At 68.0% G+C, this 42,413-nt stretch carries 41 protein-coding genes, 2 tRNA genes and 1 riboswitch; of the genes, 38 read left to right on the top strand and 5 right to left on the bottom strand.

Annotation, left to right across the window (positions count from 1 at the left end):
- The 9 genes from HRL41_RS05305 to HRL41_RS05265 form a co-directional block, all read left to right on the top strand.
- A partial coding sequence (locus HRL41_RS05305) for a hypothetical protein (protein WP_216662528.1) occupies window positions 1-192 on the top strand: 192 nt, incomplete at its 5' end.
- A 3-nt stretch (window positions 193-195) separates the two neighbouring features.
- On the top strand, window positions 196-981 hold the full coding sequence (tatC, locus tag HRL41_RS05300; RefSeq protein WP_172135865.1) for a twin-arginine translocase subunit TatC: 786 nt from the start codon (window positions 196-198) through the stop codon (window positions 979-981).
- Window position 982: 1 nt separating this feature from the next.
- The gene (locus tag HRL41_RS05295) at window positions 983-1,342 is read left to right on the top strand and encodes a hydrogenase maturation nickel metallochaperone HypA (protein WP_165173379.1); all 360 of its coding nucleotides are present in this window, start codon (window positions 983-985) and stop codon (window positions 1,340-1,342) included.
- Between the two features lie 3 nt (window positions 1,343-1,345).
- Window positions 1,346-1,996: a hydrogenase nickel incorporation protein HypB gene (gene hypB / locus HRL41_RS05290; protein WP_172135864.1), complete on the top strand. Its 651-nt coding sequence runs from the start codon at window positions 1,346-1,348 to the stop codon at window positions 1,994-1,996.
- A 159-nt stretch (window positions 1,997-2,155) separates the two neighbouring features.
- Entirely contained in the window at window positions 2,156-2,974 is an 819-nt protein-coding gene (nadE, locus tag HRL41_RS05285; RefSeq protein ID WP_172135863.1) for an NAD(+) synthase, read from the top strand.
- 294 nt (window positions 2,975-3,268) lie between these two features.
- Complete coding sequence (locus HRL41_RS05280; RefSeq protein WP_172135862.1) at window positions 3,269-4,363, top strand: transposase; 1,095 nt, start codon at window positions 3,269-3,271, stop codon at window positions 4,361-4,363.
- Window positions 4,364-5,228: 865 nt separating this feature from the next.
- Complete coding sequence (groES, locus tag HRL41_RS05275; RefSeq protein WP_165173373.1) at window positions 5,229-5,516, top strand: co-chaperone GroES; 288 nt, start codon at window positions 5,229-5,231, stop codon at window positions 5,514-5,516.
- A 174-nt stretch (window positions 5,517-5,690) separates the two neighbouring features.
- Window positions 5,691-7,319 (top strand): chaperonin GroEL, encoded by a 1,629-nt coding sequence (gene groL / locus HRL41_RS05270; protein WP_172135861.1) that lies wholly within the window; start codon window positions 5,691-5,693, stop codon window positions 7,317-7,319.
- Between the two features lie 80 nt (window positions 7,320-7,399).
- Window positions 7,400-8,401, top strand: a complete 1,002-nt coding sequence (locus HRL41_RS05265) for a putative manganese transporter (RefSeq protein ID WP_172135860.1) — start codon at window positions 7,400-7,402, stop codon at window positions 8,399-8,401.
- A 112-nt stretch (window positions 8,402-8,513) separates the two neighbouring features.
- On the opposite strand, the gene HRL41_RS05260 is transcribed toward HRL41_RS05265, so the two are convergent.
- On the bottom strand, window positions 8,514-8,903 hold the full coding sequence (locus HRL41_RS05260; protein WP_172135859.1) for a hypothetical protein: 390 nt from the start codon (window positions 8,901-8,903) through the stop codon (window positions 8,514-8,516).
- 140 nt (window positions 8,904-9,043) lie between these two features.
- On the opposite strand from HRL41_RS05260, the gene HRL41_RS05255 reads away from it, so the two are divergent.
- Complete coding sequence (locus HRL41_RS05255) at window positions 9,044-9,643, top strand: HD family phosphohydrolase (RefSeq protein WP_172135858.1); 600 nt, start codon at window positions 9,044-9,046, stop codon at window positions 9,641-9,643.
- A gap of 23 nt (window positions 9,644-9,666) precedes the next feature.
- Here the strand turns inward: HRL41_RS05255 and HRL41_RS05250 are convergent, their stop codons facing one another.
- Window positions 9,667-10,908: an MFS transporter gene (locus HRL41_RS05250; protein WP_172135857.1), complete on the bottom strand. Its 1,242-nt coding sequence runs from the start codon at window positions 10,906-10,908 to the stop codon at window positions 9,667-9,669.
- Window positions 10,908-11,339, bottom strand: a complete 432-nt coding sequence (locus HRL41_RS05245) for a universal stress protein (protein WP_172135856.1) — start codon at window positions 11,337-11,339, stop codon at window positions 10,908-10,910. The genes HRL41_RS05250 and HRL41_RS05245 overlap by 1 nt, the downstream gene beginning before the upstream one ends.
- A 378-nt stretch (window positions 11,340-11,717) precedes the next feature.
- On the opposite strand from HRL41_RS05245, the gene HRL41_RS05240 reads away from it, so the two are divergent.
- The 17 genes from HRL41_RS05240 to lysS all read left to right on the top strand — a co-directional run bounded on the left by HRL41_RS05240 (window position 11,718) and on the right by lysS (window position 24,415).
- Window positions 11,718-11,793, top strand: a tRNA-Lys gene (locus HRL41_RS05240).
- A gap of 20 nt (window positions 11,794-11,813) precedes the next feature.
- A tRNA-Gln gene (locus tag HRL41_RS05235) sits at window positions 11,814-11,887 on the top strand.
- Between the two features lie 326 nt (window positions 11,888-12,213).
- Window positions 12,214-12,432, top strand: coding sequence for a translation initiation factor IF-1 (gene infA, locus HRL41_RS05230; RefSeq protein WP_165052919.1), 219 nt, complete (start codon window positions 12,214-12,216; stop codon window positions 12,430-12,432).
- A gap of 107 nt (window positions 12,433-12,539) precedes the next feature.
- Complete coding sequence (gene rpmJ / locus HRL41_RS05225) at window positions 12,540-12,653, top strand: 50S ribosomal protein L36 (protein ID WP_006363204.1); 114 nt, start codon at window positions 12,540-12,542, stop codon at window positions 12,651-12,653.
- A gap of 20 nt (window positions 12,654-12,673) precedes the next feature.
- Complete coding sequence (gene rpsM / locus HRL41_RS05220; protein ID WP_165173153.1) at window positions 12,674-13,042, top strand: 30S ribosomal protein S13; 369 nt, start codon at window positions 12,674-12,676, stop codon at window positions 13,040-13,042.
- 9 nt (window positions 13,043-13,051) lie between these two features.
- The gene (gene rpsK, locus HRL41_RS05215; protein ID WP_172135866.1) at window positions 13,052-13,450 is read left to right on the top strand and encodes a 30S ribosomal protein S11; all 399 of its coding nucleotides are present in this window, start codon (window positions 13,052-13,054) and stop codon (window positions 13,448-13,450) included.
- 18 nt (window positions 13,451-13,468) lie between these two features.
- Window positions 13,469-14,095, top strand: coding sequence for a 30S ribosomal protein S4 (rpsD, locus tag HRL41_RS05210; RefSeq protein WP_165052877.1), 627 nt, complete (start codon window positions 13,469-13,471; stop codon window positions 14,093-14,095).
- A 29-nt stretch (window positions 14,096-14,124) separates the two neighbouring features.
- The gene (locus tag HRL41_RS05205) at window positions 14,125-15,075 is read left to right on the top strand and encodes a DNA-directed RNA polymerase subunit alpha (protein ID WP_165173155.1); all 951 of its coding nucleotides are present in this window, start codon (window positions 14,125-14,127) and stop codon (window positions 15,073-15,075) included.
- A 13-nt stretch (window positions 15,076-15,088) separates the two neighbouring features.
- Entirely contained in the window at window positions 15,089-15,655 is a 567-nt protein-coding gene (rplQ, locus tag HRL41_RS05200) for a 50S ribosomal protein L17 (protein WP_172135855.1), read from the top strand.
- Window positions 15,656-15,915: 260 nt separating this feature from the next.
- Complete coding sequence (locus tag HRL41_RS05195) at window positions 15,916-16,632, top strand: LytTR family DNA-binding domain-containing protein (RefSeq protein WP_172135854.1); 717 nt, start codon at window positions 15,916-15,918, stop codon at window positions 16,630-16,632.
- Between the two features lie 28 nt (window positions 16,633-16,660).
- Window positions 16,661-17,596 (top strand): hypothetical protein, encoded by a 936-nt coding sequence (locus HRL41_RS05190; protein ID WP_172135853.1) that lies wholly within the window; start codon window positions 16,661-16,663, stop codon window positions 17,594-17,596.
- Window positions 17,593-18,738 (top strand): GHKL domain-containing protein, encoded by a 1,146-nt coding sequence (locus HRL41_RS05185; protein ID WP_172135852.1) that lies wholly within the window; start codon window positions 17,593-17,595, stop codon window positions 18,736-18,738. Before HRL41_RS05190 ends, HRL41_RS05185 begins: the two co-directional genes overlap by 4 nt.
- A gap of 129 nt (window positions 18,739-18,867) precedes the next feature.
- The gene (locus HRL41_RS05180) at window positions 18,868-19,581 is read left to right on the top strand and encodes an energy-coupling factor transporter transmembrane protein EcfT (RefSeq protein ID WP_253904716.1); all 714 of its coding nucleotides are present in this window, start codon (window positions 18,868-18,870) and stop codon (window positions 19,579-19,581) included.
- Between the two features lie 43 nt (window positions 19,582-19,624).
- A complete protein-coding gene (eno, locus tag HRL41_RS05175; RefSeq protein ID WP_165173167.1) occupies window positions 19,625-20,917 on the top strand; it encodes a phosphopyruvate hydratase in 1,293 nt (430 codons plus the stop codon).
- Window positions 20,918-21,310: 393 nt separating this feature from the next.
- Entirely contained in the window at window positions 21,311-21,562 is a 252-nt protein-coding gene (gene tatA / locus HRL41_RS05170; protein ID WP_165173169.1) for a twin-arginine translocase TatA/TatE family subunit, read from the top strand.
- Window positions 21,563-21,672: 110 nt separating this feature from the next.
- A complete protein-coding gene (gene greA / locus HRL41_RS05165; protein ID WP_165173171.1) occupies window positions 21,673-22,143 on the top strand; it encodes a transcription elongation factor GreA in 471 nt (156 codons plus the stop codon).
- A gap of 190 nt (window positions 22,144-22,333) precedes the next feature.
- Window positions 22,334-24,415: a lysine--tRNA ligase gene (gene lysS, locus HRL41_RS05160; protein WP_172135850.1), complete on the top strand. Its 2,082-nt coding sequence runs from the start codon at window positions 22,334-22,336 to the stop codon at window positions 24,413-24,415.
- Window positions 24,416-24,942: 527 nt separating this feature from the next.
- Here lysS and HRL41_RS05155 read toward each other — a convergent pair.
- Window positions 24,943-26,496, bottom strand: coding sequence for a Na+/H+ antiporter NhaC family protein (locus HRL41_RS05155; protein WP_172135849.1), 1,554 nt, complete (start codon window positions 26,494-26,496; stop codon window positions 24,943-24,945).
- Between the two features lie 59 nt (window positions 26,497-26,555).
- Window positions 26,556-26,724, bottom strand: a riboswitch (Lysine riboswitch).
- Window positions 26,725-26,927: 203 nt separating this feature from the next.
- On the opposite strand from HRL41_RS05155, the gene HRL41_RS05150 reads away from it, so the two are divergent.
- The 7 genes from HRL41_RS05150 to HRL41_RS05120 all read left to right on the top strand — a co-directional run bounded on the left by HRL41_RS05150 (window position 26,928) and on the right by HRL41_RS05120 (window position 36,220).
- The gene (locus tag HRL41_RS05150) at window positions 26,928-29,519 is read left to right on the top strand and encodes an ATP-dependent Clp protease ATP-binding subunit (protein WP_172135848.1); all 2,592 of its coding nucleotides are present in this window, start codon (window positions 26,928-26,930) and stop codon (window positions 29,517-29,519) included.
- A 349-nt stretch (window positions 29,520-29,868) separates the two neighbouring features.
- On the top strand, window positions 29,869-30,708 hold the full coding sequence (ispD, locus tag HRL41_RS05145) for a 2-C-methyl-D-erythritol 4-phosphate cytidylyltransferase (protein WP_165173179.1): 840 nt from the start codon (window positions 29,869-29,871) through the stop codon (window positions 30,706-30,708).
- Window positions 30,708-31,250, top strand: coding sequence for a 2-C-methyl-D-erythritol 2,4-cyclodiphosphate synthase (gene ispF / locus HRL41_RS05140; protein WP_172135847.1), 543 nt, complete (start codon window positions 30,708-30,710; stop codon window positions 31,248-31,250). The genes ispD and ispF overlap by 1 nt, the downstream gene beginning before the upstream one ends.
- 343 nt (window positions 31,251-31,593) lie before the next feature.
- Window positions 31,594-33,123 carry a cysteine--tRNA ligase gene (gene cysS / locus HRL41_RS05135; protein ID WP_172135846.1) on the top strand — a complete coding sequence of 510 codons (1,530 nt, stop codon included), beginning with the start codon at window positions 31,594-31,596 and terminating at the stop codon, window positions 33,121-33,123.
- A gap of 232 nt (window positions 33,124-33,355) precedes the next feature.
- Window positions 33,356-34,300 (top strand): TspO/MBR family protein, encoded by a 945-nt coding sequence (locus HRL41_RS05130; RefSeq protein ID WP_172135845.1) that lies wholly within the window; start codon window positions 33,356-33,358, stop codon window positions 34,298-34,300.
- A 274-nt stretch (window positions 34,301-34,574) separates the two neighbouring features.
- On the top strand, window positions 34,575-35,426 hold the full coding sequence (locus HRL41_RS05125; protein ID WP_216662526.1) for an ABC transporter ATP-binding protein: 852 nt from the start codon (window positions 34,575-34,577) through the stop codon (window positions 35,424-35,426).
- On the top strand, window positions 35,423-36,220 hold the full coding sequence (locus HRL41_RS05120; protein WP_172135844.1) for a hypothetical protein: 798 nt from the start codon (window positions 35,423-35,425) through the stop codon (window positions 36,218-36,220). The genes HRL41_RS05125 and HRL41_RS05120 overlap by 4 nt, the downstream gene beginning before the upstream one ends.
- 13 nt (window positions 36,221-36,233) lie before the next feature.
- On the opposite strand, the gene HRL41_RS05115 is transcribed toward HRL41_RS05120, so the two are convergent.
- On the bottom strand, window positions 36,234-37,031 hold the full coding sequence (locus HRL41_RS05115) for a TetR/AcrR family transcriptional regulator (protein WP_172135843.1): 798 nt from the start codon (window positions 37,029-37,031) through the stop codon (window positions 36,234-36,236).
- A 425-nt stretch (window positions 37,032-37,456) separates the two neighbouring features.
- Between HRL41_RS05115 and HRL41_RS05110 the strand changes: the two genes are divergently transcribed.
- From HRL41_RS05110 to HRL41_RS05095, 4 genes are all read left to right on the top strand, one after another.
- A complete protein-coding gene (locus HRL41_RS05110) occupies window positions 37,457-38,791 on the top strand; it encodes a U32 family peptidase (protein ID WP_253904715.1) in 1,335 nt (444 codons plus the stop codon).
- Between the two features lie 99 nt (window positions 38,792-38,890).
- Complete coding sequence (locus HRL41_RS05105) at window positions 38,891-39,760, top strand: methylenetetrahydrofolate reductase (RefSeq protein ID WP_216662525.1); 870 nt, start codon at window positions 38,891-38,893, stop codon at window positions 39,758-39,760.
- A complete protein-coding gene (locus HRL41_RS05100) occupies window positions 39,757-40,587 on the top strand; it encodes a hypothetical protein (protein WP_172135840.1) in 831 nt (276 codons plus the stop codon). Before HRL41_RS05105 ends, HRL41_RS05100 begins: the two co-directional genes overlap by 4 nt.
- A partial coding sequence (locus tag HRL41_RS05095) for a homocysteine S-methyltransferase family protein (RefSeq protein WP_172135839.1) occupies window positions 40,577-42,413 on the top strand: 1,837 nt, incomplete at its 3' end. The genes HRL41_RS05100 and HRL41_RS05095, both read left to right, overlap by 11 nt.

Raw genomic sequence — 42,413 nt, 5'->3', positions numbered from 1 at the left:
GAGCCCGTGGCCGAGGTCGCGGGCAAGGCGGTCATCGAGGCGGCCGACGCGGCTCCCGCGAGCGCGGACGCGGGCGCTCCCGCAGACGCGGGCGCCTCGGGCGCCTCGAGCGCCTCGGGCGCCGCGGCCTCCGCAGGCGCCGCTTCCCCGGAGGCTCCCGCGGGCGCCTCCGCCGACGGAAAGGAGGCATGAGCCATGCCCATCGGTCCGGCACGCATGCCCCTTTTCGATCACCTCGGCGAGCTGCGCATGCGCCTCGTGCGCATCGTGGCGTGCCTCGCCATCGCGGTGGTGGTGTTCTACATGGCGACGCCCATCATGGGCCAGTTCCTGCTTCTGCCCATCGCGGAGTTCCTCCCCATGGACCCGGCGAGCGGCATGGCGTCGCTGCAGGCCATCGACCCGTTCGAGGCGTTCTCCGTGCGCTTCGAGATATCGCTGTTCGCGGGCCTCATCGCCACCTCGCCGGTCATCCTGTGGCAGCTCCTGGCGTTCTTCCTCCCGGCGCTCAAGCCCAAGGAGCGCAAGTGGTTCATCCCCACGTTCGTCGTGGCCGTGCTGCTGTTCATCCTGGGCGTGGTGTTCTGCTACGCCATCATCCTGAACGCGGCGTTCCAGTGGCTCACCGACCAGGCCGCTGGCCTGGGGTACGTGTCGCCGCGCATGTCAACCTACATTGACATCATCATCAAGTTCGAGATCGCCTTCGGCTTCGCCTTCGAGCTGCCGCTCGTGATCTTCTACCTGGTCATCTTCGACGTGGTCCCGTACAAGAAGCTCAGGCAGAGCTGGCGCACCATCTACGTGGTGCTCATGGTCCTCTGCGCCATGGTCACGCCCGACGCCTCGCCGGTCACCATGATGCTCATGTTCGCCGCGATGGTCGGCCTCTACGAGGTCAGCCTGGCGATGGCGCGCGTCGTGCTCGCGCGGCGCATCAAGCGGCAGAACGAAGAGCTTGCGGCGGAAGAGGACGAGTAGCATGCACGAGCTGGGAATCATGACGGGCGTCCTGGAGGCGTCCACCACGGCCGCGCGCGACGCGGGAGCCACCAAGCTCCTCGGCGTGAGGCTCTCCATCGGTGAGATGACCGAGGCCATCGAGGACGCGCTCGTGTTCGCATGGGAGGCGCTCACCGAGGACGACCCGTTCACGCAGGGCGCCGCGCTCGAGGTGAACATGGTGAGGCCGAAAAGCCGCTGCCTCGAGTGCGGGGCGGAGTTCGAGCACGACCGCTTCCACATGTTCTGCCCGGAGTGCGACAGCTTCGCCACCGAGCTCATAGCCGGCCGAGAGATGCAGATCGACTCGATCGAAGTCGACCTGCCGGATGAGGAGTAACCGATGCAAATCGACATCAAGCAGCCCATTCTTGACAAGAACGACACGCTGGCCGCCGAGCTGCGCGCCCGCTTCGCCGCCAACCACGTGTTCGTGCTCGACCTTCTGGCCAGCCCCGGCTCGGGCAAGACGTCCACCATCCTCGCCACCATCGACGCGCTGCGCGACGAGTTCAACATCGCCGTGATCGAGGGCGACATCGCCTCGAGCGTGGACGCGGAGAAGATCAAGGCGCAGGGCATCGCCGCCGTGCAGATCAACACGGGCGGGGCGTGCCATCTTGAGAGCGCCATGGTCAAGCGCGCAGTCGACGTGCTCGACCTCGAGCGGCTCGACCTCATCATCATCGAGAACGTGGGCAACCTCGTGTGCCCCACCGACTTCGACCTCGGCGAGAACGCCAAGGTGATGATCCTCTCGGTGCCCGAGGGCGATGACAAGCCGCTCAAGTATCCCGGCGTGTTCCAGATCGCCGAGGCCGTGGTGCTCAACAAGGTGGACACCATGCCCGTGTTCGACTTCGACCGCGAGGCGTTCGACGCCTCCGTGCGCCAGCTGAACCCGGGCGCGCCCATCTTCCCCATAGCCGCCACGAAGGGCGACGGCGTGGACGCGTGGGCCAGCTGGCTCGCATCGAGGATACGCTGCTGCTAAGCGCAGTTGCGAGCTGCGTCGACGCTGCGCCCCTTGCGACGCCGATGACTTTTCCGGCCCTCGTGGTTTCGCAACATGGCGGAAACACGGGGGCTTCATACTGTTCTCGCTAACTCACTCACTCGCAAGCGAAGAGGGAAACGGAGAGGGGAGGGCCCCATGCAGCCCCAGCAGATGTACCAAGCGTGCGTCGACGCCCTGCGCGCCTACGTGCGCGGCGCGGGATTCGAGGACGTCGTCATCGGGTTGTCGGGCGGCATCGACTCGAGCGTGGTGGCCGTGATGGCGGTTGACGCCTTCGGGGCGGACCACGTGCACGGGGTCCTGCTCCCCGGGCCCTACTCGTCGGACCACTCGGTCGACGACGCCGAGGCGCTTGCCGCCAACCTCGGCATCGACGTGCGCATCGTGTCGATCTGCGAGCCGTTCGAGGCGTTCGAGCACGTGCTCGCGCGCGCGTGCGGCGGCGAGCTCGCGGGCCTCGCGGCCGAGAACACGCAGGCGCGCTGCCGCATGGTGTGCCTCATGGCCATATCGAACGCCCGCGGCTGGATGATGCTGAACACGGGCAACAAGTCCGAGGCGTGCATGGGCTACTCCACGCTCTACGGCGACACCGCGGGCGCGTTCGCCCCGATGGGCGGCGTGTACAAGACCGACGTGTACGCCATGGCGCGCTGGCGCAACCGCCGCGCTGCCGAGGAGGGCGCGGTGCTGCCCATCCCCGTGAACGTGTTCGTGAAGCTGCCGAGCGCCGAGCTCGCGCCGAACCAGAGCGACGAGGACTCCATGGGGATCGACTACGCCACGCTCGACGCGATCCTTCTATCCTACGTGGAGCGCGGGCGCGACGCCGCCGCCCTCGTCGCGGAGGGGTTTGACGCCGCGCAGGTCGACTACGTGATCCGACGCACGGACTCCTACGCGTTCAAGCGCGCCCTCGAGCCGCCCTGCCCGGACGTGAGGTTCTACGAATAAAGCGCTAAGCGCTGGCTGCGCCATCCTCCCATGTCATCCTATATAACATGGAGTCGCCTTCCCGGGCGTATCATGCAGGGAAGGCGGGGCCCCGCCCCCGGCTGACACGGTGTCATCCCGGCTGCGCGTCGCGCATGCCCTAGCTCAGGCTTGTCGCCGGCTCGGGCGGGGCCCCTCGCAGACCCGCGCAGGCGGGTCGGGGCGGTGGCCTCGTAGGAGCTTCGCCACCAGCCGCACTCATATAGGATCGTCCCGGCCGACCCCCCTGCGCGCCCTCTCGGGAAGGAGCCCGTAATGGCAGAAGAGAGACGCTTTGTCGTCGGGGGAGCGGACACGCACAGGGACCGCCACTGCGCGGCCGCCGTCGACGCGACGGGGGCGCAGCTCGGGTGCAGGTTCTTCGCGGCCGACGGCGGGGGCTGCGCCGAGCTCGTCTCGTGGCTCGAGGGCCTCGGCGAGCTGCGCGCCCTGGGGGTCGAGGGCAGCGGCGGCTACGGGGCGGGCCTGTGCGCCTACGCCCAGGGCCGGGGGGCGCCCGTCGTCGAGGTGAGCTGGCCCGACAGGGCCGAGCGGCGCCGCCGGGGGAAGAGCGACCAGATGGACGCCTACCACGCCGCCGCGTCGGTCCTCTCCGGGCGGGCGCACGGCCCCGCGAAGGACCGCCGGGGGGACGTGGAGGGCCTGCGCGCCCTGAGGGTCGCCTGCGAGGGGGCCGTGAAGGCGCGGACCGCCGCGAGGAACTCCCTCCACGCGCTCGTCGCGGCGGCGCCCGACCGCATGCGCGCGAGGCTGCGCGCGCTGCCCGCCAGGGAGCTGGTGGGCGCCTGCGCGTCCCTGCGCGCCCCCGGCGAGGGGCCCCTGGACGCCGAGCGTGCCGCCGAGGCCGCCCTGCGCTCGGTCGCCCGGCGCGTCCGGGCGCTCGACGGGGAGGCCGCGGAGCTCGGCGCTCTGATCGACGCGATGACCCTCGAGCTCGCCCCCGCCACGCGCGCGCTGCCCCAGGTGGGGCCCCAGTGCGCCGCGGCGCTCGTCCTGTGCGCGGGCGCGAGCCCCGGCAGGCTCGCGAGCGAGGCGTCCTTCTCGGCGCTGTGCGGGGCGAGCCCGGTGCCCGTATCGAGCGGCAGGACCGACAGGCACCGCCTGAGCCTCGCGGGGGACAGGCGGGCCAACTCCGCGCTCTACCTCATAGCGATCGGCCGCATGCGCTCCCCGGGGGAGTCGAGGGACTTCGTCGCCGCGCGGATGGCCTCGGGCAAGACCAAGAGGGAGGCGACCCGCATGCTCAAGCGCTACATCGCGCGCCAGGTGTTCCATGCCCTCAGGCGCGACCTCGCGCGTCTCGCGGGCGCCTCCGGCGCCGACGGCGGGCCCGCGCGAACTGCCCCTTGACGTTATAGGAGCGTTTGAGCGGAGCGCCCGCAGGGCGCGGAGTCGAAGGATCTGGCTGCGAGCGGAATGCGCACGCGGGCGCGCTGTGCCCGGGACCAGATCCTTCGACCCGCTTCGCTCGCTCAGTATGACGCGCGGGGGGGGGGCAGCTTCACTTGGGACGACGTAAGGGCGGCGACTCTCTCGGAATGACATGAAGAGCATTCTCGCTCGGGGCGCTACGGGGGGCGGCTTGCTCGGGATGACACGGCGGGCGTCGACTCACTTGGGATGACATAGGGGAGGGCGACCTGCTCAGGACGACGTAAGGGGGCAGCCGCGCTCGGGATGGCATAGGAGGGAACGGCGCCGAAGAGGTTCTGGGCCCTTCGCGTTGAGGGGCGTGCAGATTTTCAGGGCTGTTTTGGCAGAAATCTTCAGATATTGGTCGTCTCATCGCTAGGTTTTGGGGGTCAGCTCGTGGATGAGAATTCCTGACCTGCGGATATGTTGAGCGCTGCGAGGCGTGAGCCTCTCGATTGGTGATGTTTCGGCCTTGGAGAGACAAATATCTGAAGATTTCTGCCAAAACGCCCTACCAAATCTGCACGATGCTCTGGCTCTGGTCCCGACGCTGGCCTCAGCGCCGCGCGATGTGCGCGGCTACGCCACTCGTCCCGCGCTGCCTCCCAATATGGCGAACGCGTGAAAATACGCGCGCCCTTCGCCGGGATTTCCCCAAAGCGCTTGCATCCTCGAAGAGGGCTGGTATCATAGCTCACGTCTTTAGCACTCGCACCCATTGAGTGCTAGCACTCGCACAACGCGAGTGTTCAAAAGGTAACAGGCGGCAACGCTTTAACTCGAATGAAAGGAAGGCAGCGCTATGAATCTGAAGCCTTTGGGCGACCGCGTCATCATCCGTGCCGACGAGGCCGAGACCACCACGGCATCGGGGCTGTACCTGGCCACCGAGTCCAAGGAGAAGCCCCAGACCGGCACCGTTCTGGCCGTGGGCGAGGGCAAGCTCGACAAGGACGGCAACAGGATCGAGGTGCCCGTCAAGGTGGGCGACCGCGTGCTCTACGGCAAGTACGGCGGGACCGAGGTCACGGTTGACGGCGAGGACGTGCTGATCATGCGCGCCGACGACCTCTACGCTGTCTTCGCGTAAGGCAACCTGACGGCTTTCCGTGGCGGCCGCCTCGCCGTCCGAACCCATTGTTGGGCTCGGACGCGGCGCGAAGGCCGCTTGCCTCGCGCAGTCGGTCTCTCACGGCTTTGCGACTCACCACGAGAAGCCTGTGATTATCGTTGTTGAATCTCTTTCTGAAAGGAAGACGCATACATGGCTAAGGAAATCAAGTTCGAGGCGGACGCGCGCAGCGGTCTCGCCACCGGCGTCAGCAAGCTCGCCGCCGCCGTCAAGGTCACCCTCGGGCCCAAGGGCCGCTACGTGGCGCTTGAGAAGTCCTACGGCGCGCCGGTCATCACCAACGACGGCGTGACGGTGGCCAAGGAGGTCGAGCTCGAGGATCCCATCGAGAACATGGGCGCCCAGCTCGTGCGCGAGGTTGCCGTGAAGACCAACGACGTCGCGGGCGACGGCACCACCACCGCCACCCTGCTCGCCGACGTCATCGTGTCCGAGGGCCTGAAGAACGTCACCGCCGGCACCGACGCGCTCGGCATCCGCCGCGGCATCGAGAAGGCCACCGACGCGGTGGTCAACGCCATCAAGGACGCGGCCACCCCGGTCTCCACCAAGGAGCAGATCGCCAACGTCGGCACCATCTCCGCGGGCGACGCCGAGATCGGCGAGAAGATCGCCGAGGCCATGGACCGCGTGGGGCATGACGGCGCCATCTCCGTCGAGGAGTCCCAGACCTTCGGCATCGAGATGGACATCGTCGAGGGCATGCAGTACGACCGCGGCTACATCTCCCCGTACATGGCCACCGACATGGAGAAGATGGAGGCCGTCCTCAAGGACCCCTACATCATGCTCACCGACCAGAAGGTCTCCAACGTGCAGGACTTCGTGCCGCTGCTCGAGGAGGTCATGCGCTCCGGCCGCCCGCTGTTCCTCGTCGCCGAGGACGTTGAGGGCGAGGCGCTCGCCACGCTGCTGCTCAACAAGCTGCGCGGCACCATCAACGTGGTCGCCATCAAGGCCCCCGGCTTCGGTGACCGCCGCAAGCGCATCCTCGAGGACATCGCCGCCGTCACCGGCGCGCAGGTGATCGACAAGGACTTCGGCATGACGCTCGCCGACGCCACCGTCGACATGCTCGGCACCGCCAAGACCGTCAAGGTCACCAAGGACAACGCCCTCATCGTGGACGGCGCGGGCGACAAGGCCGCCATCGACGCCCGCATCGGCCAGATCAAGGCCGAGCTCGAGCGCTGCGAGTCCGACTTCGACCGCGAGAAGCTCCAGGAGCGCCTCTCCAAGCTCTCCGGCGGCGTGGCCGTGCTCAAGGTGGGCGCTGCGACCGAGTCCGAGCTCAAGGAGAAGAAGTCCCGCATCGAGGACGCGCTGCAGGCGACGCGCGCGGCCGTCGAGGAGGGCATCGTGGCCGGCGGCGGCGTGGCGCTCGTGAACGCCATCCCCGCGCTCGACGCCATCGAGGCCGATGACGAGGAGACGGTCGGCGTGGCCATCATCCGCAAGGCGCTCGAGGCCCCGATGCGCGCGATCGCCGAGAACGCGGGCTACGAGGGCTCCGTCGAGGTCGCCGAGGTCAAGAAGGCCGAGGTCGGCTGGGGCCGCAACTACAAGACGGGCGCGTGCGGCGACATGATCGCCATGGGCGTGAACGACCCGGTGAAGGTCACCCGCACGGCGCTGCAGTCCGCAGCCTCCGTGGCCAGCCTGATCCTCATCACCGAGGCCACCATCAACGAGATCCCGAAGGAGGGTCCGGACCTGTCCGCGCTCGCCGGCGCGATGCAGGGCGGCGGCGGAATGTACTAAGCCGCGAATGGCATAAGCTTGCGTAACGAAAGGGGCGCTCGCGTTTGCGGGCGCCCCTTTTGCGCTAGAATGTGACAGCTATGGAAGAGATCACGCACATCATCACGCACACGCTCGAGCACGCGGTCGCCGACACGCTCTACCTGATCCCGTTCCTGTTCGTGACGTATGTGGCCATGGAGTGGCTCGAGCACGCCTCGGGCAAGCGCACGCAGGAGGCGGTGCAGCGCGCGGGGGCGGCGGGCCCGCTCGTCGGCGCGCTGCTCGGCGCGGTGCCCCAGTGCGGCTTCTCGGCGGCCGCGTCCACGCTGTACGCGGGCCGCGTGGTCACGCTCGGCACGCTGTTCGCGGTGCTTCTGTCCACTTCCGACGAGATGCTGCCGATCTTTCTGGCCGAGCAGGTCCCGCCCCTGACCATCGTGAAGGTCGTGGGCGCGAAGGTGATCATCGGCCTGTGCATGGGGTTCGTGGTGGACGCCGTGCTGCGCCTGGCCCAGCGCGACAAGCAGCGCCTGCGCATCCACGAGCTCTGCGAGCGCGACCGCTGCCGCTGCGCGGGCGACTGCGCCACGTGCGCGGACAACCCCGAGCTGGTCTACGAGCACCGCGACGACTGCGCCCACGGCTGCATGCACGAGCACCATGCGCACGACCACGCGCACGACCATGACCACGCCCACGGGTGGGCCGGCATCGCGAAGAGCGCGCTCGTGCACACCGCGCAGGTCACGGCCTTCATCTTCGCCATCACGCTCGTGCTCAACGGCGTGCTCGAGGTGGTGGGCGAGGACGCGCTCGCCCGCGTGATCGGCGCGAACGAGGCGCTCTCGGTGCTCGCGTCGGCGCTCGTGGGCCTCATCCCCAACTGCGCGGCCAGCGTGGTGATCGCGCAGCTCTACCTGGAGGGCGTGCTCGGCGCGGGCGCCATGATGGCGGGCCTTCTGGTGTCGGCCGGCGTGGGCCTGCTCGTCCTCGTGCGCGCCAACCGCCACGCGCGTGAGAACCTCGCGATCATCGGCGTGCTCTACGCAACCGGCGTGGCCTGGGGCCTTATAATCAACGCATTGGGAATCGTCTTCTAGCGGCAAGAACGGCGTCGCGTGCGCCGTTCAGGCGTTCGGAAAATGAAGAGAACCGAAACGGGAGGGGCACAATCGCCGCCGTGCTTCGGTTCTGATGCCCTTATTGTAGCAGCTACTTGAGCCGGTGCACCTCTCGTTTCTTGTCTACAAACAAAAGGGATTTGATCTTTCGGTTCTCGGCGAGCTGCTTTTGAAGTTCGCGGAGAACCTGGTAATCCTTGACGTTCTTCATGCGCTTGGAGTCAAATACTATGCAGTGCGACTGACTCATGGCTTTCTTGATGTTTTTGCCAACGACGGGCATATGCGATGAGGTGGGAGCCTTCATCTCATATCGAGTGCCGTCGATAAGAGCGTCTGCCGTTTTCTGACGGTCGACGTTGCTTTTCGGGATGAATTCGACAACGTGCCCTGCTTCAGCCAAGGCTTTTGCGGTCAGCAGCTCATGCGGCCAGACGTCAAGGCCGGGAGCAAGGATTATCTTTCCCTCATGCTTAACCATGCGGGTGATTATACGCCGTGGTGACGGGACCTTGTGGTAGGCTCTTGCTTAATCTAGATTAGAGAGGTTGAGGCTTCTGAGCACATTGGTGGCCAGAAGCGCATTTCGAACACGGTGAGAATCTTGGAAGGGGAGGCCTCATGGCTACACTCAACGCGGGCATGACGCGCGAGGCGGCGTTCGAGCTGCTCTGCGCGCACAACAAGGAGCCGTTCCACATCGAGCACGGCGAGACGGTCGAGGCCACCATGCGCTACTTCGCGCGCGAGTTCGACCCCGAGAACGAGGAGTTCTGGGGCATCGTGGGCCTGCTGCACGACCTCGACTGGGAGGAGCACGACGACGAGCCCGAGATGCACACCATCTACGCCGCAGCCGACATAGAGGCGGCCGGCGGCACGCCCGAGCTCATCCGCGCCATCCAGAGCCACACGTCCGACTACAACCCCGAGCTGCCCCGCCCGGAGCTTAAGATGGAGAAGATCCTGTTCGCCACCGAGGAGCTCACCGGGCTCATCGGCGCGGCGGTGGTCATGCGCCCGAGCAGGAGCGTCATGGACTTCGAGGTGAAGTCGCTCAAGAAGAAGTTCAAGGACAAGCGCTTCGCCGCCGGCGTCAGCCGCGACGTCATCCGCGAGGGCGCGGCGTTGCTCGGCTGGGAGCTCGACGAGCTCTTCGACCGCACCATCAAGGCCATGCAGTCCTTCGCGCCCGATAAGGACACGTTCGGGAGGGAGTAGCGGGGAAGGCGCCCCCGCGCGCCTCACGCCCCCTTCCGCTCGACGAGGAAGAACAACCCCAGGGCGACGAGCGCCACCGCGGCCATGATGAGGAACAGGCTCTCGTATCCCACCGCAGGCGCGAGCATGCCGAGGATGACGGGGCCTACGCCCACGCCGACGTCCAGGCAGATGTAGAACGTGGAGTTCGCCAAGCTCAGGCGCGCGTCGGGCGTGGCGCGCACCGCCATGGCGAGCCCGCTCGACTGCACGGTGCCCACGCCGAACCCCAGGAAGAGCGCCGCGAGCAGGATCATCCAGCCCGCATGCGCGAGTCCCAGCACCACCATGCCGAGCGCGAACGACAGAAACGCCGGCACCATGACGCAGCGCGCGCCCCTACGGTCGAACGTGCGCCCGGTGAAGGGGCGCGTGACGAACATGATGAGGGCGTACACCACGAAGAAGAAGCTCGCCGCCTGCACGAGGCCAAGGCTCGCGGCGTAGGGCGTGAGGAAGGTGAGCAGGCTCGAGTACCCGAAGAACACGAGCCCGCACACGAGCGAGATGGGCAGCACGGGAAGCTCCAGCACGCGGCTCGCGAGCGCTGTCGCGCCGCGCCCCCCGCCTGCGCCTGCCGAGCGCGCTCCCGACCTCGCGTCCGACGCTGCCGGCTCCGCTCCCTTCGCCCCCTTCGCGCCCTCCTTCGGCACGCGCAGCGTGAGCGCGCCGAGGAGCGCCGCTGCGGCGGTGGCCGCGGCGAGCGCGAACAGCAGGCGGAAGTCGTAGCTCGTCGACACGAAGATGCCGATGCTCGGGCCCACGGCGGAGCCCAGCGTCACCGACAGCATGTAGTAGCCCACGCCCTCGCCCTTGCGCTCGCGCGGCACCATGGAGGTGACCACGGTCGTGATGGCGGTCGAGCACATGCCGTACGCGACGCCGTGCAGAAGGCGGATGGCGAACAGCACGGGCAGCGCCGCGCCGCTCAGGTACAGGCACGAGAACAGTATCTCGAAGCACGCGCCCGCGATGAGGACGCGCTTGCGCCCGAGCCGCTCGACGATCGGCCCGCTGGCGAAGCGCGCCACGAGCGTGCCTATGATGAAGATGCTCGCGCAGAACGCGGCGAGCGAGGCGGGCGCGGCGTAGGCGTCCATGGCGTAGGTGGTCATGACCACCATGAGCATGTAGTAGTTCACCATGAGCACGAAGTTGACCAGCGTGCCCACGATGAAGTCGCGCGTCCACAGGCGCGCCGCGCCAGGCTGTTCGCTTTCCGACATCAGCGTGCGCCAGCCTCCTTCGCCACCAGCACCGAGAGGGGGGAGTCCTTGGTGACCGCGTAGCTCACGCTGCCGAGGTAGCCCTTCACGCCCCCCTTGCCGCGGCTGCCCATGATGATGAGGTCGCAGCCCTCCTCGACGGCGCAGCGCACGATGAGGTCAGCGGGGGAGGTCCCCTTCAAGAGCTTCACGGTCGCGGGGTTGCGGGAGCTGTCGGCGATGCTCTGCAGCTCGCTCTGCACGCGCTCGGCGTCCTCGGCGATGACGCTGTTGATGCCGACCGAGTCGGCGCCCGCCGAGTAGAGCCGCATCACGTGCACGAGCAAAAGCTCGATGCGCTCGCTGGGCTTGGCCACCTCAAGCGCCAGGTCGATCGCCGCGCGCGAGGGCGCCGAGCCGTCGTACGCCACCAGTATCTTGTTGCACCACATGAGTTCCTCCTTCAAGCCGTCCGCCCTGCCGGAGCCGTCCGCCCTGGGCCCGCTGCGGGCTTGCTCCAGGTCCGCAGCAGCCCCAGGGCGGGCTCGCTCCAAGTTCGCAGCGGGCCGCAGCAGCCCCAGGGCGGGCCCGCAGCGGGTCCGCAGCAGGCTCGCCCCGGGCCTGCTCGGGCCTGATCGGGTCTGCCTTGGGGCTATTGTAGCCCCGCAGCTGCGCGCGTGCGGGCCTTTTCGGCGTGGAGCACCCGCCGAAACGCAGCCGAAACGCCGCCGAAACGCCGCCGCGGCGCGCCCGAAACATTTCTCGCGGAGCGCGTTTCCCGTTGACCTCGCCCGTGCGAGCGGGTACAATACAACTTCGCGTATCAAAGTGGGCCGTTAGCTCAGCTGGCAGAGCAGGGGACTTTTAATCCCAAGGTCGCGGGTTCGATTCCCTCACGGCCCACCACCTGCGCATGAGGAAGCCCTTGGGGTATCGTCCAACGGCAGGACTCTGGTTTTTGGTACCAGCTATCTAGGTTCGAATCCTGGTACCCCAGCCAGGCTTCTCGGCCCTGCTCGGCGGTTTCTCGCTTCGCCCGAGCAGGCGGGCGCGGGCCGCAGGGCCTCGCGCTTCCCCTCCCACCGACAAGGCGGTGGCGCCGGCTGCATCGCGCAGCGCGGCGCGCGTACCTGGCGGCTCCCGGGCCCTGCCCGACGAGCTGCGCGGCTTCAGTACCGCGGGCCTGGCAAGCAGGTCATTTTGGAACCAGCAGACGCCGGTTTGTTGGTTTTTTGCGCTCTACGCTGTTTTTCCTTAACAACCGCTTGACTTTCTGGTAGCATTTACGGTCGCTGTTTACTGACTACTCGTAAAGAGAGGGCGGCTTTGGCTAAAGAAGACGTAATCGAGCTTGAGGGCACGGTGCTTGAGGCATTGCCGAACGCCATGTTCAAGGTCGAGCTTGAGAATGGGCACAGCATCCTGGCCCACATTTCCGGCAAGATGCGCATGCACTACATCAAGATCCTGCCGGGCGACAAGGTGACCGTCGAGTTGTCCGTGTACGACCTGAACCGCGGGCGTATCACCTACCGGTTCAAGTAAGGTACAAGCAAGGTTCAAGTAAGCAAGCCGAGAAGCAGTTCGAAAATTATCGCCAGCGGCTGGGCGTTAATGTATAGAGCAAACCGCATAACCGAAAGGAAAGTGATATGAAGGTACGTCCTTCGGTCAAGAAAATGTGCGACAAGTGCAAGATCATCCGACGCCATGGCAAGGTGCTCGTCATCTGCGAGAACCCGCGCCATAAGCAGCGTCAGGGCTAGGAAGAAAGGAAGCAGATAACATGGCACGTCTTGTTGGCGTCGATCTTCCTCGCAATAAGCGCATTGAGATCGCCTTGACCTACATCTACGGCATCGGCCTGACCACCTCGAAGAAGGTTCTCGCCGAGACCGGCATCAACCCCGACACGCGCACCGACGACCTCACCGAAGAGGAGCTCGTCAAGCTCCGCGACTACATCCAGGCGAACCTCCACGTTGAGGGCGACCTGCATCGCGAGGTTTCCCAGAACGTGAAGCGCCTGATGGAGATCGGCTGCTATCGTGGCCTGCGTCACCGCAAGGGCCTGCCCGTTCGCGGTCAGCGCACGCACACGAACGCTCGCACCCGCAAGGGTCCGCGCAAGCAAATCGGCGGCAAGAAGAAGTAGTGAGGGAGCATCGTGGCTAAGAAAAACGTACGTACGCGCATCAAGCGTTCCGAGCGTAAGAACATTGCCGTGGGCGCTGCTCACATCAAGTCTACGTTCAACAACACCATTGTCAGCATCACCGATCCCCAGGGCAATGTGATCTCCTGGCAGTCCGCCGGCACGGTGGGCTTCAAGGGCTCCCGCAAGTCCACGCCGTTCGCGGCGCAGATGGCTGCGGAGGCCGCTGCCAAGACGGCTATGGAGCACGGCCTGCGCAAGGTCTCCGTGTTCGTCAAGGGCCCCGGCTCCGGCCGCGAGACGGCTATCCGCTCTCTGCAGGCTGCCGGCCTTGAGATTGCCAGCATTCAGGATTGCACCCCCATCCCGCACAACGGTTGCCGTCCGCGCAAGCGTCGTCGCGTGTAACTGAAAGGATCGATACTTATGGCTCGTTATACTGGAGCGGACTGCCGTCTGTGCCGTCGCGAGGGGGCGAAGCTCTTCCTGAAGGGCGATCGCTGCTACAGCGAGAAGTGCGCACTCGAGCGCCGCAACTACGCACCGGGCGAGGCCGGCAAGAAGCGCGTGAAGGAAAGCGAATACCGCACCCAGCTGCGTGAGAAGCAGAAGACCAAGCGCATCTACGGCGTGCTCGAGAAGCAGTTCCGCCATTACTACGACATCGCCAACCGCCAGCAGGGCATCACCGGCGAGAACCTGCTCCGCGTGCTCGAGTCCCGCCTCGACAACGTGGTGTACCGCCTCGGCTTCGCGAAGTCTCGCGCTGAGGCCCGCCAGCAGGTCCGTCACGGCCACATCCAGGTGAATGGCCGCCGCGTTGACATCCCGTCCTTCCGCGTTCGCCCGGGCGACCTCGTCGCCGTGGCCCCCAAGGCCCGCGACATGCTCGTCATCAAGAGCGCTCTGATCTCCAACGAGCGCACCCAGGTTCCGGCTTGGCTCGAGGTTGACATCGAGAAGCTGCAGGGCAGCGTGCTCGCTCTTCCGCAGCGCGATCAGATCGATTCCGACATCCGCGAACAGCTTATCGTCGAGCTTTACTCGAAATAACCGCGGCAAAGTAAGGAGGCTACTCACACATGACGGAGTTCATGAGGCCGACTGTTACAACGGAAGAAGTAAACGACACGGTAGCTCGCTACATCGTGGAACCGCTCGAGCGTGGCTACGGCAACACGTTGGGCAACTCCATGCGCCGCGTGCTGTTGTCCTCCTTGGATGGCGCGAAGGCTACGGCCATCCAGATCGAGGGCGTGCAGCATGAGTTCACAACCGCCGAGGGCGTGATCGAGGACATCACCGACATCGTGCTGAACGTCAAGGGCCTGGTCTTCAGCGCCCTCACCGAGGACGTCGAGGAGGCCACCGCCCACGTGCTGGCCGAGGGCCCCTGCACCGTCACCGGCGCCGACCTCGAGGTCCCCACGGAGTTCACGCTCGTGAACCCCGAGCACGTCATCGCCACGGTGGCTGACGGCGGTCAGCTCGACATGACCATCCGCATCGGCATCGGCCGCGGTTACGTTTCCGCCGAGCGCAACAAGCGCACCGAGGACCCCATCGGCGTCATCCACGTCGACTCGCTGTTCTCGCCCGTGCGCCGCTGCACCATGAACGTGACCGACACGCGCGTTGGTCAGCGCACCGACTACGACAAGCTGGTCCTTGAGGTTGAGACCGACGGCTCCATCGCCCCGACCGAGGCCGTGTGCCGCGCCGCCAACATCATCAACCAGTACATGGGGGCGTTCTTGAGCCTCTCCGATGCGTCTGACGAGGAGGAGGGCGAGGTTCCCTCCATCTTCGCGCCGGAGGGTCAGGAGACCAACGCCGAGCTCGACAAGCAGATCGAGGATCTGGACCTGTCGGTCCGCTCCTACAACTGCCTGAAGCGCGCGGGCATCCACTCGGTGCGCCAGCTCGTGGAGTTCTCCGAGAACGACCTGCTGAACATCAGAAACTTTGGTGCGAAGTCCATCGAGGAAGTGAAGGACAAGCTCATTTCCATGGACCTCAATTTGAAGCTTTAGGAGACTTAAGATCATGAGACACTACAAGAAGGGGCGCAAGCTGGGCACCGACTGGAGCCACACCAAGGCTATGAAGCGCAGCCTGGTTGCCGCCCTGTTCCTGAACGACCGCATCAAGACGGTCGAATCCCGTGCTAAGGAAATCCGCCCCGACGTTGACAAGATTATCACCTGGGCGAAGCGCGGCGATCTGCACTCCCGTCGTCTGGCCATCGCCTACCTGAACGACAAGGACCTGGTCCGCGAGATCTTCGAGAAGGTCGAGCAGGGCATGTTCAAGGATCGTCCGGGCGGCTACACCCGCATCATGAAGCTCGGCAACCGCAAGGGCGACAACGCCCCCATGGTCATCATGGAGCTCGTGACCGAGCCCGTGAAGTTCAAGGCTGACGCAGAGAAGGCCGAGGAGAAGCCGGCGAAGGCCAAGAAGGCCGCTCCGAAGAAGGTCGAGGAGTCCGCTGAGGAGCCCGAGGCCGAGGAGAAGGCTGCCGAGGTCGCTGAGGCTGAGGAAGCTCCGGCTGAGGAGCCCGCTGAGGCTGAGGCTCCGGCCGAGGAGAAGGCCGAGGAGAAGGCCGAGTAGCTGCTCGCTTCCTTTTGGGTGCGAGGGGCGTCCGCTGGCCCAGCCGCAAGACGGCGAGCGGGACGCTGAGAGCTCTATGCAAAGCAGGGGGGACCGCAGGCGATACCGCCTGCGGTCCCTTTTTTGCGCTTTCCCATGATAATGGGTTAAAATGCAGCTTCCCCCCGTTTGCCGCGCGGTTTGCGGCGGTCTTGCTCGGGGGGGGGGTGTCGTTCTGTATAATACTTTTTGGCAACATTGAAGTGACGTGGGGATCGAACATGGTGAACGTATTGATAGTCGAGGATGACCTCGAGCAGGCGCGCATCTTGGAGCGCATGGTCGGCGAGCATCCCGAGAGCGCGACTTTCGCGTTGACGCATGTCGAGAGCGCTGCTCAGCTGCGCAAGCTCATGGCGCGCGGCAGCTCCGACGCGGCGCCGGGCATCGTGTTCATGGACATCTGCCTGGCTGACGAGGACGGCGTGGAGCTGGTGAGGGAGCTCTTCCCGGAGGGCTCCTCGACGCAGGTGATCTACGCCACGGGCTATGCTGAGAACTGCACGCGCGTGTACCAGTCGAGCCATATCTACTTCCTCGTGAAGCCGATCGACCAGGCTGAGCTGTTCGACGCCATCGACAAGGCGCTGCGCAACCTGGAGGCCGCGCTGTCCCGCCCGCTGGCCGTGTCGGTGGGCGGCAACATCATCCGCATCCTTCCCGAGCGCGTCGACTACGTCGAGAGCGACCGCCGCAAGATCCGCATCCACGGCGCCGACGGCGTGGTGGAGACGTACGGCTCGCTCGCGCGCATGTCCGAGCTTCTGCCTGCGTCGTTCATGCAGTGCCACAAGAGCTTCCTCGTCAACATGGACAACGTGTCCGAGCTGCGCGCTGACGAGGTGGTGCTGCTCTCCGGCGCGAGCGTGCCGGTGAGCCAGAAGCGCCGCAAGTACGTGAAGGAAGAGCTTCTGTCGCATTTGCGCGCTGGCTTGTAGCGCGCCACGAGGAAGGGTGCGAGCGGGGTTGACGTGGATTGACGCAATCGAGGCGCTGAGCGTTCTTCCCGTGGAGATCGTGTACGCCTTTGCTTGCACGAAAGTGCTCAACATGCGCAACGTCCCGTTGTTCTGGGTGCTGCGCATGGCTGCCTGCATAAGCGTCTCGTTCGTCCGCTTGGACGTCTCGCCGCTCGTTCGCGTGGTCATCGGCCTGGCGGAGTACTTCGTTCTGCCGTACGTCATGTCGAAGGGGCGTGCGGGCTACCGCATCTTCGCCTTGGTGATCCTGTTCATCGCGATGTCGGTGTCCGAGGTGCTCGGCATGGTCCTGTGGTATGCGCTCACGGGCATGTTGATGGCGCGCGGGGATGACCTCGGCGCGCTCATGCCGGAGTTCTGGCTGGTGCGCGTGATGCACCTGCTCCTCGTGGCGCTGCTTATGGGTGCTTCGGGCGCGGCGCTGCGAAAGCTCTCGGGCGAGGGGCACGGGCACGGGTTCCCCTTCATCGCCGGCCTTCTCATCACGCAGACGCTGCTCTTGTCGCTGTGCATCTACGCCATGCAGTTCCTCGGGGGCGAGAAGCTCTTCCTCAGCATGGGAAGCATGACGCTGAGCCTGGCATGCGTGGTGGTCGACGTGTACCTGATGGTGGTCGTCGACCGGTTCGAGCGCCGGCGGCGCGCCGAGGGGCGCGTGCGCATGCTCGAGGAGCAGCTGAGCGTATATCTGGAACGATACCAGCATGTGGTGAAGAGCATCGAGGGCGTGGCGCGCCTGCGCCATGACGTGCGCAACCAGCTGCAGGTGGTCAACGACCTCATCGTGCGCGGCGACCTCGTGCGCGCTCGCGAGATCGTCGAGGCCATGGAGACCTGCTGCGAGGAGCGGGGCGACGCGCTCGAGCAGAGCGTGGGGGCGGCTGCGGGTGCGGGCGCGCGGGCGGAAGGGGAGCGCTCATGACGGTGCGCCTCGCCATAGCCTGCGCGGTGGTGCTCGTGCTTGCGGTGGTGACGGTGATGTTCGCGCGCCGCCTGCGCCGCTACTCGCGCCTGCGCTGGTGGGCGAACGTGCTCATCCCCGGCATGCAGGTCGTCATCATGGCGTTCCTCTTGGTGTGCTTCATCATGAACGACGTCCCCACGTGGTTCTACGCGCTGGTCGTGGCGTCGGGCGGCCTGTGCGCGGCGGGTGACGTGGTGCTGGTGAAGGCGCTGAACGCATCCGAGGAGAAGGACCTCGTGGAGGAGCGCGAGCGCGTCTTGCGCGAGCAGATGGAGCTGCAGGTCGAGCACCTCGCGCGCCTCGAGGCCGACGCGGCCGACGCGCGCCACGCCAAGGCCGACATCGCCGGGCGCCTCGAGCGGGTGGTGCGCGCGCTCGACGAGCTCGAGGCGGTTGAGGCGGGCGAGGCGCCCGAGGACATGGTCGAGAACGTGAGGCGGCAGATGAGGAGCGCCTCTGCCTGGGTGCGCGTGCGCCCGAGCTCGTGCGGGCACCCGGTGGTCGACGCGCTGCTCGACTCGAAGCTGGAGCTGTGCGCCCAGCAGGGCATCCGCACGGACCTCGCGCTGCAGGTGCCGTATGACCTGGCGGTGCGGAACGTCGATCTGTGCGCCGTGTTCTCCAACGTGATGGACAACGCCATCGCGGCATGCGCGCAGGTGAACCCCGCCTCGGAGCGCTTCATCACCATGAAGGCGCGCGTGGCGGGCGGGTTCTTCATGCTCGAGGCGACGAACAGCTGCCGCAGCGCAGCTGATGAGATCTTGGACGCGAGGATCGCGGCGAAGGCGGCCGCGGCTGGAGCGGCTGGGGCGGCGGCCGCGGACGGTCAGGCGGCTGCGGCTGGGGCGGCGGCCGCGGACGGTCAAGCGGCTGGGACGGTCGGAGCGGCGGCTGCAGGCGGCCTGGCGGGCGGCCCGGCGGCCGCGGGCGACGGCGCACCCTCCCTCCCCGTGCCCGAGCCTCGCGCGCCCTTCCGCGAGCACGGGTGGGGCACCATCATCCTCGACGCCATCGCCGAGCGCTACGACGGCACGTTCGAGGCCGAGCGCGCGGGGCGCGAGTTCCGCACCCTCGTGGCGCTCAAGGTGACGAGCTAGCGTCCCGCCGTGCTGCTGCGCGCGCGGCGGCATGTCCGGAGGGCGGCGCCCTGCCCTGAGCGCGCGGTCCTGCTGCGCGCTGCTGCGCGCGCGGGCGCGATGTGGCATACTGCTCGCATGCAGACGCACATGCCAGCCAGCCCCGCGGGCGCCTCGCCCGTCCACCGCCTCGACGCGCGCGCGAAGGTCGCGATCCTCGCGGCGTACTCGGCCGCGCTCTTCTTCGTCGACACCTGGGCGGGCATGGCCTGCATGGCGGCCTTTCTCGCGATCGCGCTGCTCATGGCGCGCCTGCCGCCCTCGCGCGTGCTGCGCCTCGGCGCTCCGGCCTTTGCGCTCGCGGCGCTCTCCGTGCTGTTCAACCTCGCCGACCCGCTGCGCGGCTGCTTTCTCGGCGCGCGCATCGTGGCGCTCGTGCTCGCCAGCTTCGCGGTGAGCCTCACGTCGACCTCAACCGAGCTCTCAGACGCGCTCGCGGGCTTTCTGCGCCCCGCGCGCCGCGTCGGCCTGCCCGCAGACGACGTCGCCGCCGTCTGCTCGGTCGCCCTGCGCTTCATCCCGCTCATGTACGAGGAGCTCGTCTGCGTGCGCGACGCCCAGCGGTCGCGCGCCGCGGCGTTCGACGGCGGCCTCATGGCGCGCCTGCGCGCTTGGGGCGGCGTGTTCGTGCCGGTGCTCGTGGGGCTGTTCCGCCGCGCCGACGTGCTCGCGCAGGCCATGGACGCGCGCTGCTACGGCGCAGGCCCGCGCACCGCCCTCTCCCCGCGTCGCTTCACCGCGCGCAGCGCCATCGTGCTCGCAGGGGGGTGCGCCCTGTGCGCCGCGCTCGCAGTCGTGCTATGATTTGACCTGCAAGGAAGCATCCGTTGTCTGCTAGGAGGCACACATGAGCGTCATCATCGACGTGTACGGGCGTGAGATCCTCGACTCGCGCGGGAACCCCACGGTTGAGGTCGAGGTCGTCTTGGAGGACGGCGCATTCGGCCGCGCGGCCGTGCCCTCGGGAGCATCGACCGGCGCGTTCGAAGCTGTTGAGCTGCGCGACTGCGACAAGGGCCGTTACATGGGCAAGGGCACGCAGGACGCGGTCGCCCACGTGAACGAGGAGATCGCCGAGGCGCTTCTGGGCCTCGAGGCTGACGACCAGCGCGCGGTTGACGACGCCATGATCGAGGTGGACGGCACCGAGAACAAGGGCGCCTTGGGCGCGAACGCCATCCTGGGCGCGAGCCTGGCCGTGGCGCGCGCGGCGGCCGAGTCGGCTGACCTGCCGCTGTACAAGTACGTGGGCGGCGTGAACGCGCACATCCTCCCCACGCCCATGATGAACATCCTGAACGGCGGCGTGCACGCCGACAACAACGTGGACTTCCAGGAGTTCATGATCATGCCGGTGGGCGCCACCACGTTCGCCGAGGCGCTGCGCTGGTGCGCCGAGATCTACCACACGCTGAAGAAGGTCCTGCATGACGCGGGCCTCGGCGGCGGCGTGGGCGACGAGGGCGGCTTCGCCCCCAACCTCAAGACCAACGAGGAGCCGCTGAAGTACATCGTCGAGGCGTGCGAGAAGGCCGGCTACAAGCCCGGCACCGACATCATGTTCGCCATGGACCCGGCTTCCACCGAGTTCTACAACGCCGAGACCGGCAAGTACGTCCTGGCGGGCGAGGGCCGCGAGCTCACGAGCGCCGAGATGGTGGACTACTGGGAGGCCCTGGTGGAGAAGTACCCGATCATCTCCATCGAGGACGGCATGGCCGAGGAGGACTGGGACGGCTGGAAGATGCTCACCGACCGCATCGGCGACAAGGTGCAGCTCGTGGGCGACGACCTGTTCGTCACCAACTCCAAGCGCCTGGCCAAGGGCATCGAGCTGGGGTGCGCGAACGCCATCCTCATCAAGGTGAACCAGATCGGAAGCCTCACCGAGACGCTCGAGGCCATCGAGATGGCGAAGCAGGCGGGCTACGCGTGCGTGATGAGCCACCGCTCCGGCGAGACGGAGGACACCACCATCGCCGATCTGTCCGTGGCGTGCAACACCGGCCAGATCAAGACCGGCGCGCCCTGCCGCAGCGACCGCGTGGCGAAGTACAACCAGCTCATCCGCATCGAGGAGCAGCTTGACAGCCAGGCCGTCTACGCCGGCATGAACGCCTTCTACAACATCAACCGCTAGCCAGCCGAGAAGCTCGGCCGGGAAGCGCGGCCGAGAGGCAAGCGGCCAGCCAAGCGCCCTCCCGCCGGGAGGGCGCTTTCGCGTCTTCGGGCGCTGTGCCTCGGCAGCGGGCGCTCGCAGGCTGTCTGCCGTCGTCAGCTTGTCCCTGGCTGCGGAGGCGGCGAGCGCCCGCCATGGCCAAGGATGGCTGCCTCGTGGAGCGCGCCTATGCCCCCGTGCCTCGGCAGCAGGCGCTCGCAGGCGCCGTATGCGGGGCGCCTGTGTTCTTTGTAAGGGAGAGCGCGTCGCGGTGGGCATGTTGTGCTACCCTGACGAGCGGTAGAAATCGCGGGGCTTGCAGCCCTGCCCACATATGCGGGGCTCCGCCCTGCGTGAGCCTTTACGGAGGATCTGATGCGAATTCTGGGAATGGGCGTGCCCGAGCTTCTTATCATTCTCGTGGTCATCCTGCTTATCTTCGGCCCGAAGAACCTTCCGAAGCTTGGCAGCGCGCTGGGCAAGACGGTGAAGAACCTGCGCGAAGGCATGGGCGCAGGCGAGAAGGAGGTCGAGGAGGCCGCCGACGACGAGGTCGTCGAGGTCGTCGAGGAGGAGCCTGCTCAGAAGAAGGTCACCAAGAAGGTCGTCAAGAAGAAGCCCGAGTAGGGCAGGTTACGCGCGCCGAGCCGCCTCGCGCGGCTGGGCGCTTCCATAGCGGATAGGTGGCACGCTTGTCAGCTCAAGCGTGCTGCTTTGTTAGAAGGGGACGCAAGTCAATGGCAGACAGCAACTACATCCTTACGCAGGAAGGCCGTGAGAAGCTCGAGGACGAGCTCCACTACCTCGAGACCGAGAAGCGCGCCGAGATCGGCGAGCGCATCAAGGTGGCGCGCGAGTTCGGCGACATCTCCGAGAACTCCGAGTACGATGACGCGAAGAACGAGCAGGGCATGATGGAGGCGCGCATCGCCGAGATCAGCCGCATCCTGTCTGAGGCCACCGTGGTGAACACGCCGAAGCGCTCGAGCAAGGTGAACATCGGCTCGACCGTCACGGTCAACATGAACGGCCGCGAGCGCGTCTTCAGCATCGTGGGCGGCGCGGAGAGCGATGTGGCTGCCGGCAAGATCTCCAACGAGTCGCCGGTGGGCGCGGCGCTTCTGGGCCACAAGAAGGGCGACCACATCGAGACCACCGGCCCGACCGGCCGCGAGATCACGATGGAGATCCTGAAGATCGAGCACTAAGGGCGCTTGCCGTCGCCCATGCGGCGATGAAGCTGGCCGATGCTGCGAAGGGCTGGGGCACCCCCGCCTTGCCGCTCTGAGCTTTCGTCGCGCACGAAGTGCGCTTCCTCGAGCTTTCACGGCAACGCGGGGCGCCTCAGCCCTTCTCGCTGACGTTGCGAACTGCCTGTGATATGAGACAAGGATTCATATGACCGAGAACAACAAGGCCCCCGAGGCCATCGAAGACGACCCCATCGAGGTGCGCCGCGCCAAGCGCGCCGCGCTCATCGCGGCGGGGGAGGACCCCTACGGGCACGCCTTCGCCTGCTCGCACCACGTGGCGCAGCTGAACGAGCTGTACGGGCACCTCGAGGACGGCGACTCCACCGAGGACGCCGTCGACGTGGCCGGCCGCGTCATGGCCAAGCGCGTGCAGGGCAAGATCGCGTTTCTGGAGCTGCAGGACGCCACCGACACCATCCAGCTGTTCTGCCGCATCAACGCGCTCGGCGAGGACGCCTTCGCGCGGTGCAAGGACCTCGACGTGGGCGACTGGATCGGCGTGCACGGCACCATGATGCGCACGAGGCGCGGCCAGCTGTCCGTGGCGGTGGAGTCCTTCGAGTTGCTCAGCAAGAGCCTGCGTCCTTTGCCCGAGAAGTTCCACGGCCTGACCGACAAGGAGACGCGCTACCGCCAGCGCTACGTTGACCTGGTGGTCAACCCCGAGGTGCGCAGCGTGTTCGAGAAGCGCTTCAAGATCGTGTCGGCCATCCGCCGCTACATGGAGGACCAGGGCTTCTACGAGGTCGAGACGCCGTTTCTGCACCCGATCATCGGCGGCGCGAACGCCAAGCCCTTCACCACGCACTTCAACGCGCTCGACCGCGACTACTACCTGCGCATCGCCACCGAGCTGCCCCTGAAGCGCCTGCTCGTGGGCGGCTTCGAGAAGGTGTTCGAGATCGGGCGCCAGTTCCGCAACGAGGGCATGGACCCGTACCACAACCCCGAGTTCACCACCATGGAGGCTTACCAGGCGTTCTCCGACCTGAACGGCATGATGGACCTCACGCAGGGCTACGTCCAGGCGGCGGCGCTGGCGGCGTGCGGCACGCTGCAGATCACCTACCAGGGCACGGAGATCGACCTGTCGGGCGAGTGGCGCCGCGCGTCCATGGTCGAGCTGGCAAGCGAGGGCGCGGGCGAGGACGTGAGCTTCGACCGCACGCGCGAGGAGCTCGTGGCCATCCTGGAGCGAAGCGGCGGGCACGCGGAGGACGCGTGGGGCAAGGGCAAGCTCATCGCCGAGATCTTCGAGGCCGTGGCCGAGAGCAAGCTCGTGCAGCCCACCTTCGTGGTCGACCACCCGCTCGAGGTGAGCCCGCTCGCGAAGAAGAAGGCCGACAACCCCGAGCTCACGCAGCGCTTCGAGCTGTTCATCTGCGGGCACGAGTACGCCAACGCCTTCACCGAGCTCAACGACCCGGTTGACCAGGCCGAGCGCTTCCGCGCGCAGGTTGAGGCGAAGGACATGGGCGACGACGAGGCCATGGGCTTCGACCACGACTACATCCGCGCGCTCGAGTACGGCATGCCGCCGGCCGGCGGCGTGGGCGTGGGCATCGACCGCTTGGTCATGCTGCTCGCCGACGCGCCGACCATTCGCGACGTCCTGCTCTTCCCGCACATGAAGGACGAAGTACCGGCAGGTGGCGCGAAGCCTGCGGGAGTTGTTGCGGCTGCGGCAGTGGAGACGGCTGCTACGGCGGCTGCGATTCCGGCCTCGGCTACGGCGGCGACCGCGACTGCTACGGCGACTCCCGCCTCAGCAGCGGCTACGGCTCCGTCCTCGGCTGCAGACGCCTCCGCTTCGGCGGCTGAGGCTCCCGCGCCCATCGACTTCTCGAAGGTGGCCATCGAGCCGCTCTTCGAGGAGGAGGTCGACTTCGACACCTTCAGCAAGTCGGACTTCCGCGCCGTGAAGGTGAAGGAGTGCGTGGCCGTCCCCAAGTCCAAGAAGCTGCTGCAGTTCACGCTCGACGACGGCACGGACGCTGACCGCGTCATCCTCTCGGGCATCCACGCGTACTACGAGCCCGAGGAGCTGGTGGGCCGCACGCTCATCGCCATCACCAACCTGCCGCCGCGCAAGATGATGGGCGTCTACTCCTGCGGCATGCTGCTGTCGGCCATCCACGAGGAGCCGGGCGAGGACGGCCAGCCCGAGGAGCGCCTGAACCTCCTCATGGTGAGCGACCGCATCCCCGCCGGCGCGAAGCTCTACTAGCCCGTCAGCCCCGCGCCGGGGGCGGCAAACCGCATCTCCCGGCGCGGCCCGGCCGCGTTCCCGGCGCGGATTTGCTGATTTCCGACAACGTTACCGACAACGATGCTTTTCCATCCACCTCTCAAGTGATTCTGGATGAAAAGGGATCGTTGTCGGTGATTTCTCGGAAAAAGTGGATGGAAAACCTGCGTTGTCGGTGGTTTTCGGGGCTCGGATCGCCGATAACGGGCATTTTCCATCCAGCTTTTCAGAATCATGGATGCAAAAAGGGCGTTGTCGGTGCTTCGGCTCCCAAGGGCCTAGGGCGGACGAGGCGGCTCGGATGGGGCGGCCTGGGAAACGGCTTGTCCCGTTCCTTGCCCCTCTGCGAATTGCAAAAAGAGAAGGCCCCGCGGGGCCTTCTCGTGTTTCTGGAGCAAGTGCAAGAAGCAAGCGTAGGGGTGCGTGCTTGCGTAAGGACGTGCGCCCACGCTCGGGTGCGCGCCTGCGCCTGGACGCGCCTACGCCCGGGCGGCTTCCACGTGCGCCTACGCCTGGGCGGCTTCCGCCTCCGGGTCGATGACCTTCGCGGGGCCGAGGTCCTTCACGCTCTTGCCGACGGTCTTCTTCAGCACGACCAGGGTGCCCAGGGTGAGCACGATGCCGATCGGCAGGCAGATGAACGCGTTCTGCACGAAGCCCGCGATCACGAACATCACGAACGAGATGGCCGCCATGGTGATCACGTAGGGCAGCTGCGTGGACACGTGGTCGACGTGCTTCATGTTCGCGCCGGCCGACGCCATGACGGTGGTGTCCGAGATGGGCGAGCAGTGGTCGCCTGCGACGGCGCCCGCCAGGCAGGCGGAGATGCCGATGATGAGCAACGTCGGGTCGTTCGAGAAGATGGGCATCACGATGGGGATCAGGATGCCGAACGTGCCCCAGCTCGTGCCCGTGGAGAAGCCGAGGAACACGGCGACCAGGAAGATCACGGCGGGCAGCAGGTTGAACAGGCCTGGGGCCGCGCCCTCCATGAGGCCGGCCACGAACACGTCGGCGCCGAGCAGGCCGGTCATGTTCTTGAGCGTCACGGCGAAGGTGAGCACGAGGATCGCGGGCACCATGGCGTTGAAGCCGCTCACGAACGACTCAGACGCCTCGCGCAGCGTGAGCAGGCGGCGCGCCAGGAAGTACAGGAAGGCGAACGTGATCGCGATCAGCGAGCCCCACGGCAGGGCCACGAAGGCGTCGGTGTTGCCGAACGCGTCGATGACGCTGCCGGCGGTCTCGCCGCCGAAGAAGCCGCCCACGTAGAGCATGCCGCCGATACAGCACACGATGAGCACGATGATGGGCACGAGCATGTCCCACAGGCTCGCGCGGGTGTTCTTCACGGCCGCGTCGCCGCCGAGCGAGCCGAGCTTGCCGTTCTTGTAGGCCTCGATCTCGGCCTTGGCCATCGGGCCGTAGTCGAAGTTGAGGAAGATGAGGCCGACCACGAACACGATCATGAGCAGCGAGTAGAAGTTGAACGGGATGGCGTTGATGAACAGCTCGATGCCGTTGACGTTGAGGTCGGAGGCCACGCCGGAGACGGCGGCCGCCCACGAGGACACGGGCGCGATCATGCAGATGGGCGCCGCGGTGGCGTCGATGATGAACGCCAGCTTCGCGCGCGAGACGTTCTTCGAGTCAGTCAGCGGGCGCATGACCGAGCCGACCGTCAGGCAGTTGAAGTAGTCGTCCACGAAGATGAGCACGCCGAGCGCGAACGCCGCGATCTGCGTGCCGACGCGTGACGTCACGTGCTCGGCGGCCCACTTGCCGAACGCGCTGGCGCCGCCGGCCTTGTTCACGAGGGCCACCATCATGCCGAGGAGGACCAGGAAGATGAAGATGCCCGCGTTGTCGGCCACGGCGGGGATCATGCCGTCGTTGATGATGGCGTCGAGCGTGGCCACGGGGTCGAACCCGGCGACCAGCAAGGCGCCCATGAGTATGCCGACGAACAGCGACACATAGACTTCCTTGGTTGCCAGGGCGAGCACGATGGCGACGAGCGCCGGCACCAACGCCCAGGCGGTGTTGACAAATTCCACTTCCATTCCTTTCCGTGGAAAGCCTCGCCATGGCTGGGCGTCACAGGGAGCTGGCGCTCGACCACGGCAGCTCTCCGCTTTACGCGACAGTGCGCGACATGTTCTGCCGCGCCCCAGGTCCATGCGGATTTGAGCGTCCGCACGGCCTTCGGCAGCCTACCCTTTCACCTTGACGTTGCTCGACGTGTCTCCAAGGCTACTGATGAGGGCTGCTCCTCTGCCATGAACTTGATGCTTATCTTACCAAAGATATGTATATTTTATGCCGTGCTTGCATGAAAGGGTGAATAAACCTTGCTCATGAGCATTCTATGGCGGTGGCGTAACATAGGGGCTTGCTTTGGCACTCGGGTGGCAGGAGTGCTAATATGGCCTAGATACACGAAAGGCGCGCCACGGTAGGCGCGCAAGCAGGAAACGAGGCAACACCAATGTCATTCGAGAAATTCACGGACAAGGCGCGCAAGGTGCTTGTCCTGGCTCAGGATGAGGCGCGGGCCTTGCACCAGCCCTACGTGGGCACCGAGCACATCTTGCTGGGGCTCATCCAGGAGAAGGACGGCCTGGCCGCCCAGGCGCTCGCGCGCCTGAACGTCACCTACGACGGGGTGGTGCAAGCCATCCGCCAGGTGGTCACCATCGACGAGTCGGCCGACGTGTCGGGGCACCTCTCGTTCACGCCGCGCGTGAAGCGCGTGCTGGAGAACTCGCTGCGCGAGGCCATGCAGATGGGTCAGTCCTACATCTCCACCGAGCACTTGCTGCTCGGCATCGTGCGCGAGGGCGAGGGCACCGCGCTCGAGGTCATGGGGCGCATGGGCGTCACGGGCGACGACGTGCGCGGCGCGCTCAACGACCTCGTGGGCCAGAGCGCCGTCTACGCGGGCCGCACGGGCTTCGAGCCGGCGGGCGGCAGCTCCGACAGCATGCTCAAGGAGTTCGGCACCGACCTCACGAAGAAGGCGCGGGACGGCCAGCTCGACCCGGTCATCGGGCGCGCGGCCGAGATCGAGCGCGTCATGCAGATCCTCTCGCGCCGCCAGAAGAACAACCCGCTCATCCTGGGCGAGCCCGGCGTGGGCAAGACCGCCATCGCCGAGGGCCTCGCGCAGCTCATCGTGGCCAACCAGGTGCCCGACCTCCTGCGCAACAAGCGCCTCGTCACGCTTGACGTGAGCGCGCTCGTGGCGGGCTCGAAGTACCGCGGCGAGTTCGAGGACCGCCTGAAGAAGGTCATCAAAGAGGTCATGGACGCGGGCGACGTGCTGCTGTTCATCGACGAGATCCACACCATCATCGGCGCGGGCTCGGCGGAGGGCTCCATCGACGCGGCCGCCATCCTGAAGCCGCCGCTGTCGCGCGGCGAGATCCAGATCATCGGCGCCACCACGCTCGAGGAGTACCGCAAGCACCTCGAGAAGGACTCCGCGCTCGAGCGCAGGTTCCAGCCGCTCACGATCAACGAGCCCAACGAGGAGCAGGCCGTGCGCATCATGGAGGGCCTGCGCGACCGCTACGAGGCGCATCACCAGGTGCACTTCACCGACGAGGCGCTGCAGGCCGCCGTGTCGCTGTCGAACCGCTACATCCAGGACCGCTACCTGCCCGACAAGGCCATCGACGTGCTCGACGAGGCGGGCGCGCGCATGCGCATCCGCAACATGACGCTGCCCAAGGAGCTGCGCGAGCTCGACGACGAGCTGCGCCGCATCCGCGCCGAGAAGGACCGCGCGATCGGCGAGCAGGACTTCGAGCGCGCCGCCCAGCTGCGCGACGAGGAGACGCAGGTGCGGGCCAAGCGCGAGGAGGCCGAGAAGCAGTGGCAGGAGGACTCCTCGAAGACCGTCCAGCAGGTCACCGTGGAGGACATCGCCGACGTGGTGTCGATGTCCACGGGCGTGCCGGTGTCGAGCCTCACCGAGGCCGAGACCGAGAAGCTCCTGCGCATGGAGGGCGTGCTGCACGAGCGCGTGATCGGGCAGGACGAGGCCGTCACGGCGCTGTCGAAGGCCATCCGCCGCTCGCGCAGCGGGCTGAAGGACCCGAAGCGCCCCGCCGGCTCGTTCATCTTCCTGGGCCCGTCGGGCGTGGGCAAGACCGAGCTCTCCAAGGCGCTCGCCGAGTTCCTGTTCAACTCCGAGGAGGCGCTGCTGTCCTTCGACATGTCCGAGTACATGGAGAAGCACAGCGTGTCGCGCCTGGTGGGAAGCCCTCCGGGCTACGTGGGCTTCGACGAGGGCGGCCAGCTCACCAAGGCCGTGCGCCAGCGCCCCTACTCGGTGGTGCTGTTCGACGAGATCGAGAAGGCGCATCCTGACGTGTTCAACATCCTGCTCCAGATCCTGGAGGAGGGGCGCCTCACCGACGCGCAGGGCCGCACGGTCGACTTCCGCAACACGGTCATCATCATGACGTCGAACGTGGGCGCGCGCGACATCGCGCAGACCACCACGCTCGGGTTCTCGGCTTCCGGCAAGGAGGGGCTGTCCGACAAGGAGATCAAGAGCCGCGTGATGTCGGAGATGAAGAAGCTGTTCAGGCCCGAGTTCTTGAACCGCATCGACGAGATCATCGTGTTCAAGAGCCTCACCGCCGAGGAGATCGGCCAGATCGTCGAGCTCATGGTGTCCGACCTGCGCGACCGCATGATCGCCCAGAACATGTCGATCAACCTGAGCGAGGCCGCGCGCACGCTCATCGCCAAGGAGGGCACCGACGTGGCCTTCGGCGCGCGCCCGCTGCGCCGCGCCATCCAGCGCCTCTTGGAGGACCCGCTCTCCGAGCAGATCCTGGAAGGCCGCTGGACGAGCGGCTCGGTGGTGGACGTGGACGTGGAGGGCGAGGGGGAGGACGCCCACCTGGTGTTCAACCAGGGCTTCGGGGCCATCCCGGCGCCGCGCAAGCGCGACTCCATCGCGCGCGAGGCGGAGCTTCTGCTCACGAACTTCGACCTGGGCCATGCCGGCGGCGCCGGCGGCCGCCCCGTCCCCGCGGGCAGCCTCACCGACGGCGCAAGCGACTAGCGGGCGGCGACGAGCGGGCGGCGAGCCGAGCAAGGAGCCTGACGCGAAGGCAGTGCGAGGGCAACGGGAGAGCGCAAGACCGCGCCGCCCGTTGCCCTCGCTGCGCATCGGGCGCCGCTGGCCCCGTCCCCGCGAGCTGCCCTCGCTGCGCATCGGGCGCCGCTGGCCCCGTCCCCGCGAGCTGTTCTCGCTGCGCATCGGGCGCCGCTGCGGGACGTGACCGCGGGCTGTCTTGAGGGGAGGGCCGCGCAAGCCCGCGGTCCTCCCGTTTTTTGCGGCTCCCTTCGCGCTGAGGTGGGATTTTCTCGTATACTGGGAACATTGTGTTTTGAGGACGAGGGGAGTTTTCATGTCCAGGACGATCGATCCCATCTTTGAGCCGGAAGCGCTGCGCGCGCCTGACTTCGCGGTGGAGGAGCTTGACTTCGACGCGCTCAGCCAGACGACGCTGACCCTGAAGGGCGTGGTTGACAAGAAGCCCCAGACGGCGGCCATCATCCTGGCAGGTGGCACGGGCGAGCGGTTCGGCAAGGAGGGCGGCAAGCAGCTCGTGGAGATCGCGGGCAAGCCCATCCTCACGTGGTCGGCCGAGGCGTTCGATGCCGTGGGCGACGTGGGGCTCATCGTCATCGTGTGCCCGCAGGAGCGCGCCGACGAGTACCTCAAGCGCGCCATCGACCCGTTCCCCTTCGTGACGCCGGTGGTGATGGCGCCTGCGGGCTCCATCCGCCAGGAGTCGGCGTTCTCGGGGCTCGAGTACGTGGGCGAGGAGTTCGAGTACGTGGTGCTGCACGACGGCGCCCGCCCGCTCATCTCGCCCGACCTCATCCTGCACACCATCAACACCGTGAAGGGCAACTTCGACGCCGACGGGGCCGTGGTGGCGCACCCGGCGGTCGACACGCTCAAGGTGGTGGAGGACGGCGTGATTATGGGCACGCCCGACCGCAGCGTGTTCTGGAACGCGCAGACGCCGCAGGTGTTCCGCACGAGCATCTACCGCCGCGCGCATGCGAGCGCGCTGTCCGACGGCTTCGTGGGCACCGACGACTCGGCGCTCATCGAGCGCCTCGGCGGACGCGTGCTGGTGGTCGAGGGCAAGCGCGACAACATCAAGCTCACCGTGCCGGAGGACTACGCGATCCTGGCCTCGGCGGTGCGCGCGTTCGTGCTGAAGGGTGCCGAGTGATGGCCGCAGCTGACCCGCGTGCGGCCGACCTGCGCGCGCCTGGCCCGCATGCAACCGACCTGCGCGCCCTGCGCACGGGTCTCGGCATGGACGTCCACGCGTTCGCCGAGGGCCGCAGACTCATCCTAGGCGGCGTGGACATCCCGCACGAGAAGGGCCTGCTCGGGCACTCCGACGCTGACGTGCTCGCGCACGCGGTGGCCGACGCGCTGCTCGGCGCCATCCGCGGGGGCGACATCGGCAAGCTCTTCCCCGATACCGACCCGGCCTACAAGGACGCCGACTCGCTCAAGCTTCTGGCCGCGGTGGCGGATCACGTGCGCGCGCAGGGCTTCGAGATCCTCGACGTGGACAGCGTGGTGGCGTGCCAGGCGCCGAAGCTCTCGCCGCACCGCGAGGCCATGCGCGCGAACCTCGCCCGCGCCATGGGCGTGGACGTGGAGAACGTGGGCGTGAAGGCCACCACCACCGAGTGGCTCGGCTACGAGGGCCGCGAGGAGGGCATAACCGCCTACGCCACCTGCCTGGTGGCGCGATGGTAAGCTGCGCGTGGAGCGCGAGCCTTTCGCTTTCTGGGTTATTTGCTTGGTGTTGCCGATGCTGCTCGTAGTGTCATCTTGCGCTTTGTGACGTATCTTGTATGCAAATTATGCGAGATGAGGCGATTTATACGTTTTATGCAAATTATGCAAGCATGTTGGAAGTATGCGAACGAGCAGGACGGGTAGCTTCCGCTTGCGGGTGCTGCCAGCTGGACATGCGCGCATGCGAGGCTCGCCGCCTTGCGTTTTTCGGAGGCAGCGGCCGTTCTCGTGCGGCTTCTCTTGCCGTGGGGCTTCCCGTGCTACAATTTCGCCATTCGCTTACCACAAGGAGAACCTGACCATGATCAAGCTCTACGATACCAAGCTGCGCCGCAAGGTGGACTTCGAGCCCATCGAGGAGGGGCACGTGCGCATGTACGTGTGCGGCCCCACGGTGTACAACCGCATCCACATCGGCAACGCGCGCACGTTCATCGCCTTCGACACCATCCGCCGCTACCTCGAGTGGCGCGGCTTCGAGGTCACCTTCGTGCAGAACGTGACCGACGTCGACGACAAGATCATCAAGCGCGCCAACGAGGAGGGCCGCACGGCCGCCGAGGTCGCCGCCGAGTACACCGAGGCGTTCATCGCCGACATGCACGCGGCGGGCGTGGAGGACCCCACGGTGCGCCCGAAGGCCACCGAGGAGATCGACACCATGATCGAGCTCGTGAGCGAGCTCGTCGCGGGCGGGCACGCCTACGAGGTCGAGGGCGACGTGTACTTCGCCGTGCGCTCGTATCCCGGCTACGGGGCGCTGTCGGGCCGCAACGTCGACGAGATGGAGGGCGGCCACCGCGAGCTGCGCGCCGACGGGCAGGGGCTCGAGGACCGCAAGCGCGACCCGCTCGACTTCGCGCTGTGGAAGGCGGCCAAGCCCGGCGAGCCGTCGTGGGAGAGCCCGTGGGGGCCGGGGCGCCCGGGCTGGCACATCGAGTGCTCGGCCATGTCGCACAAGTACCTGGGGCTGCCGTTCGACATCCACGGCGGCGGCGCTGACCTGGTGTTCCCGCACCACGAGAACGAGCGCGCCCAGTCCGAGGCGGCGTACGGCTGCTCGTTCGCGAACCACTGGATGCACTCGGGCATGCTGCAGGTGGCCAACGCCGAGACGGGCGAGGCGGAGAAGATGAGCAAGTCGCTCAACAACTTCCTGCTGCTGCACGAGGCGCTCGACCTGGTGCGCCCCGAGGCGCTGCGCATGCTCACGCTGCAGACGCACTACCGCAGCCCGCTCGTGTTCGGCGACGCGCGCCTGGCCGAGGCCGAGGCCGCGCTCACGCGCATCGAGAACGCGGTGCGCAACATGGACTGGCAGCTGGGCAACGCCGCGGCGGACGCCGGCGCCGGCGCGCTCGACGTGGCGGCGCTCGAGGCGGCCGAGACGGCGGCCCGCGCGGCGTTCACGGAGTCGATGGACGACGACTTCAACGCGCCCGAGGCGCTCGGCGCCGTGTTCGGCCTGGTGGGCGAAGCGAACGCAGCGCTCGGCAACGCCACGGTGGGCGCGGCGGACGCCGAGATCGTGCGGCGCGTGCGCGACACGGTGGTCGAGCTCATGGGCGTGCTCGGCGTCGACGTGACGAAGGCGGCCGAGGCGGACGCGGCCGCGGCGTACCCGGCCGAGGTGGTGACGCTCGCGGCTGACCTGGCGGGCTTCGCAGGCGACGACGCCGCCGAGGCGGTGGAGGCGCTGCTCGAGGCCCGCGCGGCGGCGCGCAAGGAGAAGAACTGGGCGCTCGCCGACGGCGTGCGCGACGGCCTGGCCGGCCTGGGCTTCGTGATCGAGGACACGCCGCAGGGCGCGCGCGTCACGTACGCGGGATAGCGCCGGCGCGCTTGTCGCCCGTGGCGCTGAAGGCGCGCGGTGCGACGTCGGCTTCGCTGCGCTTCGATACGGGGAGGAAGGCACGCCCCCATCCCCCACGCTGGGTTTCGTTGACGGCCCGCCCTCTGGCTGAGGGCGGGCCGTTTTCCGTCCTCCACATGCCGCCTCTACACTGGGAGTCTGAGTCAAGACGGCGTGGCGCCTCGGCGCCCAGTGCGAAGGAGGTTGCCTTATGAGAAGCAGCAAGACATCACGGGGGAAGGCGCGCGCGTCGTCGTCGGGCGCGGCACGGTGGCTGCGCGGGGTGCGCCGCTACCTGACGCCTTCCGTGGCGGCCATGTGGGTCGCGTACGCGGTCATGGTGCTGTGCAACGGGCTCTTCGAGGCGCTGCGCCTCGGCGGCACCACCTCGAGCGAGATGTCGAACCAGGTGTTCGCGTGGTTCACGCCCGCGGGCTACGTGTTCGCCATCTGGGGCGCCATCTACCTGGCGCTGTTCGCATGGCTCGCGTACGCCACGTGGGGCACGAGCCCGGCGACGCGCGCCAGGCGCACGGGCCGCGCGGGCCGAGGAGGGGCGGCTGGCGCGCAGGGCGTCCCGGGCGGCCGCAGCGCGACCGCTCTGTTCGTGGCCAGCTGCGTGCTCAACGTGGCGTGGCTCGCGCTCTTCCACTTCGGGCAGACGGCTGTTGCGCTCGTCGTCATCGCGGCGCTGTGGGTTGACCTGGCGGCGCTCTACGCCGCGGTGCGCCGTGACGGCGCGTCGGGGCGCGCGGGCGCGCCGGCGGGCGCGGGCTTGCGCGAGCGCGCGATGGCTGCGCTCGGCTGGGCGCCGATCTCCCTCTACGCGGCATGGGCTACCGTGGCGGTCATCGCCAACGCGTCGCACGTCGCCACGCGCATGGCGGGCGAGGGCGTGCCGCTGGTCGGCGAGCTCTCCACGCTCGTTCTGGCGGCGGGCGTGCTGCTCCTGGGCTACTTCATGCGCTCGCGCTACGCTGACGGCGTGATGCAGGCGGTGTTCCTGTGGGCGATCGTGGGCGTGGGCGTGCACGTGCTCGACGCGTCGCCGCTCGTGGCGGTCATGCTGTTCGTGCTGGCTGCGTTCGGCGCCGTGGTGACGTACGTGCCAGCCGACGCCTTGCGCGCCCTGAGGGCGCAGGCCGCCGCGCGCTAGGCGCGTTGACGCGCGACGTGGCGCCTGCGGGCTTGAGCGTCAGCGCGGGCTCGAGCTTCGATCTGCGGGCTCGGGCGCTGGCGGCGAGCGCGAACGTCGGCACGGACCCACGCAAACTCACGAAAGCGCTCCTCGCGCGAGCGCATCCCCCTCCTTCGGGCGGGCGGCCACAGGGCCGTCCGCCTTTTTTCGCCGAGGGGTCTTCCCCAAACGGGTCAACGGCGTAAGCTGAAGCTTGGAAAGACGTTTCCGAAGGCGGGGAAAGGAGGGCGCTATGAGCGTACCACCTGCGGTGATAGAGGCGTGCGGCCTGACCAAGGACTACGGGCGGGGCCGCGGCGTGTTCGACGTGACGTTCGCGGTCGCGCGCGGCGAGGCGGTGGGGTTCCTCGGCGCGAACGGCGCGGGCAAGACGGTGACCATGCGCGCGCTCATGGGGTTCATACGCCCCGGCGCCGGCAGCGTGAGCATCGAGGGGCGGCGCTGCTTCTCCGACCGGGCGCGCATCCAGGAGACGCTCGGCTACCTTCCCGGCGAGCTGTCGCTTCCCGAGGACATGACGGCGAAGCGCTACCTCGCGTTCGTGGCGCGGATGCGCGGCGCCGACGAGGCGCAGCGGCGCCGCATGCGCGCGCTCGCCGACTTCTTCGAGCTTGACGTGCGCACGCGCATCGGGCGCATGTCGAAGGGGACCAAGCAGAAGGTGGGCATCGTGGCCGCCTTCGCGCACGCGCCGCGCGTGCTGCTGCTCGACGAGCCCACGAGCGGCCTCGACCTGCTCATGCAGCAGCGCTTCGTCGAGCTCGTGCGCGCCGAGAAGCGCCGCGGCGCCACCATCCTGCTCTCGTCGCACCTGCTCGGCGAGGTGGAGCGCACCTGCGACCGGGCGCTGTTCGTGCGCGGCGGCCGCCTCGTGTCCGAGGCGCCTGCCGCGAGCCTCACGCTCGAGGAGACGCTCGCGCACCTCTACGGCGCGGGCAACGTGGGGCGCTCGTGGGACGCGCGGGTCGTTTGCGCTTCCGAGGGTGTTCCCGGGGATGCCTCTGCCCGTGTTTCCGAGGACGCCTCCGCCCCTGAGCCGGACCGCGCGGCCCGGTCGTCGTCTGGGGAAGGGAGGGCTTCATGAGCGCAACGCTGATAGGGCGCCTCCTGCGCGCCAACGCGCCCGCCGTCGGCGCGTTCTTCGTCGTGATCGCCTTCTACGCGGTCATGGTGGTCTACCTGTTCGACCCGTCGCTCGCCGAGAGCCTCGACGCCATGATGGCCGCCATGCCCGAGCTCTTCGCCGCCTTCGGCATGGCCACGGCGGCCACCACGCTCACGGAATTCCTGCTGAACTACCTGCAGGGGCTCATACTCACGCTGCTCCCGCTCGTGCTCGTCATCATGATGGTGAGCAGGACGGTGGTGCGCCCCGCCGAGCGCGGCTCCCTGGCGTGCCTGCTCGCGCTGCCGACGAGCCGCGTGCGGCTTGCGGCGAGCTTCGCGGCGGCCATCGTGCTGCTGCTCGCAGCGCTGCTGGCGCTCTCCACCGTCGCGGAGGTGGCGTGCTCGGAGGCGCTGTTCCCCGGGGAGCTCGACGTCGCGGGGCTCGTGCGCGCCAACGCGGGGCTCTTCGGGCTGTGGCTCTTCATGGCGGGCGTGGTGTTCGCCTCGGCGTGCGCGTTCGCGCCTTCGGGCGCGGCGCTCGGCGTGGGCGGCGGGGCGTGCCTGGCGTTCTACCTCATGCAGATGGCCGCGGGCGTGGGCGAGGGCCTCGATCTTCTCGGCGACGTGACGCCGTTCGCGCTCTACGACGCGTACGGGCTGGTGGCGGGTGAGGCAGCTGCTGTGGCGGGCGCGCTTGCCCTCGCGGCGGCGGGCGCGGCGCTCTTCGCGGCGGGCGTTGCGGCCTTCGCGCGGCGCGACCTCAGCGTGTGACCCGGCGCCAGGGTCAGGCGCCCAGGCCGGCGGCGGGGCCGTCGTCTGGATCAGCGCCCGGAATCCCGTCCGCGTCGTCGTCCGGGTCAGCGCCCGGGCCGGCGGCGGGGCCGTCGTCCAAGGCTTCACCCGAGCCGTCGGCAAGGTCGTCATCCGAGACTCCGTCTAAGCTGTCGGCAGGGCGCTCGGCGAACTTTGGCCGATAGGCCCACAGCTGCGTCATGTCGAGCCAGACGTCGAACTCGCGTACCAGGTCGTCGACGTCGATGGGCTGGCGTAGGGCGCGCTTCTCGTGCAGGTAGCCGTCGCCCATCCAGATGAGCATGCGCATGACGCGGTTCGGCGTGACGCCCGCGCGGAACTTGTCACGGCGCACGTGGGAGAAGTAGCGGTCGGTCAGCACGTCGACCTGCTCCCAGTTCCAGCGGTTCATCACGTCGCGGATGTCGCGGTGGCTGGGGTAGAACGCGCGGAGGGTGAACTCCAGCATGTAGGGGAACCGCTTGAGCGCGGCGCTCTTCTGGCTGACGGTGTAGCGAAGAAGCTCGAAGAAGTCGTCGATCTCCCAGAAGCGCTCGTCCACCACGACCTCGGTTGCCTTCTCCATCAGGTAGTCCATGAGGTACAGGTACAGCTCGCGCTTGTTGCGGAAGTAGAAGAACAGAAGCCCCTTCGAGATGCCCGCGCGCCGGGCGATGTCCTCGGTGCGGGCGTCCTTGTAGCTGAAGCGGCCGAACGCCTCCACGCCTGCGGCGACGATGGCCTCGCGCTGCGCCTCGGGCAGCGCGTCGATGTTGCCATGCTTGGTCATGGGCGTCCCTCCCTGCACGTTTTCGCTTGCGAAGTAGCGAGAAACGCGCGATCTGATACCGCTTTGGGGGATCGCTCGCGTCGCCAGCGTTTCCGATAGTCGAGCAGCCGTTGAAAACCCCTGGTCAGTGTTTGCCCTGGATGACATTTGGGCTGATTTGGGGCCTTGCTTGGTATCAGATCGCGTGTTTCTCGCCATCTTACACATGGTAGCGCGTTGACCCGGTTGCGGAAGGGGGCAGGACACTTTGCTACGCCACGCTTGAGGGGCCGATTGTGCTTGCGACGCCCCGCTGCGGCGCGGCGGCGTTGGGCTCCGCTGCGTCGCAGCGGCGGCGGGCTCCGCTGGCCGTGTCGCCGCAGCCGAGGGGCCGGCCGCGGAAAAGCTGCTATCATAGGCGCACTATGAATGCGAAGAGGAGAGACATGGAGCTTCTGGCGCCGGCGGGCGGCATGGAGCAGCTGCGCGCCGCGGTGCGCTTCGGGGCTGACGCGGTGTACCTGGCGGCTGACCGCTTCGGCATGCGCGCCCGCGCGGCCAACTTCGCGCTGGCCGACATCCCGGAGGCGGTGGCGTTCGCGCACGCGGCGGGGTGCAAGGTGCACGTCACCTGCAACGTGCTCATGGGCCCGGACGACATCGACGCGCTGCCGGCCTACCTGCGCGCGCTCGACGCGGCGGGCGTCGACGCGCTCATCATCGGCGATTTGGGCGCGTTCGCGCTCGCGCGCGAGCATGCGCCGCACGTGGACCTGCACGTGAGCACGCAGGCGTCGGTGGCCAACGCCGCCGCGGCGCGCGTGTGGCACTCCCTCGGCGCGAAGCGCGTGGTGTGCGCCCGCGAGATGAGCCTCGGCGACATCGCGCGCCTGCGCCAAGACGCCCCGCCCGACCTGGAGATCGAGGCGTTCGCGCACGGCGCCATGTGCATGGCGGTCTCGGGGCGCTGCCTGATCAGCAGCTACCTCACGGGGCGCAGCGGCAACAGGGGCCACTGCACGCAGCCGTGCCGCTGGAGCTACACGCTCGAGGAGGAGAAGCGCCCGGGCGAGCACTTCCCCATCGAGGAGGACGGCCGCGGCACGTTCATCATGAACGCGAAGGACCTCAACATGATCGAGCACCTCGACGCGCTCGCGCGCGCGGGCGTGGACTCGATCAAGATCGAGGGGCGCAACAAGAAGGCGTTCTACGTGGCCACCGTGGTGGGGGCCTATCGCCGCGCGCTCGACGGCGCGCCCGCCGACGAGGTGGTGCCCGAGCTCTACGCGGTGTCGCACCGTCCGTACGGCACGGGGTTCTACTTCGGCGAGGCTGAGCAGGCGTGCGCCTACGACGGCTACGAGCAGGAGGCGATGCACGTGGCCGACGTGACGGGCTGCGAGGGCGTGGTCGCGGCCGTGGCAGCTGTCGCGCGTGAGACGGCGCCCGCGGCCGTCGCAGCTGCCGCGCGCGAGGGCACCGCCCCCTTCCGCCTGCTCGCGCGCTGCCGCAACCGCTTCGCGGAGGGCGACGAGCTCGAGGTGCTGAGCCCGCACGCGCCCGTCCGCACCGTGCGCGTGCGCAGCCTCACGTGGCTGCCCGACCCGACCGAGGACGACCCGGCCCCCGCGCCCGTCCCCGTGCCGGTGGCCAACCGCTCGTGCAACGCCTACCGCTTCGAGGCCGAGGGGCTCGAAGCGCCCGTCCCGCAGGGCAGCTTCCTGCGCGTGCGCGCCTTTCGCCGCTCGGCGCGCCACGGGCAGCCTGAGCGCGCGTGAGCCATCGGTGAAACAGAACGCGCGCTTTCGCAAATTCAAAGCATCCGCAATGCGGCGCGAAGGCATGCGTTCGCGTGCGGTCACCGTATAATGATCCGCATGAGAAACGTAAAGGACATATTCCAAAGCCGCGCCTGCCCCGTGTCGTTCGAGATCTTCCCGCCGAAGGGGGAGCTCACGCTCGAGGTCGCGCGCGAGGTGGCGGGCGGCATCGCGCGCGTCGCCCCCGACTTCATCTCGGTGACGTACTCGGCGGGCGGCAGCGGCAACGGCCAGGCCACCACGGCCATCGCGGCCATGATCCAAGACGAGCTCGGCATTCCGAGCGTCGCGCACCTCACCTGCGTGAGCGCCACTGACGCGTCGCTTGAGGCGGCCGTCGCCGACATGCGCGCCCGCGGCGTCACCACGGTGCTCGCCTTGCGCGGCGACTTGACGGAGGGCCAGGAGCCCTCGCGCTTCCGCTACGCGGTCGACCTCATCCCGCTGCTCAAGGACGCGGGCTTCTGCGTGGGCGCCGCAGCCTACCCCGAGGGGCACATCACCTGCGAGGACGACGCGCTCAACATCGAGCACCTGAAGGCGAAGCAGGACGCGGGCGCCGACTTCTTCGTCACGCAGCTCGCGTTCGACAACGAGTGCATCTACCGCTTCCTCGACGCGGCGGACGCGGCGGGCGTCACGGCGCCGATCACCTGCGGCATCATGCCCTTCATGAGCAAGTCGCAGATCTCGCGCATGGTGTTTCTGTGCGGCGCGTCGCTTCCCTCGCCGGTCATCAAGCTCCTGGCGAAGCACGAGGACGACCCCGCGGCGCTGCGTCAGGCGGGCGTGGAGTACGCGTGCAGGCAGCTCGTCGACTTGGCGGCGCATGGCGTGGCGGGCGTGCACGTGTACTCGATGAACCATTCCGACATCGCGGAGTCGACGGCGCGGGCGCTGCGCCAAGCGGGCTTCTGCGGGGCGTGAGCATGCGCCTTGAGGCCCGCGTCGACGTGGCGGAGGCGTTGAGCTACCTGGGGCATGCGGGCCAGGATCTCGGCCCTGATCTCGCAGCGCGCCTTGAGCGCGCGGCGGCGCTGTGCGAGGGCATGGCACCATCGGGCATGGCGCGCGCCTTCCCCCTGGAGTCATTCGCCTGCGACGGGCGGGGCGCGCCCTGCGGCGTGCGCCTGCGCGGCTGCGCGCTCGAGCTTGAGGGCTATGACGTGGCGCATCATCTGGCGGGCGCGTGCGAGGTGGTGCTCATGGCGGTGACGCTCGGCTTGGGCAGCGAGTCGATCCTGCGCCGCGAGGCCGCGCTCAACCCCACCGACGGGCTTCTGGTTGACGCCTGCGCCTCGGCGCTCGTTGAGGACGCGGCCAACGAGCTCTCGCGCCTGGTGGAGGAGCGTGCCCGCACGCGCGGTCTGCGCGCCGGCGCGCGCTTCAGCCCCGGCTACGGTGACCTGCCGCTCGGCATCCAGCGCGCCTTCCTCGACGCGCTCGGCGCGGGGCGTGCGCTCGGCATCTCCGTGACGCGCGGGGATCTGCTCGTGCCTGCGAAGAGCATCACGGCGGTGGCGGGGCTCTACCGCGCCGACGCGGCGGGAGGGCCCCGCGGCGAGGACGCCCCGCGTGGCTCTGCCGAGCCCGAGCCCGAATCTGCCGGATGCGCCGAAGGCGCCCCGCGCGCCTTCGCTCCCCCCGAGGGCGGGCCCGTCGTCCCCGCCCCTTCGGCGCGCCGCTGCGCGACCTGCCGCCTCGCGCCCGTCTGCACGCTTCACGCCCAAGGAAGGACCTGTCATGGCCGCTGACCTCAACCAGCTTCGCATCAAGGACGCCCACCTCAAGGAGGTGCTCGAGGGGCGCGCCTTCCTCGTGGAGGACGGCGCCATGGGCACCATGCTGCAGGCGGCGCACCTCACCGACTCGGGCGAGCTCCCCGACCTGCTCAACCTCACGCATCCCGACGCCATCGCGGGCATCCAGCGCGCCTACGTGGAGGCGGGCGCCGAGCTCGTCACCACCAACACGTTCGGCGCCAACGCGCTCAAGCTCGAGGGCCGCGCCACGGTGGCCGAGGTGTTCGCCGCCGCGGCCGAGAACGCGCGGGCGGCCGGCGCGCGCTACGTGGCGGGCGACATCGGGCCTTCGGGCGCGCTCTTAGAGCCGCTCGGCACGCTGTCGTTCGAGGCGGCGTACGACCTGTTCGCCGAGCAGGTGCGCGCCGCGGACGCGGCGGGCTGCGACCTCATCGTGATCGAGACGATGACCGACCTGCGCGAGGCGAAGGCGGCGGTGCTCGCGGCGACGGAAGGCTGCGACCTGCCCGTGTTCGTCACCATGACCTTCGGCGAGGACGGGCGCACGTTCCTCGGGACCACGCCGGCGGTCGCAGCGGCGACGCTCACCTCGCTCGGCGTGGCGGCCATGGGCGTGAACTGCTCGCTGGGCCCCGCCGAGCTTGCCGGCGCGGTGCGCGAGATCGCGCGGTTCGCCCGCTGCCCGGTGATCGCCAAGCCCAACGCGGGGCTGCCCCACCTGATCGACGGCGAGACGGCCTACGACGTGGACCCCGCCGACTTCGCGCGCGCCATGGAGCCGCTCATCGCGGCGGGCGCCTCCATCGTGGGCGGCTGCTGCGGCACCTCGCCTGCGTTCGTCGCCGAGCTGGCGAAGCTGGCGGCGGGCCGGAAGCCCGCGCCGCGCCGCGCCGAGGAGGCGTTCGTGGTCACGAGCGCCCAGGAGGCGGTGGTGCTCCCCGCAGGCGCGTCGCAGGTGGCCGTCATCGGCGAGCGCATCAACCCCACGGGCAAGAAGAAGCTCAAGGAGGCCCTGCGCGCGGGCGACTACGACTACGTGGTGGGCGAGGCGGTCTCCCAGCAGCATGCGGGCGCGGACATCCTCGACGTGAACGCGGGCCTGCCTGACATCGACGAGCCCGCGGTCCTGCGCGCGGTCACGGAGACGCTGCAGGCCACCGTCACCACGCCCCTGCAGATCGACTCGTCCGACCCGGCGGCGGTGGAGGCGGCGGTGCGCGGGTACGCGGGCAAGCCGCTCATCAACTCCGTCAACGGCAAGCGCGCGAGCTTGGCGGCGGTGCTGCCCATCGCGAAGCGCTACGGGTGCGCGCTCGTGGGGCTCACGCTCGACGACGAGGGCATCCCGCCCACGGCCGAGGGGCGCCTGCGCGTGGCCGAGCGCATCGTGCGCGCGGCCGAGGCGGCGGGCATCCCGCGCTGCGACATCGCCATCGACTGCCTGGTCATGGCGGCGGCTACCAACCAGGCCGAGATCGCGCAGGTCCTGCGTGCGGTGACGCTCGTGAAGGAGCGCCTTGGCGTGCGCACGGTGCTCGGCGTGTCGAACGTGAGCTTCGGGATGCCCCAGCGCAACCTGCTGAACGCCACGTTTCTGGCGGCGGCGTTCGGCGCGGGGCTCGACATGCCCATCATGAACCCGCTCTCAGCGCGCTATCGCGACACGGTGGCGGCGTTTCGCGTGCTCAACGGGCAGGACGCGGGCGCGGCGCGCTTCGTGGGGGAGTACGCCCAGGCGGCGGATCCCTATGCGGGCGACGCGGCGGCGGGTGCGCGCGCGGCGAGCCCCGGGAGCGCGGCGGGCGCAGGCGGCCCCG

The organism is Adlercreutzia sp. ZJ473 (assembly GCF_013185065.1).
In the GTDB taxonomy this organism is placed as follows: domain Bacteria; phylum Actinomycetota; class Coriobacteriia; order Coriobacteriales; family Eggerthellaceae; genus CAAEEV01.
This window is presented reverse-complemented; position numbering and strand designations above follow the sequence as displayed.

Coding starts and splice junctions, on each gene's coding strand:
- tatC (WP_172135865.1), top strand. CDS start 196: ATGCCCATCGGTCCGGCACGCATGCCCCTTTTCGATCACCTCGGCGAG.
- HRL41_RS05295 (WP_165173379.1), top strand. CDS start 983: ATGCACGAGCTGGGAATCATGACGGGCGTCCTGGAGGCGTCCACCACG.
- hypB (WP_172135864.1), top strand. CDS start 1,346: ATGCAAATCGACATCAAGCAGCCCATTCTTGACAAGAACGACACGCTG.
- nadE (WP_172135863.1), top strand. CDS start 2,156: ATGCAGCCCCAGCAGATGTACCAAGCGTGCGTCGACGCCCTGCGCGCC.
- HRL41_RS05280 (WP_172135862.1), top strand. CDS start 3,269: ATGGCAGAAGAGAGACGCTTTGTCGTCGGGGGAGCGGACACGCACAGG.
- groES (WP_165173373.1), top strand. CDS start 5,229: ATGAATCTGAAGCCTTTGGGCGACCGCGTCATCATCCGTGCCGACGAG.
- groL (WP_172135861.1), top strand. CDS start 5,691: ATGGCTAAGGAAATCAAGTTCGAGGCGGACGCGCGCAGCGGTCTCGCC.
- HRL41_RS05265 (WP_172135860.1), top strand. CDS start 7,400: ATGGAAGAGATCACGCACATCATCACGCACACGCTCGAGCACGCGGTC.
- HRL41_RS05260 (WP_172135859.1), bottom strand. CDS start 8,903: ATGGTTAAGCATGAGGGAAAGATAATCCTTGCTCCCGGCCTTGACGTC.
- HRL41_RS05255 (WP_172135858.1), top strand. CDS start 9,044: ATGGCTACACTCAACGCGGGCATGACGCGCGAGGCGGCGTTCGAGCTG.
- HRL41_RS05250 (WP_172135857.1), bottom strand. CDS start 10,908: ATGTCGGAAAGCGAACAGCCTGGCGCGGCGCGCCTGTGGACGCGCGAC.
- HRL41_RS05245 (WP_172135856.1), bottom strand. CDS start 11,339: ATGTGGTGCAACAAGATACTGGTGGCGTACGACGGCTCGGCGCCCTCG.
- rpmJ (WP_006363204.1), top strand. CDS start 12,540: ATGAAGGTACGTCCTTCGGTCAAGAAAATGTGCGACAAGTGCAAGATC.
- rpsM (WP_165173153.1), top strand. CDS start 12,674: ATGGCACGTCTTGTTGGCGTCGATCTTCCTCGCAATAAGCGCATTGAG.
- rpsD (WP_165052877.1), top strand. CDS start 13,469: ATGGCTCGTTATACTGGAGCGGACTGCCGTCTGTGCCGTCGCGAGGGG.
- HRL41_RS05205 (WP_165173155.1), top strand. CDS start 14,125: ATGACGGAGTTCATGAGGCCGACTGTTACAACGGAAGAAGTAAACGAC.
- rplQ (WP_172135855.1), top strand. CDS start 15,089: ATGAGACACTACAAGAAGGGGCGCAAGCTGGGCACCGACTGGAGCCAC.
- HRL41_RS05195 (WP_172135854.1), top strand. CDS start 15,916: ATGGTGAACGTATTGATAGTCGAGGATGACCTCGAGCAGGCGCGCATC.
- HRL41_RS05185 (WP_172135852.1), top strand. CDS start 17,593: ATGACGGTGCGCCTCGCCATAGCCTGCGCGGTGGTGCTCGTGCTTGCG.
- HRL41_RS05180 (WP_253904716.1), top strand. CDS start 18,868: ATGCCAGCCAGCCCCGCGGGCGCCTCGCCCGTCCACCGCCTCGACGCG.
- eno (WP_165173167.1), top strand. CDS start 19,625: ATGAGCGTCATCATCGACGTGTACGGGCGTGAGATCCTCGACTCGCGC.
- tatA (WP_165173169.1), top strand. CDS start 21,311: ATGCGAATTCTGGGAATGGGCGTGCCCGAGCTTCTTATCATTCTCGTG.
- greA (WP_165173171.1), top strand. CDS start 21,673: ATGGCAGACAGCAACTACATCCTTACGCAGGAAGGCCGTGAGAAGCTC.
- lysS (WP_172135850.1), top strand. CDS start 22,334: ATGACCGAGAACAACAAGGCCCCCGAGGCCATCGAAGACGACCCCATC.
- HRL41_RS05150 (WP_172135848.1), top strand. CDS start 26,928: ATGTCATTCGAGAAATTCACGGACAAGGCGCGCAAGGTGCTTGTCCTG.
- ispD (WP_165173179.1), top strand. CDS start 29,869: ATGTCCAGGACGATCGATCCCATCTTTGAGCCGGAAGCGCTGCGCGCG.
- ispF (WP_172135847.1), top strand. CDS start 30,708: ATGGCCGCAGCTGACCCGCGTGCGGCCGACCTGCGCGCGCCTGGCCCG.
- cysS (WP_172135846.1), top strand. CDS start 31,594: ATGATCAAGCTCTACGATACCAAGCTGCGCCGCAAGGTGGACTTCGAG.
- HRL41_RS05130 (WP_172135845.1), top strand. CDS start 33,356: ATGAGAAGCAGCAAGACATCACGGGGGAAGGCGCGCGCGTCGTCGTCG.
- HRL41_RS05125 (WP_216662526.1), top strand. CDS start 34,575: ATGAGCGTACCACCTGCGGTGATAGAGGCGTGCGGCCTGACCAAGGAC.
- HRL41_RS05120 (WP_172135844.1), top strand. CDS start 35,423: ATGAGCGCAACGCTGATAGGGCGCCTCCTGCGCGCCAACGCGCCCGCC.
- HRL41_RS05115 (WP_172135843.1), bottom strand. CDS start 37,031: ATGACCAAGCATGGCAACATCGACGCGCTGCCCGAGGCGCAGCGCGAG.
- HRL41_RS05110 (WP_253904715.1), top strand. CDS start 37,457: ATGGAGCTTCTGGCGCCGGCGGGCGGCATGGAGCAGCTGCGCGCCGCG.
- HRL41_RS05105 (WP_216662525.1), top strand. CDS start 38,891: ATGAGAAACGTAAAGGACATATTCCAAAGCCGCGCCTGCCCCGTGTCG.